Consider the following 45,693-nt stretch of genomic DNA (forward strand, 5'->3'; position numbering starts at 1 on the left):
GGCCAGACGGCCGGCAATGTCTGCACCAAGAGCGCGCCGCAAACCAATATTCTCGGCGTCGACTGCTCCGGCTTCGTCAGCGAAGCCTGGGGTCTGAAGATGCATGTCTCGACGCGGGCGATTCCGAGCATTACAAGGCGGCTTGCCGATCCCTGGTCGCTGCAACCGGGCGACGCGCTGAACCGCCCGGGTTCGCATGTGATGCTGTTCATGCGCTTCACCGACGACCGCAAAGTGGAGGTGATGGAAGCGACGCCCAATGCCTGCAAAGGCCGCGTCTGCCGCAACACCTATTCGCTCGGAATCCTGCTGCTGCGCGGCTACCAGCCGATGCGTTTCAAGGGGCTGGACGGCTGAAAGGCACTGGGCAGCTTTAGGGCGCGAGTCTCAAGGCGAGATGCCTCTTCGCCGTCGCGAGAAGCCCACGCGCTGCGACGCTTTCGGCATATTCCCGATAGGCAGAATCCTTGCTCAGCATGCGCTCTTCGGCGCGGGCGCGCATAAGGTAGATCAGACTGACGATGGCCAGCATGCCCGCCCGCGCAAGCCCTTCCGCAAAGCCGCTGGCGATGAAGCTCGGGGCCGCAAAGAGCCACCAGGCGATGTTTTTCGAGAGATAGGCCGGATGTTTGATGAAGCGATAAGGCCCAGTCGTGATAATGCCACGGTGGGTGAGATTGGAAAATCGCGGGCCGAAGGCGATGGTGGCCCAGACATAAATCGCGGTACAGAATAGTGTCGCGAAGCTCCATAGAAAGAAGACGACCGATCCTTCTCTGATGACGATCTCCCAGCCCGGCCCTTCGCCATAAGGGACGAAGGCTTGCGAAATCATCGGAAAGAACGGTTCGTAGCAGATGAGGCAGACAAGCCAACCGAGTGCTGTCGTCTCCGTTGCCCTGACATGCCATCTGAAGAGTTTGAAAGTTGCAATATAGCCGCCGGCCGCAAGCACGACGTCGAAAAGAAATGCAAGTCGCATCAGGCCTTCGAACCAGGCCGCCGATAGCAGCGGGTACCCCCATGCCGGCTTCTCAGTGAGCTCCGCAAGACCTGTCATGCCGCCTGAGAACATGAGCACAAGAAAGAAGCATTTGATCACAACCAGCCGTAATGCGAACAGCACGTCCTCCTCGCGAAAATCCTGCATCAGCACCGCGCGCCCGACTTGGTGCAGGTAGTCATCGGGTTCCTCGGCAACGAGATCGGTGACCGTGACATAGAGAATCGTGGCGATGACCAGGGCGATTGAAATGGGGATGGTCGTGTGGCTGGCGTTGACCACCCATTTGACTGCGGAAGATTGCGTGAAAAAAGGAAAGACCGAGCAAGCAATGACGACTGCGCCAAGAAGCGCGGCTGTGCCAACCAGCTTGGTTCCGATGCGCAGCCAGAAGGCCGCGGAAGTATCGTGGCGCTTCTTTCGCGATAGCCACGCCCGATGCGCAGCCGGTAACCCGTCCGCGACGATCCACGCCAGGAGAAGACAGAATAGAGCGAGTGCCATCGCCATGCCAGGTTCAAGGTGGAGAGAGCTCGATAGCCCAATGCCGACAACACCTCCAAGAAGCGTGACCCCCTGGACGATGAGAGGGTTTCCCGTAGCGCTATCGCTGTCTCGCGGGACTGGCACGCGCTCGCTTTCCTCTATCACATGGCCGGCTGGACGGCGAGCCGCGGGCGAGAAACCGAACAACGTGTCCGCGCCGCCTGCGCCGTGAGTGCCATGGCTGCTTCGGCCATTAAGGAAGAGGGTTCCTCCGGCATCGAAATCATCGCAATGTCGAGCTGGTCATAGTCGACCATGTAATAACCCGATGCCGTGCCGATGACCGCCTCAGGTCTGATTGCCAGCAGGTCCTGCGCCATCGTGCCGACTAAACTGGGGCCGCCCCAGATGTATCTGAAAGCATAGACCGGTATGCCCCCAGCTGATGTGCCGAGCCTGTGAATATCGGTCTTCAGGCGGCGGTCAGACCACGAACCGCCGGTGGAACTCGACGAACTGCTCGAACTGGAGGAGCTACTTGAGCTGGAAGAACTGCTCGAACCCGAAGAGCCGCCGCCCATGCCCCCAGAACTAGAGTTTGAACTCGAACTGGAGTCATTGCCGGAACGGCCGAATGTGGAGTCACTGCTCCTTGCGGCCACTTTTCTGACTGTCGGCGTGGTTTTCTTGGCAGGAGTGGCGGCCCGGGCGGGCTCTTCGCTGGCGAACAGCGTCCTGCCGCCGGGGTCGAAGATGCAGCTTTGCAGAATTGCGCCTGAGCCTGCGAGAAATGTCGAGCACAGGAGAACACGGATGATGAGCTTGTTGTTCATGTAGGGCGCCCCCAGACCGCCGTTTCAGAAAAGATCGTATCTTGGATTCCGCTTTTCCCAGGTCGATTTGGCAAGCTTGACGAGCCTATCATCGAGCGACTTCGACTTGGGAATTGCCTTTTGCTCCTCAGCGGTCAGCTCGGCGGCAAAGGCGGCTTCCGCTTGCTTCTTTGCAGTGGCAGGCAGCCTCTTGAGTTCTGCCAGCGCTTGGTTCTTCGGATCGCCGCTGCCAGGCATGTTGATCGCGGTTGCCAGCGCGAAATAGCGGGCCGCGGTTGCAAGGTCGTAGGCATCCGCACCTTCTTCCTTCGCCAGCATGGCGCGGTCGAGTGCGCCCCAGTAGTCACCGCGCTCGGCGCCCATCTCCAGCCACTTCGCCGCTTCGGCCTTGTCCACGGCAACGCCAACTCCATCGCGGTACATGCGTCCAAGGTTTGTCGGAGCATAGGGCTGACCACCTGCTGCCGCGCGCGTAAAAAGCTCGATCGCTTTAGGAAGATCTTGCGGCGCGCCGTTTCCAAGTCGGTACACCAAGGCGAGATTATTGAGGGAATAGATATCATTTCGCTCAACGCCGGCCTCGTAAAAACGGATGCCGCGGCCTGGGTCGGCGGGGACGTTAATCCCGTTCAGGAAAATGTAACCGAGCTCGTTCATTGCGTAGGTGTGGCCGAGATCGGCGGCGTTCAGTATCAGCCGCAGTCCTTCTTGCTGGTTGGTTTTGGCGCCCCGGCCGTAATAGAGGGACTTGCCATAGCTGAGCAGGGCGAAGGGGTCGCCTTTTGCCGCGCCATCCTTCGCGATCTTGCTGGCCTTGGCGGCATCCCGCGGAACGGATGCGCCGAATTCGTAGAAGCTCGACAGTTCGTAGATCGCCCTGACATGGCCGGCATCCATCGCCTTCTTGATCGTCGCGAAGGCCGTCTTCGCGTCCCGGTTGGCAAGCTGGGCGCGGCCGAGCTGGTAAACGAAGCGGGCAACTTTGGGATAGGCCTTGACCGCATCATCGCAGGCAGGCAGCGCGACGGCGGGATTGATTTCATTCGGCAGCTTGCCTGCGGTGACGCCCTGCAGGTCGAGCGGTGCGGCGGCTGCGGTATCGCAGGCGTCAAGCGTCGGTTTGAAGGTGACGGTGGCGGGCTGCAGGTCGTCGTTGGCGGCTTGGAGGGTCAGCGCGAAAGACTGGTTTTCGGTGCCGATCTGCGGTTCGTAGGAAAGTGCCGGAATATCGGCTGCTTCAAGCACGTGACCGGGGCCGATCACCCGATCGCCGGCACGCAGTGTGCCCTTGTCGGGCAGGGCCGCGACTTTGAAGGTCATTCCCGCAGCCGATGCTGGTACTTCAGGCAGGCGGGCTTCGACGGGGCCGACGCCGATCGTCGTGTCGACGTCGCGCGGCAGCGCCTTCAGATAGGCACCGGCATCTGCAAGCCGCGCCTGCTTCTCCTGTTCGAGCTGGGCGAGCTTGGCGCCGGCACCGGCCGAGACGGTGATGGCGACGACGCCCTGCGTCGCCTGGCCATAGGGATCGCTGACCGTATAGCCGATCAGGCCGACCGTTCCGGCGGCAACGCCCGATGAATCATAGCTCAGCGCCGTCAGCGCCGCGGCCGGCAGCTTGGCGCCCTGCTCGACCGGCTTGCCGTCCAGACTGAGCTTGCCGGTCTGGGGAAGCTGGTTCAGGGTGACCAGCAGCGCGGAGCCGGTTTCGTCATGCGGCGGGGCGATCGGCAGCTTGGTCGCGGCTGCCCCCTCCGGTACGCTCACCTGCTGCATCGGCTCGACGCTCGGCGGCGGCGGCGCCGGGATGAAATAGAAGCTGTCCATCAGCGAGGAATTTTCCCAGGGGACCTGCTTGCCATTGGTCATGGCGATCACGTCGCGGCGCACATCAGTGAGGACCTGGCGGATTTCCTTGTTCGGCTCGCTGGCGCGTTTGATGAAGGATTCGGAATAGGGGCTGAGTGCCCCCTCGCCGTCGAGAGCGACCTGGCCCGGCTCCGTCGAGAAGGCAATCAGGCTGCCCAGATCGCTGTCGATGCGCGCCAGCCCGCGTGTCGCGCCAACCGGTTCCAGCTTTTCCGCCATCCAGAATTTTTGCGCATTGAACGGGTTGTTGCGGCAGGCATCGAGAAAGATCAGCTGCACGCGGGAATTCTGCTTGAGATGATTCAGGATGAGGTCGAGCGGCATGGTCTGCGTTTCGACGTCATAAGGTGTTTCCAGCGTGGCATCGACCGGCACGAGAAAATTCTGTCCGCCGACCTGGATGCCATGGCCGGAATAATAGATAAGGCCGGCCTCCGCATTATTGGCCGAGCGAAGGAAGCTGCGCACCGTATTCTCAAGCCCGATGCGGTCGACATTGATGCCGATCGTCACGTCGAAACCGGCCTTGCGCAGCGTGTTCGCGACTTCCTGGACGTCGTTTGCAGGATTGGGCAATGAGGGCAGCGTCTTATAAACGGAGTTGCCGACGATCAATGCAACCCGCCGGCCATCCTGGTCACCGGAGGCGGCGGCAGCGGGCTGTTCAAGCCCGAGAAAGACCAATGCCGTCAGGAAGATCAGCAGTATAGCCGCAAGGCGGTTCTTTCCGTGAAACTCGGGCATAGCTCCACCGCAGCTAGTACTGGTTGGATGATGTATTGACCGACCGAATAAAAATATTCCTGCGACTGTAAAAAAGCAAGTTGGGTGACTTCCAAGGCAATTGGAAGGGTTCCAAAAAATGTATCGTCAAGGGTCGACTCATAGTAAATCCCAACCACCGACGCTTATGTGATCGATGCAAGCAAAAACCCGTTCCGGCTCAGTCAAGGACAGAAACGGTGCCATGGCACCGGATGTGGCCGTGGAAAGAACCGACGTCGATGGGATGGCTTCGCGGATCGCTGCTCAAAAATTCAGCAAATGCCGCGAAGTGTACACAGTAACAGGCAACCAAGGAGCGGGGGCTAGAAAAATCAAAGGCTTATAAGCTGGCACACCTCTTGCAAAGAATATGCTGAGTTGGTGGCTAGGGTTCCGGCGCTTTTCTGAAGCGCGACTGGTCCGAGAGCCACCACCGGCGGAGGAGAAATCCCGCCGGGTGCACGGCGGGACAAAAGCCCGGGAGACCTCGTAAGCCAAGGGATTGGCGGCACGATGGTCTTTGCCGATCCCTTTTGAAGAAAAGCAGAAGGGGAATTTCAATGCAGACTTTTTCGAAGATCGTTTCGACCACAGCGCTGGCGGTGTCGCTGATGCTTGGGCTTGCTTCCGTCGCGGAGGCGGAACAGAAGAGCGAATTCAAGGTGGCCTGGTCCATCTATGTCGGCTGGATGCCCTGGGGCTACGCGGCCGACCACGGCATCGTCAAAAAATGGGCCGACAAATACGGCATCAAGATCGAGGTCACGCAGTTCAACGATTACGTGGAGTCGATGAACCAGTACACGGCAGGCGCCTTCGATGCGGTGACGCTGACCAACATGGATGGCCTGTCGATCCCGGCCGCCGGCGGCGTCGACACGACGGCCGTGATCGTCGGCGACTTTTCGAACGGCAATGACGCCGTGATCCTGAAGGACAAGGCGAGCCTTGCCGATATCAAGGGCCAGAACGTCAATCTCGTCGAGTTCTCCGTCTCGCACTATCTGCTCGCCCGCGCGCTCGAAAGCATCAAGCTGACGGAGCGCGACGTGAAGGTGGTCAACACATCGGATGCCGACATGGTCGCCGCCTATAAGACGCCTGACGTCTCTGCCGTCGTTACCTGGAACCCGCTGGTTTCCACCATCCTCGAAGATCCCTCGGCCAAGAAGGTTTTCGACAGCTCTGAAGTGCCGGGCGAAATCATCGACCTGATGGTCGCCAATAGCGGCGTGCTGAAAGACAATCCGAACTTCGGCAAGGCGCTTGCCGGCATCTGGTATGAGACGGCTGCCCTGCTGCGGGCAGATACCGCCGAGGGCAAGGCCGCCCGCGAGGCCATGGGCTCGGCGTCGGGCACCGATCTCGCCGGCTTCGAAGCCCAGCTTGCCGCCACCAAGCTCTTCGACAAGCCGGCCGATGCCGTTGCCTTCACCGCTTCGCCGAATCTGCCGAAGACCATGGATCTGGTGCGCAACTTCCTCTTCGAGAAGGGACTGCTCGGCAATGGCGCGCCATCCGCCGACGTTATCGGCATCGAAATGCCTGATGGTAAGGTGCTGGGCGATACTGGGAACGTGAAGCTGCGCTTCACCGAGGCCTATATGAAGGCCGCCGCCGACGGTTCGCTCTGATCGCAACGGGGGCGCGGTCTGCCCGCGCTTCCTCACCTTCATCAGCGGAGCATTTCCCATGCGTTGGATCAACACGAGGCCGAGCCGGGGCGCCCAGTTCGCCTTGACGATGCTGCCCTTCGTGCTGCTTGCCCTTGCCTATGCCTTCGGCTCGGCGGCGCGACTGGCTGACAACGCCAACGACAAGCTTCTGCCGAGCCTTGCCGGCTTTGCCGACGCGATCAACCGTCTGGCCTTCGTCGCCGACCCGCGTACCGGCGAGTTTCTGCTCTGGTCGGACACGGGCGCGAGCCTCGTCCGCCTGCTCTCCGGCCTCGGCATCTCGACGGCGATCGCGCTTGTTGTCGGCATGCTGATCGGCATGCTGCCTTATCTCAGAGCGCTGCTTTCCCCCTTCGTCGCCGTCATCTCCATGGTGCCGCCGCTGGCGCTGCTGCCGATCCTCTTCATCGTCATGGGGCTCGGCGAGACGTCGAAGATCGCCCTCATCGTCATCGGCGTCGCGCCGACGATGATCCGTGACCTGGCGTTGAAGGCGCTGGAATTGCCGCGTGAGCAGATCGTCAAGGCCGAGACGCTCGGCGGCTCCTCCTGGCAGATCGGACTGCGCGTCGTGCTGCCGCAAATCCTGCCGCGGCTGATCACCTGCCTCAGACTGCAGCTCGGCCCGGCCTGGCTGTTCCTGATCGCAGCCGAAGCGATCTCGTCGGATTCGGGTCTCGGTTATCGCATCTTCCTCGTCCGCCGCTACCTGTCGATGGATGTCATCTTCCCCTATGTCGTCTGGATCACCCTGCTTGCCGTGGTCATGAATGCCCTGCTCGATCGCCTGCGCATCGCCGTCTTCCCCTGGTCGGAGCTGGAGAAGCAGGCATGAGCGAACTGAAGATCGAAAGGGTCTGGAAGGAATATGGCGACCAGATCGTGCTCGAAAACGTGTCCTTGACCGTCGCCTCGCGTGCCTTCGTCGCCCTTGTCGGCCCTTCCGGCTGCGGCAAGACCACCTTCCTGCGCATGCTGCTCGGCCAGGAGCAGCCGACGAAAGGCAAGATCCTGCTCGATGGCGAGCCTCTGCCGCCGGAGCCCGGTCCGGACCGTGGCGTTGTCTTCCAGCGCTATTCCGTCTTTCCGCACCTGACGGTGCTCGGCAATGTGCTGCTCGGCAAGGAATTTTCCGCTGCGCGCCACAAGGCCAAGCTTTTCGGCGCGGCACGCCGCAATGCCATTGAGGATGCACGCGAACTGATCGCCCAGGTCGGGCTCGCCGGTTCGGAGAGCAAATATCCGGCGCAGCTTTCTGGCGGCATGCAGCAGCGCCTGGCGCTCGCCCAGGCGCTCATCATGAAGCCGAAGGTGCTGCTGCTCGATGAACCCTTCGGCGCGCTCGATCCTGGTATTCGGGCCGAAATCCACGCGCTGATGAAGCGGCTCTGGCACGAAACGCAGATGACCGTCGTGATGGTTACCCATGACATGCGCGAGGCCTTCACGCTCGCAAGCCGCGTCGTCGCCTTCGAACGCCGCCGCGACCGGCCGGAGGAGAAGGAGCGTTACGGCGCCACCATCACCAAGGATATTGCCATCTGGCCGCCGCGCCTGGCCGGCCAGCCGTCGATTTTCAGCCCCGACCGGGACGGCCCGGTCGCTTCCCTGGGGCATAGCCGGGACGGCCTGGCATCATCAGGAGAGACGCTATGATGCATGTGAGACGGTCCGCCGAAGAAATCGCCGCCAATCGCGCGCGCTACGAGGAGCATCAGAAGAAGGGTCTGGAATTCGCGCCCAAGGCCCTGCCCGGCCCAAGCCCGTTGCCGGCACCGGCCATCGATGCCGCCGCGATCATTCATCAGGAGATCATACCGGGCGGCTGGTACTGGTCGACGAAAGTCTCGCGCGGCGAGGCGATCCGAATCGACCAGGGCGAAGGAAATTCTACCGTGGCGCTCGTCGCCTGGAATGCCGAGGATACGAGCGAGCGGATCAATCTCGTCGACACGGCCAAGGTCCAGTGGACGACGGCGCTCGGCAAGGGGCGGGTGATCTTCTCCGATATGGGCCGCATCATGTTCTCGATGATCGAGGATAGTTCCGGCGCCCATGACTTACTGATGGGCGGCTCGACGGCCGCCTCGAATGCCGCGAAATATCCCGGCGAAAAAACGCGCAACACCCGCGACAATCTCATCCTCGTCGCAGTAAAGCTCGGCCTCGACAGGCGCGATATACCCGGCATCCTCAATCTCTTTGCACCGGTCCGCCTTGCCGAGGCCGGAGGTTTCGGCTGGCAGGGCAAGCGCTCCAACAGCGGCGATTATGTCGAACTGCGTGCGGAGATGGACATGCTGGTCGGCTTTTCCACCTGCCCGCATCCGCTTGACCCGGATCCGACCTACCAGCCGAAGCCCGTCGTCATCACCCGCTACAAGGCGGCAGTCCCGGCTGCCGATGATCTTTGCCGCGCGGCAACGGCCGAAGCCGTGCGCGGTTTCGAGAACAACGCCCTGATGCAGGCCTGAGGAGAAGACGATGTCCGATTTCATCCAGACCTCTCCTGCCCGTACTGTTCAGAATGCTGTGCAGGATCATTTCATTCCGGCCGAAGCCCCATGGTCCGGCGTGGTGCGCAAGGGCCAGACGATCCGCATCGAAGACAGTCTTGGCCAGCAGGCGATCGACACGCTCTTCTATCGTGCCGACGATTTCGCCGAGCGCTATTCCAATCAGGATACGATGCGCATGCAGGGCGCTGCCTATATCGGCATCGGCACGAAGATCATATCGAATGAAGGCAATGTGATGCTGACCATGACGGCTGACAGCTGCGGCCGCCATGACACGTCTGCCGGCGCCTGTTCCTGCGAGAGCAATACGGTGCGCTTCGGCCATGGCACGAAATACCTGCATGCCTGCCGCGACAACTTCGTCCTCGAGGTCAGCAAACACGGCATGGGCAAGCGCGACATCGTGCCCAACATCAATTTCTTCATGAACGTGCCGATCAAGCCGAATGGCGAGATGACCATCGTCGATGGTATTTCGGCGCCTGGCGACTATGTCGAACTCGTCGCGGAAATGGACGTGCTCTGCGTCATCTCCAATTGCCCGCAGATCAACAACCCCTGTAACGGCTTCGATCCGACCCCGATCCGGGTGCTGATCTGGGACGGCGAGGACTGAGCATGTTCAAGAAAGTCCTGATCGCCAACCGGGGCGAAATCGCCGTGCGGGTTATCAAGACGCTGCGACGGATGGGCATTGCCTCCGTCGCGGTCTATTCCGATGCCGACCGCTTCGCCAAGCCCGCTATGATGGCGGATGAGGCGATCCGTCTCGGGCCGGCGCCGGCCAGCGAAAGCTATTTGAATGTCGACGCCGTCATTGCCGCCTGCAAGGCGACGGGGGCCGAGGCGGTGCATCCGGGCTACGGCTTCCTGTCGGAAAATATCGGCTTTGCCGAGCGCCTTGCCACCGAAGGCATCACCTTCATCGGCCCACGGCCCGAGCACCTCTCTGCCTTTGGGCTGAAGCATACGGCCCGCGAACTCGCCAAGGCGAGCGGCGTGCCGCTGTTGCCCGGCACGAGCCTGCTTTCGAGCGCCGATGCAGCGCTCGCTGCGGCCGAAGAAATCGGCTATCCCGTGATGCTGAAAAGCACGGCCGGCGGCGGCGGCATCGGCATGCAGCTCTGTGCCGATGCCGAAAGCCTGAAGGCGTCCTTCGAAAGCGTGCAGCGTACGGCGCGGGCCAGCTTCGGCGATGCACGCGTCTATATCGAGCGTTTCGTAGCCGCGGCCCGGCATGTCGAAGTGCAAATCTTCGGCAACGGCCAAGGCAAGGTCATCGCGCTCGGCGAGCGCGACTGCTCGCTGCAGCGGCGAAACCAGAAGGTGGTCGAGGAAACTCCCGCCCCCGGACTTTCGGCCGCGACCCGCGCCCGCCTGCATAAGTCTGCCGTCGATCTCGGTGCTGTGGTCTCCTACGAATCCGCCGGCACCGTGGAATTCATCTACGATCCCCTGCGCGAAGAATTCTACTTCCTCGAGGTCAACACCCGCCTGCAGGTCGAACACCCCGTCACCGAAGCTGTGTTCGGCATCGATCTTGTCGAATGGATGATCCGTCAGGCGGCCGGCGAGGACGTGCTCTCGGGCGCCGAGGCCCTGCAGCCGAAGGGAGCGGCGATCGAGGTGCGTGTCTATGCCGAGATGCCGCATGCCGATTTCCGCCCGAGCGCCGGCCTGCTGACGGAGGTGTCCTTCCCGCAAGACGGGCGCATCGACGGCTGGATCGAGACCGGCACGGAGGTCACGCCCTTCTACGATCCGATGCTCGCCAAGGTGATCGTGTCAGCCGAGGACCGAACGGCGGCGATCGAAAAGCTAAAGTCGGCACTTGGCGAAACATCGATATCGGGCATCGAAACCAACCTCGACTATCTCAGGGCCATCGCCAGCTCCGAGCTTCTGGCGAGCGGCAAGGTGGCGACGACGGCGCTACGTGATTTTTCCTTCGTGCCCGATGTCATCGAGGTGATCGCGCCGGGCGCGCAATCAAGCATCCAGGAACTGCCGGGCCGGCTTGGACTCTGGCATGTCGGCGTGCCGCCGAGCGGGCCGATGGATGAGCGCTCGTTCCGCCACGCCAATCGACTCGTCGGCAATGGCGATATGGTCGCAGCACTGGAGCTGACCGTGTCCGGCCCGATGCTGAAATTCCATACCGATACGACGGTTGCCCTTGCCGGCGCCAGGATGGCGATGAGCATCGACGGCGTGAATCTGCCGCATGGCAATGCGGTGAACGTCCGCGCCGGCCAGGTCCTCGCAATCGGCAGCATCGATGGACCGGGGCAGAGGGCCTACCTCGCCGTGGCGGGCGGTTTTGCCGCTCCCGTCGTGCTCGGCTCGCGCGCCGCCTTCGGTCTCGGCCAGTTCGGCGGCAACGCCACCGGCACGCTGAAGACCGGCCATGTGCTGCATCTTGCCCGTCAGGTGGCGGCCGAAGTGCCGAAGCCGGCGACGGAGCCGGCAGAGCTGACGCGCGAATGGCAGGTCGGCGTCGTCTACGGCCCGCATGGCGCGCCTGATTTCTTCCAGGACGGCGATATCGAGACGCTGTTTTCGACGAGTTACGAGGTGCATTTCAATAGCGCCCGGACCGGCGTTCGGCTGATCGGTCCCGCGCCGAAATGGGCGCGCAGCGATGGCGGCGAGGCTGGCCTTCATCCCTCCAACCTTCATGACAATGCCTATGCAATCGGTGCCATCGATTTCACCGGCGACATGCCGATCATTCTAGGGCCTGATGGCCCGAGCCTCGGCGGCTTCGTCTGCCCGGCGGTGATCGCGCGCGACGAACAATGGAAGATGGGGCAGTTCAAGCCGGGCGATCGCATTCGCTTTCATCCTGCCACGCGACCGGAAGATCCGATTGCCGGTCCGGTCGTGCATCGGGTGAAGGAAGAGACGGGCTCGCCTGTTATCGGCAGGCGCGACGACGGCCCTGTTTCGGTCGTCTACCGCCGGCAGGGCGATGACAACCTGTTGGTCGAATACGGGCCGATGACCCTCGATATCGCCCTGCGGCTGAGGGTGCATCTGCTCATGCAGGCCGTCTCGCAGGCCCGTCTGCCCGGCATCGTCGATCTCACGCCTGGGATCCGTTCGCTGCAGATCCACTATGACGGCACGACGCTGACCCGCAAGCGCCTGCTCGGCCTGCTGGCCGAAATCGAAGCGAGCCTGCCGGCGGCCCAGGACGTCACCGTGCCGAGCCGCATCGTGCATCTGCCGCTTTCCTGGAACGACCCGGACGCGGAACTTGCCATGCGCAAATATCAGGAACTCGTACGGCCGAATGCGCCCTGGTGCCCCGATAACATCGAGTTCATCCGCCGCATCAACGGGCTGGCAGACGAACAGGCCGTGCGCGACGTCGTCTTCGATGCGAGCTACCTCGTGCTCGGCCTCGGCGACGTCTATCTCGGCGCACCGGTGGCGACCCCGGTCGATCCACGCCATCGGCTGGTGACGACCAAGTACAATCCCGCCCGCACCTGGACGCCTGAAAATGCCGTCGGCATCGGCGGGGCCTATATGTGCATCTACGGCATGGAAGGCCCCGGCGGCTACCAGCTCTTCGGGCGCACCATCCAGGTCTGGAATACCTGGCGCCAGACGCCGGTCTTTGCCAAGGGCAAGCCGTGGCTGCTCGACTTTTTCGATCAGATCCGCTTCTTCCCGGTCAGCCATCAGGAATTGGCGGAAGCCCGCAGCGCCTTTCCGCATGGCGGTTATCACGTCAAGATCGAGGAGACGGAATTTTCCTACGCCGCCTATGAGCAGGAATTGCAGGCGAATGCCGCCTCGATCGCGACCTTCAAGGCACGCCAGCAGGCCGCCTTCGATGCCGAACGCCGGCGCTGGAAGGAGGCGGGTCTCGACAGCTTCGTTACCGACGAAGGCACCGGCGAAAGCCCGGCCGGAGACATCCCTGAAGGCTGCTTCGGTGTTGCCAGTGCCGTGCCCGGCAATATCTGGAAACTGCTGGTCGAGCCGGGCGCACCGGTCGCGGCCGGCGACACGCTTGCCATCATCGAATCCATGAAAATGGAAATCAACGTCACCGCACATGCGCCAGGCCGTGTCCGCGACCTGCGCGCCGGGCCCGGACGAAACGTCAAAGCGGGCGATATCATTGTTGTTCTGGAGGAGTGCTGACCCATGCTGCCGACCATTCTTGATCTGACCAGCCTTCGCGCAGCCTATGAGGCAGGCAAAAGCCCGCTCGATATTATCGAGATCGTCATTGCCCGTCGCAATGACGCGACGGATCCCGCTATCTTCATCACGCCGGCGCCTGATGAAGCCTTGCGGGCCGAGGCACGAGCTCTGATGGAACGGGCGCCTGATCCCAACAGCCTGCCGCTTTGGGGCATTCCCTTCGCGGTGAAAGACAATATCGACGTGGCGGGACTGCCGACGACGGCTGCCTGCCCTGCCTTTTCCTATCGGCCGGAGACGGACGCAACCGTCGTTGCGAGGCTGCGGGCTGCGGGCGCGATCGTCATCGGCAAGACCAATCTCGACCAGTTCGCCACCGGTCTTAACGGCACGCGCTCGCCCTACGGAGCCCCACGCTCGGTCTTCGACAAGAACTATGTGTCGGGCGGCTCAAGCTCCGGCTCGGCCGTTGCCGTCGCCTCGGGCTTGGCGAGCTTCGCGCTCGGCACGGACACGGCCGGCTCCGGTCGCGTGCCGGCGGCTTTCAACAATCTCGTCGGCATCAAACCGACTCCGGGGCTGGTGCCAAATGTCGGGGTCATGCCGGCCTGCCGCAGCGTCGATGTCGTCACCATCTTTGCCCCGACGGTCGGCGACGGCGTCGCGATCCGCAAGGTGATGGAAGGTTACGATGCCGCCGATCCCTTCTCGCGCAAGGCGGTTCCAGCCAGCCTGCCAGCCTCCGGTCTGCGGGTCGGTGTGCTCGACGGTGCCGAGCGGGAATTCTTCGGCAACAGGCAAGTCGAAGCTCTCCATGACGCCGCGATCGAAAGGGCGCGCGCGCTCGGCGCCACCATCGTTCCCTTCGACTATGCACCATTTCGGCAGGCAGCAGAGCTGCTCTACAACGGTCCTTGGGTCGCCGAGCGGCTGGCGGCGGTGAAGGATTTTCTGGCCACGAATGGCCCCGACTTCGATCCGACGGTTCGCACCATTATCGAGGGCGCTAAAGCCTATGACGCCGTCGCCGCTTTCGAAGGCAGATACAAGCTCGAGGCGCTGCGTCAGAAGACCCTGAAGGAATGGGAAAAGGCTGATATCCTGATGCTGCCGACCTCGCCGACGACCTACACGGTCGACGAGATGATGGCGGATCCGATTGTGAAAAACGGCCATTTCGGCCGGTACACCAACTTCGCCAATCTTCTCGGCTGCGCCGCGATCGCCGTTCCAGTCGGCTTCGACGCCGATAATCATCTCCCGGCCGGCGTGACTCTGATCGGCCCCGCCTTCACCGATGATGCCCTGGCCCCCTTCGCCGACGCAATGCACCGGGCGGCGAACGCGGGAATGGGCAAGGACCGCCTCTCGGCAATCCCCGAGGCGAGCCGCGTGCCGCCGGCCGATGACGGCTTGGTGCCGATCGTCGTCGTCGGGGCGCATCTGACCGGCATGCCTCTCAACCACGAACTGACGCGACCGGGCGGCAGGCGCATCAAATCCTGCCGTACGGCACCGGATTACCGCCTCTTCGTTCTGCCGGGCACCGTCCCGCCGAAGCCAGGCCTGATCCGTGAACCCGGTTTTGACGGCAAGGGTCTCGAAGTCGAAGTGTGGAAAGTCACTCCGGAGGCTTTCGGGCGCTTTGTCCAGAACATCCCGGCCCCGCTCGGCATCGGCAAGGTAACGCTCGATGACGGCTCCCAGATTCCCGGTTTTCTCTGCGAGGCTCATGCCATCGAAGGCGCGCGCGAAATTACGGAATTGGGGGGCTGGCGCGCCTACGTCTCAGATCAAATGAAAAAAGCATGAAGCATCGTCTCAAAAAAATCCTGCTGGCGATACTTGCGGGCCTTGAGGCACGAAGTGCTTCAAGGCGGTTCGGCCACTGCAGGATTTCATGACAAGGCGGGGTCGAGACGATATCGCATTTGCCATATTTTTGCTTCGACGCCTGAGGACGATCGCGAACAAGAAGTTCGCTGCGTTATGGACAAAGGCCAGCCGCTGCAGTTGCGGCGGCCATCGCTGTCCCCTTGTCGCAGATGACCTGCAAGATTTCAGGTGCCTCGCGCGCTCGGCTCTCCGGTTGTTGCAAACACCGCGCTCGCATCGCTGACCATCACAACGTGGGAATAAGCTGCCTGTGCGGCAGCGATGCCATCCGCTCGCATGACGGCCATCACGATCCGACCGTGTTCCTCGTAGGACCTTGCCAAGCGACCGGGCAGCCGAAACTGCGCCCGCCGAAATGGGGCGAGCCGTGCCCGTGTCTGCGTCACCATCTCAAAGATGTGATCATTATGCGCCCCGCGATAAAGGCGGGTGTGGAATTCCGTGTTATGCGCCGAATACTCCTCTTCCGCGCCGGCATGCACGAGCCTCATTGATGCCTTATGCTCCAACTCCAGCGTGCGCCGCTCGTCGACTGTCATACGCTCGGCCGAGAGCTTGGCGCAGATCGCTTCAAGTTCCGCCATCGCCTCGAACATCGAATGCAGATAGGTTTCGGTCACGGTGGTGACGACGGCGCTGCGGTTCGGCTCCCGGTCGACAAGCCCCATCGCCCCGAGTTCACGGAGCGCCTCGCGCACCGGTGTGCGCGACACTTCGAAACGAGCAGCCAGCGAGACCTCATCAAGCTTCTCGCCCGGCAGCATCTGTCCGGTCACGATCATGTCCGCGATCGCACGTACCATCTGCTCGACGGTCGTCCCTGCTCTGATGATTTCTCTGCGCCTGGCTTGCTTCAAGGAATGATTCTACACCGTTCTGATTGCATACACATGCCCGCTCAAGCGGGCAAAGTCAAACATCAGTTTATATGATTGATGTATCTAGCAAAATTGTATTCTGCACTATCGGATTCCCAGCACCTTTCAGTCAAACGAGGCAGATGTCGGACGATTTTATAGGCTGTGCATATTTTTTCATCTAATTTTAAGATGAAATTGCATGCACTTCTCGGACACCGGCCGGAACCCTCACAATTTCACACATAGAATCAATAGATTAAAATCTGGCATGACCATTGCATACACTTTTCTGTAACCAATCGAAAACGGCAAAACCGCCGTCAGGGGAGCATTCCGATGACCAGACTCCTTTCCATGAAACGACGTCATTTTCTTCAGGCTTCCGCCGCCGCCACTCTCGTCGGCGCGGCGCCCGGTCTCCTCTCCTCCCGCGCGCTCGCGCAGGCGGCCCTGACCGTCGGCTTCCTCTATGTCGGTCCCAAGGATGACTATGGCTACAACCAGGCGCATGCAGAGGGTGCTGCCGCCGTCAAGGCGGTGCCCGGCGTCACCGTCGTCGAGGAAGAGAACGTGCCCGAGACGGTGGACGTTCAGAAGACGATGGAATCGATGATCAATCTCGATGGCGCCACCCTGCTCTTCCCGACCTCCTTCGGCTATTTCGATCCGCATATGCTGGCCATGGCCGCCAAATATCCCGATATCCAGTTCCGCCATTGCGGCGGGCTCTGGCAGGAGGGCAAGCATCCGGCCAATACCGGCTCCTATTTCGGTTATATTTTCCAGGGGCAGTATCTGAACGGCATCGCGGCCGGCCATGCAACGAAGAGCAAGAAGATCGGTTTTGTCGCCGCCAAGCCGATCCCGCAGGTGCTGCAGAACATCAATGCCTTCCTGCTCGGCGCACGCGCAGTCGATCCGACCATTACCTGCCAGGTGATTTTCACCGGCGAATGGTCGCTTGCGGTCAAGGAGGCGGAAGCCACCAACGCGCTGGTCGATCAGGGCGCGGACGTCATCACCTGCCATGTCGACAGTCCAAAGGTGGTCGTCGAAACCGCCGCCGGCCGCGGCGCCTTCGTCTGCGGCTACCACGCCAATCAGAGCCCGCTTGCGCCGGAGAAATACCTCACGGGCGCCGAATGGGCCTGGGGGAATGTCTATAGCGACTTCGTCAAGAAGGCCCAGGCCGGCGAAAAGCTCGGCAATTTCGTGCGCGGCGGCCTGAAGGACGGTTTCGTCAAGATGAGCGCGCTCGGCCCCAGTGTTCCCGAGGCAGGCCGCAAGGCATTCGAGGCGACGCATGCCGAAATGATGAAGGGCGGCTTCTCGGTCTTCAAGGGGCCGCTGAAGGATAACAAGGGCAACACCGTCGTCACGGCCGACAAGAGCTACGCGGAAGACGCAATCGAGCTCGAAAGCATGAACTATCTGGTCGAGGGTGTCGTCGGGTCGACAGCGTAAACCGCGTGAGGGAGAAGCGCCATGACCGTTCAGGCCAATGATCCCGCAATGCCAGTCGCTTCCGACAACCCAGCCGCGCTGCGTCCCCTGCTCGAATGGATCGCACGCAAGGCGGAACCTGTGGTCATCGGCCTTGCGGCCATCCTGATCGGGCTCGGGCTCTTCTCCCTCTTCATCCTGGCGGTCGGCAAATCGCCGACCATGCTCTTCCAGCTCATGTATACCGGCGGCTTCGGCAGCTGGTTTTCGGTGCAGAACAGCTTAAGCCGTGCCGCACCCCTTCTCCTGACGGCACTCTGCGTCGCCCTGCCCGCCCGCCTCGGCCTCGTCATCATCGGCGGGGAAGGAGCGGTCGTGCTGGGCGGCGTTGCCGCCGCAGCCATGGCCATGCCGCTTGTCGGCGCGGCCCCCGTGTTTCCCGCTCTTGTTCTGATGGCGATTGCCGCCATGGTCGTCGGCGGCATCTGGATCGGCTTTGCCGGCTTCCTGCGCCATTACCGCGGCGTCAACGAAACCATTTCTTCGCTGCTGCTCTCCTATATCGCAATCGCTCTGATGAATCAGTTCGTCGAGGGGCCGCTACGCGATCCGGCCAGTCTCAACAAGCCCTCGACCAAGCCGCTGCCGCCCGAATACATGCTCGGCAACATTCCCGGCATGGATGTGCATTGGGGCCTCGTGATCGGCATCCTCGCCTGCATCCTCTCCTGGATATTGATCGAGGTGACGAGCTTCGGTTTTGCGGCACGCATCGCCGGCGGCAATGTGCGCGCCGCCCAGATCCAAGGTCTGCCGGTCGGCAGGCTGATCGCAGGCTTTTCCGCGATCGCCGGCAGCTTCGCAGGTCTTGCCGGCATGGTCGAGGTCGTGGCCGTCCAGGGGAGCGCCAATGCCTCGCTCGCCGCGGGTTATGGCTATACGGGCATCCTCGTCGCCTTCCTCGCCCGCCACAATCCGCTGGCGATCATCCCGGTCGCGATCCTGCTCGGGGGCATCGATGCTTCCGGCGGCCTCATCCAGCGCCGCATGGGCCTGCCCGATGCCACCGTGCTGGTGCTGCAGGGTACGCTCTTCATCATCATCCTCTTCTGCGAGACCTTCTACGGGCGCTTCAAGATCTTCAATCCCGACCTCTGGAAAAGGAGCCTCTGATGGAAGAGACTGGCATCGGCATCTGGGGCGTGCCGCTCGCGATCCTGGCGGGCGCCATCCGCGTATCCACCCCCTTCATCTTCGTCAGCCTCGGCGAGACGATCACCGAGCGCTCCGGCCGCATCAATCTCGGCCTGGAAGGGACGCTCGTCTTCGGTGCGATGACGGCCTACGCCGTAGCCGTCATGACCAACTCGCCCTGGCTCGGCGTGCTCGCCGCAATGGCGACCGGCGCCATCTTCGGTCTCGTTCACGGCTGGATCTGCAAATGGCCGAAGGTGAACGACATCGCGATCGGCATCGCCATGATGCAGTTCGGCCTGGGCCTCGCCTTCTTCCTCGGCAAGTCCTTCATTCAGCCTGCAGCGCCGCATCTGCCGTCGATTCCCTTCGGTTTCTGGTCGAGCCTGCCGCAGATCCAGGCAGCGCTGAACATCAATGTTCTCTTCATCCTGGGGGCCTTGCTGGCCTTCACCCTCTGGTGGGCCTTCCGGAATACCCGGCTGGGCCTCATCCTGCGCGTCGTCGGTGACAGCACCGATGCGGCGCGCGCCATGGGCATCAATCCGGATCAGGTGCGCCTGCTGGCCACTGCCGTCGGCGGGTCGCTGGCGGCGATCGGCGGCGCCTACCTATCGCTCTATTATCCCGGATCGTGGAACGAGGGCATTTCTTCAGGCCAAGGCTTGATGGCCGTCGCACTCGTCATCTTCGCCCGCTGGAACCCGGTCGGCTGCTTCCTCGCCGCGCTGCTATTCGGCGGCGCCGGTGCGCTCGGGCCGGCGTTGCAATCGATCGGCGTGACCCAGGGCTATTACCTCTTCTATGCTGCCCCCTACGTGCTCACCCTCGTCATCATGATCGCGACCTCATCACCCACCCGTTCGCTTGCCGGCGCGCCTGGCGCGCTTTCCCTCACGAAATGAGCCCGAACGGCATGGGCCTGAAAGGAGCCAAACCATGAACGGCCTCGGCGGTTTGAACAAATCGGAACACGGCGTCGGAATTGGCCTCGTCCAACTGCAGCTCCCCGTCACGGCCACGAGGCAAGACCTTGCCCGCCAGACACAGGCGATCGTCGATCTCGTCGGCAAGGCGCGGCGCAACCAGCCCGGCATGGATCTGGTCGTCTTTCCGGAATATGCGCTGCACGGCCTGTCGATGGATATCAATCCGGAGATCATGTGCACGCTCGATGGGCCGGAGGTCTCTGCCTTCAAGAAAACCTGCAGGGACAACACCATCTGGGGCTGCTTCTCGATCATGGAGTTGAACCCGGAGGGCGCGCCCTATAATTCCGGTTTAATCATCGACGATAAGGGCGACCTCAAGCTCTATTACCGCAAGATGCATCCCTGGGTGCCGGTCGAACCATGGGAGCCAGGCAATGTCGGTATTCCCGTCATCGACGGCCCGAAGGGAGCCAAGCTCGCGCTCATTATCTGCCATGACGGCATGTTCCCGGAGATGGCGCGGGAATGCGCCTATAAGGGTGCGGAAATCATGATCCGCACGGCCGGCTATACAGCGCCGATCCGCGAAGCGTGGCGCTTCACCAACCAGTCGAACGCCTTCTGCAATCTCATGGTTACAGCGAGCGTCTGCATGTGCGGCTCCGACGGCACGTTCGACTCGATGGGCGAAGGCATGATCTGCAATTTCGACGGCTCGATCATCGCTCACGGCACGTCCGGCCGCGTCAACGAGATCATCACGGCCGAAGTGCGACCGGATCTTGTGCGCGAGGCGCGGCTCGGCTGGAGTGTGGAAAACAACATCTACCAATTCGGTCATCGCGGCTATGTCGCCGTCGCCGGCGGGGCTGATGATGCACCCTATACCTACATGCACGATCTCATCGTCGGCAAATACCGCCTCCCCTGGGAGGATCAGGTGAAGGTCACGGACGGTACGTCCTGCGGCTTCGACAAGCCGACGCGCCGCTATGGCGAAACGTTCAAACTCGCGGGTGAATAGGAGAAAAGCGATGGACGCCATGGTCGAAACCAAAGGACATTATATCGACGCCGATCCCTATGCCTGGCCTTATAACGGCGCCCTGCGTGCGGACAATACCGCTCTCATCATCATCGACATGCAGACGGATTTCTGCGGCAAGGGCGGCTATGTCGACCACATGGGATACGACCTGTCCCTGGTCCAGGCGCCTATCGAGCCCATCAAGAAGGTGTTGGCCGCCATGCGCGCGAAGGGCTATCACATCATCCACACCCGCGAGGGTCATCGGCCTGATCTCGCCGACCTGCCGGCCAACAAGCGCTGGCGTTCACAGCGGATCGGCGCAGGCATAGGCGATCCAGGCCCGTGCGGGCGCATCCTCACACGCGGCGAGCCGGGCTGGGACATCATCCCGGAACTCTATCCGATCGAAGGCGAGGCAATCATCGACAAGCCCGGCAAGGGCTCCTTCTGCGCCACCGATCTGGAACTGATCCTCAACCGAAAGCGTATTGAAAACATCATCCTCACAGGCATCACGACGGATGTCTGCGTGTCCACCACCATGCGCGAGGCCAATGATCGCGGCTTCGAATGCCTGCTGCTGGAAGACTGCTGCGGCGCGACCGACTACGGCAACCATCTCGCCGCGATCAAGATGGTGAAAATGCAGGGCGGCGTCTTCGGCTCCGTCTCCAATTCCGCAACGCTCGTGAGCCAGCTGCCATGAGCACGATCCGCGACACGCCACTCCCGCAGGCCGGCAAGGCCGTCGGCATCGACACGATCGACATGACGATGCGCTTCGGCAGCTTCACCGCGCTTGACCATGTCTCGATCAAGGTGCCAGCCGGCAGTTTCCATGCGCTGCTCGGCGAGAACGGCGCCGGCAAGTCGACGCTCGTCAAATGCATCATGGGTTTCTATCACGCGACAGCGGGCTCGCTCTCCATCGATGGTCGCGAAGTGGCGATCGCATCGCCAAGGGACGCGGCGACCTATGGCCTCGGCATGGTCTATCAGCACTTCACGCTGGTCCCGTCGCTAACGGGTGCCGAAAACCTCGTCATCAGCCGCGCTGAAGTCCCTGCCATCATCAACTGGGCGAAGGAGCGGAAGGATCTCGCCGCCTTCATGGAGCGCATGCCCTTCCAGATTTCGCTGGACCGCCCGGTGAGCGAACTGGCCGCCGGCGAGAAACAGAAGCTCGAGATCGTCAAGCAGCTCTATCTCGGCCGCTCCTTTCTGGTCCTCGACGAGCCGACCTCGGTGCTGACGCCCGCAGAAGCCGACGAGATGCTCGGCCTCGTGCGCGGGATGACGGAGCGCGGCGAACTGACCGTGCTGATGATCTCCCACAAGTTCCATGAGGTGACGAAGTTTGCCAATGCCGTATCGATTCTGCGACGCGGCAAGCTTGTCGGCTCTGGAAAAGTCGGGGAAGTCTCCACGGCCGAGATGGCGACGATGATGATCGGCGACGTCAAGCTCGCCGAGCTCGACAGCCGCGTTCCCACCCCGCAGAGCGTCAAGCCGGTCCTCAAGGTCGAGCAGGTCAAGGCGCCTGACCGCTCAGGTCTCAAGACCATCGAAATCGACGAGCTCATGGTTCACGCCGGCGAGATCGTCGGCATCGCCGGGATATCAGGAAATGGCCAGAAGGAATTGACCGAAATCCTCGCCGGCCAGCGCCCCACGGAGACCGGCCGCGTTATCGTCAACGGCGACGCCTACCGCGCGACACGGCCCGAGACGCGCAAGAACAATGTCCGTTTTATTCCCGAGGAGCCGCTGCAGAATGCCTGTGCGCCGCGCATGACGGTCAGCGAAAATCTCGCCTTTCGAACGTTTGACCTCAAAGCAGATGGCAAGGACGCGATCTGGCTGAACAAGGGCAAGATGAGGAAGCGCGCCGCGGCGCTGATTTTCGATTTCAAGGTGAAGACAGCCTCGTCTGCCTCGCCGATCGCGGCACTTTCCGGCGGCAATGTGCAGCGCGCCGTGCTTGCCCGTGAACTCACCGGCAAGGTGGATCTGCTCATCGTCTCGAACCCGTGCTTCGGCCTCGATTTCTCGGCCGTCGCCGAAATCCGCGCCCGCATCATGAAAGCGCGCAATGCTGGCGCTGCCGTGTTGCTGCTCTCCGAGGACCTCGACGAGCTGCTGGAGATGTCCGATCGCATCATGGTGATTTCCGAAGGTAGGCTGGTCTACGAAACGCCGGCCCGCTCAGCCGACATCGGCGTGATCGGCGCCCATATGGCGGGGCATCACTGATGGCGGAGATCAAGGCAGAACCCTTCGCCTTTCCGGCGAAGCACGACCAGCTCGCCCTGATCGTCATCGACATGCAGCGTGACTTTGCCGAGCCCGGCGGCTTCGGCGCCAGCCTCGGCAATGATGTCAGCCGCATCACCAGGATCGTGCCCGATGTCAAACGACTCATCCAGGGCTTTCGTTATGCCGGGCTGCCGGTCATTCACACGATGGAATGCCATCGGCCCGATCTTTCGGATCTGCCGCCGGCGAAACGCGACCGCGGCAATCCGACACTCAGGATCGGCGACGAAGGTCCCATGGGCCGCATCCTGATCTCCGGCGAGCCCGGCACAGCAATTCTGCCGGAGCTTGCTCCGGTCAAAGGCGAGGTCGTCATCGAAAAACCGGGCAAGGGCGCCTTCTATGCGACCAAGCTCGGCGAAGTGCTGCAGCAGAAAGGTATCAAACAGCTGGTTTTCGCAGGCGTGACGACCGAAGTCTGCGTGCAGACCACCATGCGTGAGGCCAACGACCGCGGCTATGAATGCCTGCTCGCCGAGGAGGCCACGGAAAGCTATTTTCCGGAGTTCAAGGCCGCAGCCATCGCCATGATCCGCGCCCAGGGTGCAATCGTCGGCTGGACGGCTCATGTCGACGCGATATTGGAAAGCATCGCCCATGCCTGAAACAACCCGCGAATTGCTGACCTCAGGTGGCTGGAAGGATCTCGAGTTCGGCCCCTTCCGCGATCAGGTGACGATCCACTGGATCCGACCCTTTGAGGGTGATCAGCCAGGAGTAGCGCTGCTGAAATATGAAGCCGGCGCCGGCGTTCCCCGCCACCGGCATGAGGGGCTCGAAACAATTCTCGTGCTCGACGGCGTGCAATCGGATGAAGCGGGCGATTACGGCCGCGGCAGCTACATTGTCAACGGGCCCGGCACCGAGCACTCGGTCTGGAGCGAAACCGGCTGCGTCGTCCTCATCCAGTGGGACCGGCCCGTCAGAATACTGGAAGAGAAAACAGTATGAAGCAAACGATACCACCGCGCGGCCGGGATTGGCAGATCGATGGAGTTGATAAAACTTCCGCTTCCAGTTCCAGCCCCCTTGGAATGACTTGCAGTTGAGCAGATTCGAACTGTCGTTAAACGGACATCTCGCATCATCACCGGTTAGCGCATTCCAAACGACATAGTGCAGTTTATCGGCGCCGCCTATTTCTGCTCCGCCTTTCCCGACGGCTTCGTGGCTGCCTCTACAGCGCCGTCCTGCAAATCCGCCTCGTCCCCGACAATGGCGGCGGCCTCGTCGAGCAGGACGTCCTTCGCCTTCTTGCGGGCATTTTCCATGGCGATATCGGCGCTCAGGCTGCGCTCATCCGCCTGCAGGCCGTCGTCGCCGGCAAGATCGTCGCCATCGCCGGCTTCGGCGCGCGCCTTGAACCGTGCTTCCCGGGCGGCCGCTTCCTTGCGGCGTTCGGCTTCGTTCAGGGAAACGACGCCCTTCTCGCGCTGCGCCTTCAGATCGGCGATGTCCTGCAGCAGACGCTGGAAATCCTGATCGCCCTTGACCCGCGCATCATGGCGGCTCTGCAAAGCCGGCAGCAATGCCGTAACATCACCTTCCGGCGCATATTTCGCCGGCTTGATCTCCGCCCATGGCAGGGCATTGTCATAACTGGTCTCGCCGAAGTTCGCCAGATCCGACAGTCCCGGCAGGCTGATATCGGGGGTAACGCCGCGCAGCTGCGTCGTGCCGCCGTTGATCCGGAAAAACTGGGCGATCGTCACCTTCAGCTCGCCGAATTCGGGTTTGCTGTTGTGCACCACCTGGTCAAGATCGACGACCGTCTGAACCGTGCCCTTGCCGAAACTGGGCTCGCCGATGATCACGCCGCGGCCGTAATCCTGGATTGCCGCGGCAAAAATCTCCGAAGCCGAAGCCGAGCCGCGGTTGATCAGAACGCCCAATGGGCCCGTCCAGGCAGGCGTTTTTAGGTCGGCGCTCTTGACCTCGATCTTGCCGTTGCCGGCGCGCTGCTGAACGACCGGGCCCTTGCCGATGAAGAGGCCGGTGAGATCGATCGCCTCATCAAGCGAACCGCCGCCATTGTTGCGAAGATCGATGAGAACGCCGTCGACCTTTTCCTCGCTCAGTTCGCCGAGAAGCTTGGCGACATCGCGGCTGGCGCTCTTGTAATCCTTGTCGCCCTTGTTCTTGGCTTCAAAATCCTCATAAAAGACCGGCAGGGTGATGATGCCGATCTTGCGGGTGGTCTCGCCCGCCTTCACCGACAGCACGGTCTTCCTGGCGGCCTGCTTGTCGAGGCTGATCTTGTCGCGCACCAGGCTGACGACCCGATGCACGCCGTCGGCGCCGGCATCGGCCGGCAGGATGTCGAGCCGCACCACCGAGCCTTTCTTGCCGCGGATCATCTGCACGACCTCATCGAGACGGGTGCCCACCACTTCCTTGATCGGCCCGTCCTTGCCCTGGCCGACGCCGGTGATGCGGTCGCCGACGCCGAGCTTGCCGGAGAGCTGCGCCGGCCCCCCGGGCACGAGTTCGCGGATCGTCGTATAATCGTCCCGCTCCTGCAGAACCGCGCCGATGCCGAACAGCGACAGCTTCATCGAGACGTTGAAATCGGCCGAAGCAGTCGCACCGAAATAATCCGTGTGCGGGTCGATCGAATTCGAATAGGCGTCCATGAAGGACTGGAAGACGTCGTCGCTCTTGAACTTGTAAGCGCGCTCGAGCGTGTTCTCATAGCGTTTGTCGAGCGTCTCGCGAATGGCCGCATCGTCCTTGCCGCCGAGCTTCAGCCGCAGCCAGTCGTTCTTGACGCGCTTGCGCCAGAGGTCATTGCTTTCGGCTTCCGACTGCGGCCAGGGCGCCTTGTCGCGCAGCACCGCATAATCTTCCTTGCCGCTGAAGTCGAAGCCCTGCTTGAGCAGGCTACGCGCATAGGTCATGCGGTCGACGACGCGCCGTTCATAGGCGTTGAAGATGGCAAAGGGGATCTTCAGGTCCTGCCGCTCGATGGCGTCGTCTATCTCGTTGCGGTCAGCCATGAACTTGTCGATGTCGGCCTGCAGGAAGAGCATGCGGTCGGGATCAAGCGACTTGATGAACTGATCCATCACCCTCGCCGAGAGAGCATCGTCGAGCGGAACCGGCTTGTAGCTGTATCGCGACAGAAATTGCGCGCTCAATTCAGCCGCCTGGGCCTGCCGCGTCAGCGGCTTCAAGACGGGTGGCGCTGCGACCTCGGCATAGGCGGACGGGGCGAGTGCAAGAAATGCACCGAGAAAAACATAGGCTATGCGCATTCAGTCTTGATCCAATTCTTAAGGCCGAGGGTGGATGTATGAACTAAGTGAGGCAATTGTGGTTTTTTGGCAAGCAGGTGAGAATTGTTGGCCGGCGAAGCCAGAAAAAAGCGATCCGGGAATGAATATTGCGACGGCTGGCAAGCCCGCACCCCCCTGCGCTCGCAAAGTTTGGGTTGACCGCTTTCGGCGGCGAGGCGACAGTTGAGCAGCAGCAAGGCAGGAGGAACACGATGGACGAGCAAGACCGCTGGCGCCAGATGGCAAGCGCACCGAGAGACGGCAGCCGCATCCTGGTGACGATCCGAGCATCCGAACAGGGGCCGGCGGAAGTCGACCTCGCCTACTGGTCGCATGGCGATCAGTTCGGCGGAGAAGGCTGGCGCGCCTCGGATTCTTCGCCCGGGCACATCATCGAATATGCCGAGCCGGAGTTGAAATGCTGGATGCCGATGCCCTCTGCCAATCGCGCCTCGATGCCCTCGCCCTGGGAAGGCGAAGACGACGAGCAGCTCGACGGGTCGGGGATTTAGGGAGCCAGACAGTTATCCGAACGAACACAGCAGCTACAACACCACGGCAGTCCCGAGGCGGTCTGCTCCGCAGTCCATGACACGGCCAAGGGAGCGAAGGAAGGCTCCAGGCCATGCGCCTCTTTTGAGCCGCGGCCATCGTCAGGCCCCTCCGCTGGAGATCAGGGTTTCGCGCGCGGTGCGGAATGCGTCCTGCAGTGCCTTGTGGTTTCCGAGGCCTTCGAGGGCATAGCTGTTGAGAAACTGACGCGCGGCGAACAGTTTGCGGTCGACGGGGCTTAGTTCGGCCTCGTCGCAGACCTCTTGCCAGTGTTCGGCGATGGTCGTGATCTGGTGTTCGATAAGCGCGCCAGCTTCCGCCTCTTTCAGGTGATAGTCGGGCGCGGCAGCGAGCAAGGTGGAGAGCGTGCTGGCGCGGCTCTCGCCCTTGATCAGCATCGCCTGCGTGGCTTCGTTGCCTGTGCGGCCTTGCGGGCAGATGTCATAAGCGGGGGTCAGGGTCAGCCATTTGCCGTCCCAGAACGCCGCATGGTTGCGGGCATGGTCGTCGGTGTTCCCGCACAATACGTTGAAGCAAATCCGCCCGTAGAGCTCCTTGAGCGTTTCCTTCGGATCTGTAAAGCGGTGGCGGATCAATTCGGCGAGGTCTTCGTAGGAGGCGTAGCGGGCCATCATCTCATCAAGGCCCAGCATGGTCAGGGCCGAGACCATGGCGTGGCGCGTCCAGCCGTTTTTGGTGTGGCTGCGGTCGAAGCGCTCGATCAGCAGCACGTCCTTTTGCGCGGCACGGGTCATGGATATTGAAGCGGCGTTGAGACCGCACGCACTCGCCAGCCTCATCGCGATGAACTCGGCTTTCACGACGCTGTAGGTGTCGTTGGTCGCCGAGAATTTCGCGATGAACTTCTTCGTGTCGTCGTCGATTAGCGCCTTTGGACGCGCGCCACCGATCGAGGTGCCGTGATTAAGGGCCTGGTCGAGTGCCGAAGTAAGAGGGACGCCTTTTTCGATGAGTTCGGCCGCTTCGAGGAGTTCGTCGAGCGAAGCTTGCGCGGTAAGGCGGGGGACGTACTCCGTGGCCGATGCCTGAAAGTCGAGGGCGCCAATCCGGTCGGAGCCTGACTGGAGCAGGAAGGTCAACTCGCTGATCTCCGGCACGCCGGCAGCGTCGGGTTTCTTACCCGTCAGCCTGTTGATGATGACACGGCGGCCCCAGGCGTCCGGTGAGCCGTCGCGAATGCAGCTTGCCATTTGCAGGCCGTTGATAGGCGCAATGACGCCTTCCTGAAGCGGCAGTTCCGGCTCATAGATGGAAATAGCGTTGTTCCGGCGGCGGTAGCTGGCGCCGTAGGTATAGAGCAGGCGCTCGCCATCCTGGTCGAGGCGGCCGGCCACGACTGGTTCCGTCGCCCCCGGCAGCCACATCCAGACAAAGGCTTTGGTAGCGTCCGCCTTAGAAGTCATCATCGACCTCCTTCACACTGCGGCGGACGCTCTTCGGCATCAGGGTCAGTTTTTCGTCAAGGCGGGCGTTGTGCAGGTGGAGAGTGCGTTCGTCATAGTCGAACAGGCGCACACCGACGATTGAGGCGACTTCGAATACGATGCCGATCTCCGGGCCCGGCGCGCCTTTTTCGATGCTGGACAGGGTCGTGCGGCTGATGCCGGCGCGGTTGGCTAGTTCCTGTGCGGTCAGGCCGCGCTCGGCGCGGCCGACGCGGATCAGCTTGCCGAGCATGGTGAGCGCCTGGTGCGTGACTCTGGAGTAGCTTCTCTGACGGGGCACGATATACTGCTTTGTTCATTTGAGTGGACGCGAGGCCATCTCATGTCCAGAATTTTGTACATTTTGCCATGCGTGTGGCGTCTTGTCAAGGTTTGTTCATTTGATTGGTCATAAAGGTGGCTCGCGGCCATAATTTTGAACATCAGGTGCCGGGCCGCGGCGGTGCGATAGAGTGGAGGGGCGGTTTGGGCCGGTGGTGCCCGGCCAATGGGGCGAAATCTGCGGGGCGGCCGCGTGGACGGCGTCACCTCGATCTCAGCGCTGCGATACGCCTCGGCCTGACCCTTCCAGCGTTCGATCTGCTGGATGCAGCGCTTCGGATATTCATCGAGCGGAATGCCGAATTTCTCGATCAGGTCCTCGCGGCCGGCGTGTGTTCGGCGAAGTGCTCCGAGCTCTCGGTGACGAAATAGCCGAGCCGCGTCAGCATCTCGTAGCGCACCTTGTTCGGGCAGCAGGATTCCAGCCGGGCTTCGGCGCCCTGCCCTCACGATAGGCGCGCAAGAGATCGGGATAGAGGTTGCGGTAGGAGCCGTCGGCCTGGCGATACTCGAACTTGAGATAGAAGGCCATGTGGTTGATGCCGGCGGCGCCCGACAGCATAGACACGGCAGGTGGATGGTGGTTCAGTCGAAAAAGCCCGCGTCCTCTTCCCTGAGGTATTTCTTTGCCGCCTCAGCATCGATATCGAGACCCAGCCCAGGCGCTTCCAGCAGATCCACCATGCTGTCTTTCACGATCTCAGGCGGCAAGCCGATGACAAGGTCCTCCCACCAAGGGTCCGATGCGGTCGGATATTCGAAGGCGACGTAATTTGCCGGCAACGTGGCGCAAACATTGATCAACGCGCCGAGGCCGAGCAGGCCGTTAGCGGTGCCGTGCGGTGCCATCAGGATCGAGTGCATGTAGGCGTGCTCGGCGACCCATTTGAGCTCGGCAATGCCGCCAATATCGGCTGGATCGGGGCCGATGACGCGGACTGCCTGCGTCTCGATCAGTTCCTTGAAATTGTGCCTGAGGTAGATCTGCTCACCAGTGTGGATTGGCGTCGAGGTGGAGGTCGTCAGCTCGCGATAGGCCTGCGGATTGACCCACGGCACGTAGTCGCCGGTCAGCATGTCCTCGAGCCACATCAGATTGTACTTCTCGACCGCGCGAGCGAACCTGATCGCGTCGGGCAGCATCCAGCCCGGGCCGCAGTCGAGCGCCAGGCTGACCCTGTCGCCCAGCACTTCCTTCATCGCGATCACGCAGTCGAGCATGTGGTTGAAACCCCGCTCGCTGATCACGCCCTGATCCATAGCACCGTGATAGCCGGCCTTCTTCTGCGTCACGCCGTAGTGGAAGCCCTCAACGGCGTTCTTCATGTTGGAGTGGAACGAGATGTCCTGCTTGATCATGAAGAAGTTCTGCGGCTGCTCCATCATCCATTTGACGTCAGCGGCGTAATCCTCCGGCCGCTCGTCCGTGCGTTTTTGGCGGACCGAGCCGTTGTAGACGCGCACCTTATCCCGCACCTTGCCGCCGAGCAGTTTATAGGCGGGCACGCCCACGGCCTTGCCGGCAATATCCCAGAGCGCGTGCTCGATCGCGCTCACCGCCGCGCCATACGGCTTGAAGGAGCCGCGCTGGCGGATCTTCAGCATCACTCTCTCGACATCGGTCGGGTCTTCGCCGATCAGCGCCTCACGGAAATGCAGCACAAAGGGCTTGAGATAGGTCTTGGTAAATTCGACTTCGCCCAGGCCATATAGGCCCTCGTCGGTTACGATGCGAACGATCGGGTGTCTGCCGATAACGGCACAGCGCAGGTCGGTGATCTTCATCTCAGTTCCATCAGCCTCAACTCCAGGTGCGATCCCAGGAATACTCATCATCCCAGTGATCCGTCGGCTGCCAGATGCCGGCGACCCCCGGCTGCAGATGCTGCGAGATCACCTCGTCGACGACGTCGTCGATCCCCAGGCCCGGCTTATCCGAAACAGTGATGAAGCCATTTGTCACCAGCGGCTTGGGAATGCCGGTGACGATATCGTCCCACCAGTCGACATCGGCGGAATGGTATTCGAGCGCCATGAAATTTTCGGTTGCGGTCGCGACATGTGCGGCGGCCATCGCGGCGATCGGACTTTCTGCCATGTGGATGGCCATGGCGACACCCCGGTCCTGCGCCATGTCGCCGATCTTCTTGGTCTCTAGGATGCCTCCAATGGTGAGCAGGTCAGGATGGATAACGGAGACACCGCCGCTGTTGAGCAGCGGCTCGAAGCCCTCCTTGAGATATATATCCTCGCCGGTGCAGATCGGCACCGTGGTGGCGTCCTGGAGTTGTCGGTATTGCTCGGTGTACTGCCATGGGATCACATCCTCGAGCCAGGCCGGCACATATTTTTCGATCCGCCTGGCAAGGCGGATGCCATTCTGCATCGAAATATGGCCGATATGGTCGATCGCCAGCGGTACATCCATGCCGATGACCTCACGGACCTCGGCGATGTATTGCTCGAGCAGATCGAGGCCCTTGTCCGAAAAGTGCAGACCGGTAAACGGGTGCGGGACGTTATGCAGATCGTACGAAGCATTGCGGATCCGCCGCTCTTCTATGGTCTTCAGCGGCCCCCGAACGGGGCTGGTTCGGTACCCTTCCAGTGAACCGGCAGGAAAGACGACCGCACCGGGCACATCAGCGATCTGCATCAGACCCAGATCCATCTTGAGGAAGGTGAAGCCGAGTTCCATGCGCTGCTTGAGGCGCTTGCCGGTTGCGGTGCCGCTCGCCACAGCGGCGTCGGTATCGCAATAGAGGCGCACTTTCTCCCGGAAACGCCCGCCAAGCATCTGGTAGATCGGGACGCCATAGGCTTTTCCGGCAAGATCCCACAAGGCGATTTCAACCGCCGATACGCCGCCACCTTGCCGGCCGTGGCCACCGAACTGCTTGATCCGGCGAAACAGGCGGTCGATGTCGCAAGGATTTTCGCCAAGCAACCGGCTCTTCAGCATCAGTGCGTAGGTGGCGCTTGCACCGTCGCGCACTTCGCCCAGCCCGACGATGCCCTGGTTCGTATGAATCTTGAGCAGCACCGAGGCGAAAGGCGCGCCGGTAATTTCGGCTACCCGCATGTCGGTGATGCGAAGGTCTGACGGCCTGGAATGCGTGTTCACCCGATTGAGCGCCTCGTCGGCCGAATATGCCTCTGGCATGACTTTTCCTCGTTCTGGTGGGGAGCCCATCGCCGCGCACGTTGGGGCGGCCGAGAGCCTTGCTGGCTAGTCGAACTCTATTTCATGGTCTTGAAGGTATTCGCGGTTCATCTCAATGCCGAGACCCGGCTTGGGCGTAAGCGTGAGGCTTCCGTTAGAAACATCGAGCGGTGTGTCGATGAGGTGATCGTATTTGCCGAGGTTCCATTCCGACGTTTCGAGTTTGTAGAAGTTGGGAACCGTCATCATCACCTGCGCTCCGGCAACCACATTGATCGGCCCTGCGGCGTCATGCGGCGAGACCGGGATGTAGTAGGCTTCACACAGGGCGGAAATCTTCTTGAGTTCGGTAATGCCGCCGGTCCAGGTCACATCGGGCATGATGTAGTCGGCGAGCCTGTTTTCGAGCACCGGCACGAAATCCCATTTCGTGTGGCCGCGCTCGCCCCAGGATATAGCGGCGCTGACCTTCTCGCGGACCTGTCTGAGGGCGTTGAGGCTCTCGGGCGGACAGGGTTCCTCGAACCAGTCGATCTGACCGGCTTCCTCGAGACTGCGGCAAAGGCGAATGGCGGTAGGAACGTCGAACCGGCCATGCGCATCGATGAGGATGTCGACGTCAGCGCCCGCCGTTTCGCGGATCAGGGCGGTGAGTTCGGCGGCCTCACGCTCATCCTTGCGCGTCATGCTGCCATCGAGGTAGCCGTTTCGTTGTTCGCGAGCCAGTCCACCAGAGGCGATGCCCTGGTATGGGAAAGGATCGAACTTGAGCGCGGTGTGACCGGACTCGAGGATGTCTCGAATTTCCCTGACCACCGCCTCCTTGCTTGTAAACTTGGCCTGGTTGGGATGGGTGTAGAGCGCAATTTGATCGCGTACCGGTCCGCCCAGGAGCTCGTATATCGGCTTGCCAAGGGCTTTGCCTCGGATGTCCCAAAGGGCTATGTCGATCGCACTTACGCATTCGACGGCGGCGCCGCGACTCCCCATGTAGGTGAAACTGCGGAATATCTTGTGCCACAGATACTCGATCCGCGCAGGGTCCTCGCCGGTCAAAGCGGCGCCGATCTGCCGCAAGATCGTGCACAGGGCCCGATTGGCGAGCCTTGTCGTGGTGGTGATCTCTCCCCAGCCGCTCACCCCCTCGTCGGTCGTCACTTCGACGAACAGGAACTCTCCCCAATAGGAAGCATCGGACTTGATCAGCCACGGCCGAACGCTGGTGATTTTCATCTCAACTGCCTTTACCTGAACTGTTTCGGGTAACGATATTCATGCCAAGCATTTCATCCTGCGCGAGCGGCGTTACGCGCACGCATGTGTTCGAGGATGTGCCGCCCCGAGCCTTCGACATGGCGTGCGATAAGTTCGGCTGCCTCGTTCGCCCTTCCGGCTTTGACATGCGTGATAAGCTCGCGATGCTCGCTCAGGATCGCCGCACGCCGGGCAAGCGTAAAATCGAAGCGGCGGCTCACCGCTCGAAGCACTTCGCGATGCTTCCACCAAAGCTCAGCGGCATGGCGGTTGTAGTGCTTCCGGTACATGACGGTATGAAAGGCGGTATCCAGTTCGCTATGCCTTAGCGTGTCGGTAAAGTTGTTCTCTTCAATGAGGCTTTGGATGCGTTCGAGTTCGGCAATGTCCTCCACCGTCGCCATATTCACGAACCAGCGCGTCAGTGACGGCTCGATCAAAACGCCAATTTCGTAGATATCCCGAACAAAGTCCTGATCGATGGGCCGAACGCGCGCTCCGCGGTTGGGAACGAAGGTGACAAAGCCCTCCCCGCGCAGCAGTTGCAAAGCCTCCCGCACTGGGTTGGTCGAGGTGCCGTGACGCCGCGCGAGATCGGTGATGACGAGCCGCTCGTTAGCCGCGAGCCGCCCCTCGATAATGTCGTCCCTGATCAGTTGGTAAACAGACGCGCCCTCGCTTGAGGCCCCAGTAGCGTCGATCCCCTCGGGCGGCTGCGCTTTGAATTCGCTTGTTTCGGTCAAGACCGTCCCCAATCCATACACACATTCACGGGATATCATGCAAAACTACCCAAAACAATGTACGATTTTCTTCAGTTGACAGACAATCTGCGACATGAAAACGTACGATAAGGTCGAAGGGATACATTAAGTGGGAGAATCCCACGGCCTGGGAGCAAGACCGCTCGCGTCGACGTAGAGCGGCTTGGGAGAAAACCTGGGAGAATACCTATGACGAGTCTTTCGCTCGGCGGTGCCCTTGTACGCGGCACCGTATCCACTGCTCTGATGGTATCGCTGATGTCCGTGCCTGCGCTCGGTGCGCCGGTCGACTTAAGCCAGTGGTCACCGCAATATGTGCGCTCCATCGCCGGCACGCAGGAGTTCGACACGGCGGCCGATTGCGCCAAGGTCACCCCCCTCGACTATAAGGGTCGGCTGACATTCTGGTATCAGGGCGTGTTCGAGGGCGACCCCGACCTCCTGCGCCAGTATTACAAGGACTTCTTCGAGACGTTCCGCAAAACCTATCCAAACATCCAGCTCGAGGAACAAGCCCTCACCTATAACGACCTGCTGGACAAGTTCCGGACCGCGCTCCTTGGCAATGCAGCGCCGATGGCGGTCCGCCTGCAAATCCTGGGCGGCACCGAGTTCGCCTCAAAGGGTTATTTGCAGCCGCTCAAACCCGAGGATGTCGGCTACTCGACCGAGGATTTCTGGCCGGGCGCCATGAAGGCGGTCACCTGGGAGGGAGTGACCTACGGCATCCCAACCAACAATGAGACGATGGCGTTCATCTGGAACGCCGACATCTTTAAGCGTGCAGGTCTCGATCCGGACAAGGCTCCGGCAACCTGGGACGATGTCGTCAAATATTCCAAGCAGATCCACGACAAGCTCGGCGTTGCCGGTTACGGCCTCGTGGCTCGCAAGAATGCCGGCAATACGCCATACCGCTTCATGCCGCAGCTATGGGCCTATGGCGGCGGCGTCTTCGACGAAGCGACCGCGAACCCGACCTATAAGGAGGTCCAGCTCAATAGTCCGCAAAGCAAGGCGGCATTGCAGGCCTCCTACGATATGTATGTTCGCGACAAGTCGGTTCCGGTCTCGGCGCTGACCAACCAGCAGGCCGACAACCAGCCCCTCTTCCTCGCTGGCCAGCTCGGCATGATGATCTCGCACCCGTCCGACTACAACGTCATGCTCGACCTGCAAAAGAAGACGACGGGCAGCGACAAGGAAAAGGCGCAGACCGTCATCGACAACATGCGCTACGGCCTCATTCCGACTGGTCCGGACGGCAAGCGTGCCGTCGTGTTTGGCGGCTCCAACATCCACATCCTGAAGCCCGAATATGTCGAAGGCGGCAAGGTAGACGAGCCGGCTGCAAAGGCCATCATCTGCATGTGGACGAGCCCCGAATGGTCGCTGAAGATGGCCTATGCCGGCTCGAATCCCGGCAACCTTAACGGCTTCAAGACCAAATGGATGAAGGAACGTCTTGATAACATCAAGTTTCTTGATGTCACGACTTCGATGCTGCCCTACGGCATCCCGTTCCCGGCGCTGCCACAGTCGCCCGAGATCATGAACATCATCATCCCGGACATGCTGCAGAATGCCCTGACCGGGGCCATGACCGTCGACCAGGCAGCGGACGACGCAGCCAAGAAGGTAAAAGACCTGATGGCCGGCGGACTCTAGTCATCCTGACGATCTGACCGGCTGCACTTTGATTGCAGCCGGTTTGTTCCGAAGAATAAGGGCACCGCACAGTGACGATCTTGACTGGCAAGGCCGAGGCTCACGCAAGACTGCAGTCCGACCGGTCGGGCGTGCTGCGAAACATCTTGGAGCATCGCGCCGACTATGCGTACGTGCTTCCCGCGATCGCCGTGATGCTGATCGTCATCGCCTACCCGATCTACTACACGATCGAACTGTCGTTCTTCAATACACCGCCTGGCCTGCAGCTCCGCGACAAGAGTTTTGTCGGCCTCGACAACTACACCGCCATCCTCACGAGTTCGGTGTTCTGGAAAGTCACCTCGAATACTCTTATCTGGACACTCGGATCCACTCTCATTTCATTCGTTCTGGGATTTGCCTGCGCTCTGGCGCTCCATCGCGAGTTTGTCGGCCGCGGAATCCTGCGGGCCATCCTGATCATTCCCTGGGTCATCAGCGCGGTCGCCGCGTCCTATATCTGGAAGGGGATCTACCATTCGGACTTTGGGATAATCGGCGCGGTGCTGGTCGGCCTCGGATGGGCCGATCGGCCGCCGAATTTCATCGACAGCGTCAGCACAGTGCTGCCCTCGCTGATCGTCGTCAACATCTGGCGAGAGTTTCCGTTTGCCATGATCATGATGATGGCTGGCCTGCAGACCGTGCCCGACCAGTTGCTGCGCGCCGCCAAAGTCGACGGTGCCAATGCATGGCAACGGTTCTGGCACGTCACCTTTCCGCACCTGAGAAACGTCTCGACGGTGACAGTCCTTCTGCTGGCGGTGGCAAACTTCAATTCGTTCATCATCCCCTGGATCATGACCGGCGGCGGGCCCTCGAATGCGTCGCATATCTGGATCACCCACATTTATGAACTCGCCTTCGGCCGCCAGCGCTGGGGGGTGGCATCGGCTTATTCAGTGCTGCTGTTCTTGATCCTGATGTCGCTCGGCTACTTCTACGTCCGCGCGCTGAGCGGGAATGAGCAGAAGGATGGGAGCGCATGAGCACAATTGCCGAGACGGCTCATCGCAGCCAGGTGCGCCGGCGCATGCGCATCGACGGGTGGCGGTGGGGCGGACGCATCTTCCTTGTATTCATGCTGCTTTACACCGCATTACCGATGGTCTGGATGCTAATCACCTCGATCAAGTCCGGCTTCGCTGCCATGCAATTCCCGCCTCAATGGTGGCCGGACCAACCCACCCTCGCCAGCTACCAGAAACTGCTCGATCCGCAAAACAGCGTCGGCCAGGACTTCCTGCGCTTCTTCTGGAACAGCCTTTTCGTCTCCACCGCTACGACAATCCTTTCGGTGATTGTGGCGGTTCCTGCGGCCTACGCGTTTTCGCGCTTCACCTTCCCGGGCCGGAACTTTCTGTTCTTCGCCGTCCTGCTTCGCAATATGTTCCCGGCAGTAATCTTTCTCGTGCCACTCTTCATCCTGATGCGCGCCATCGGACTGGTGAACACGCATGGGTCGCTGGTCCTCACCTACCTTACATTCGGCCTGCCGCTGGCAATCTGGCTCCTCAAGGGTTTCTACGACAATATCCCGGTGCAGCTCGAGCAGGCCGCGCGCATCGACGGGGCGACGCGGTTCCAGGCCTTTCTCCTGATCGTCATGCCGCTCTCGGCGCCGGGCATCATCGCCACGGCGATCTACTCCTTCATCGGCGCGTGGAACGAGTACATCTACGCCTACACCTTCCTCTCCAAGAACGAGCAATTGACGCTGCCGGTCGGCATCCAGCGCTTCTTCTCGGAAAACACGACGGACTTTCCGGGCCTGATGGCGGCAAGCTTCATGATGAGCGTGCCCGTCGTCGTCCTGTTCCTTGTCCTTCAACGATACTTCGTACGCGCCCTCACCGAAGGCGCAGTCAAGCACTAGGGAGTTGCCGGTGGCCCACGTGGTCCTCAAAGATCTGGTCAAGACCTATGGCGCCTTCAAAGCTGTCAACGATGTTTCGTTGACGGTCAATGACGGCGAATTCGTTGCGCTCGTCGGCCCTTCAGGCTGCGGCAAGACAACCACGCTCAATCTTGTGGCGGGGCTTATACCCATCACTTCCGGCGACATCGTCATCGGCGACCGGGTGGTCAACGACCTCGACCCCAAGGACCGGGACATCGCAATGGTGTTCCAGAACTACGCGCTCTATCCGCAGAAATCCGTCTACAAGAATCTGGCGTTTCCGCTGCAGATGCGCAAACTGCCAAAGGACGAGATCGACAAAAAGGTCAGGGAAGCAGCGCGCGTGCTCGACATGACGCAGCTGCTCGAGCGCAAGCCACGCGAACTTTCGGGCGGCCAACAGCAACGCGTGGCGCTCGGCCGTGCGCTCGTTCGCGATCCGGCAGTATTCCTGATGGATGAACCGCTTTCCAACCTCGACGCAAAGCTGCGCGTACAGATGCGGTCGGAGATCAAGCGTTTCCACCAGGATCTCAAGGCGACGATCATCTACGTGACGCACGATCAGCTCGAAGCGGTCACCATGGCCGACAGAATGGCGGTGATGAACGGCGGCTATCTGCAGCAATACGATACTCCGGCGCAGGTCTTTGCCCATCCGGTGAACATGTTCGTCGCCAGCTTCGTCGGCAGCCCGGCGATGAGCCTTGTTCCGCTAGAGGCATCAACGGCAGGCGGCAACACCGTGTTGACCGGCGCGGAGGGATGGCAGCTTGAGCTCTCGCCAGAAAATGCCCGGAAGGTCGAAGGGGCAACAACCAGGAAAGTCGTGCTCGGCGCACGTCACTCGACGATCAAGCTGCACAAGAGTGCGATGCCTGGAAGCATCCCTGCCAAGGCTTACACGGTGGAGCCGACCGGAGACGTTACCTTCGTACAGGCGTTCCTGTCAGGCGCGATCGTCAATGTCAGCGTGCCGCCGACAATCGCCGTCGCGCCCGACGAAGAGATCTGGCTCGAGTTCGATCAGGAGCGGATGCATCTGTTCGACGGTGAAACGGAAATGGCACTGAAGGCCAGCTGAGACCACGCGGATGCGTGTGAAACGAGGGCGTGGATGACGAAGCTTAAAATCACGGCGATCAAGCCCTATCCTGTATGGGTTGGAACGCGCAACCAGATGCTGGTCAAGATCGAGACCGACAGCGGGATCTTCGGCTGGGGCGAGAGCGGCTTGAGCGGTCGCGAGAAGGCCGTGGCCGGCGCGATCGAGCACTATCGCGAGTTTCTCATCGGTCGCGACCCGATGCAGATCGGTCGGATCTGGCAGGAGCTTTATCGCAGCCAATATTTCGAAGGCGGGCGCGTCCTGCAGGCGGCGATTTCCGCGATCGACATTGCCCTTCACGACATCAAGGGCAAGGCGCTGGGGGTTCCAGCCTACGAACTGCTGGGCGGCAAGCAGCGCGACCGCATTCCGACCTTCGCCTCGACCGGCGACGAGGCCGAAGGCGAGGTTGCCATCGAACGAGCCCGCGAACTGCGCGCACAGGGTTGGCAGGCGATCCGTTTCTTCCCCTTCGGGCAAAGCAGCAAGGACATCTTCGAGCCGCGGGTGTCGATCGGGCCTACCGCACGGATGCTGAACAGGGCGCGCGAGGCGCTCGGCGATGACGTCGTTCTCGGCATCGACTACCATCATCGGCTGTCGGTGGCAGAGGCGGCGAGCTTCTGCAACAAGCTCGGCCGTGGCGTGCTTGATTTCCTCGAGGAGCCGATCCGAGACGAAACACCTCGGGCATACGAATCCCTGCGCAGAATGACCGACATCCCGTTTGCCATTGGGGAGGAATTTGCCAGCAAGTGGCAGTTCCTGCCCTACATCGAGCGTGGCATCCATCAGTTCAACCGGCTCGATGTGTGCAATGTGGGCGGGCTCACCGAAGCGATGAAGGTCGCAGGCTGGAGCGAGGCGCACTATGTGGACCTGATGCCGCACAATCCCCTTGGTCCAGTCTGCACGGCCGCGACCATCCATCTTGCCGCGGCGGTGTCAAATTTCGCCTGGCTCGAGACAAGGGCGCCCGAAGCAAAACTGGGCTTCGACAATTCCGACTTCTTCCCCGTGCAACCACGGCTCGACGGCCCGAACTATCCGGTCAGCGATCTGCCGGGTCTCGGCGTCGAGGTCAACGAAGAGGCGATTAAGGCGCAGAGCTTTCGTTTCTGGGAGGCGCCCCACCTGAAGCGCCGCGACGGTTCTGTCACTAATTGGTAGCTTCATTCACCGGAGCCTAAAATGACGCATACGCCCGATATTACGCGACCACCCAGAGACATGATCGACGCACTGAAGGAGATCGGCGCCGCGACCATTGCCGGTACGCTCGGCCACATGGGCTTCCGCAATCCGCATATGGTCGGCCCGGTATCGCAAAGCCGCGGGAAGTCGATCGTCGGCCCGGCCCTGACGCTTCAGTTCCTGCCGCAGCGGCCGGACCTTTTCACCGAGGGAGAATATGCAGATCCGGAGACGCAGCTGCACCGGCACGTGCTCTATCACGTGCAGGAGGGCGATGTGGTCGTGGTCGACGCGCGCGGCGACATGAGCTCGGGTGTCTTCGGCGACATGATGTCGACCTATTTCAAAGGCAGAGGCGGCGCCGGCATCGTGATTGATGGGTGCATGCGCGATCGGCCCAATGTCGAGAAGCTCGATCTCTCTTTGTGGCTGCGCGGCTGGACGCCCAACTACCATGTGCAGACCAGCATCTATCCGAACGCCGTCAACGTTCCGGTTGCCTGCGGAGGTGTCACGGTGATCCCCGGAGATATCATCGTCGCCGACGATGATGGGGTGGTGGTGCTTCCGGTCGCAATGGCCGCGAAGGTAATCGAAGAATCGCAAAAGCATCACGACTGGGAGGAGTTCTCGCGAGCGAAGCTTATGGAGGGCGGGTCGTTGCAGCGCTACTATCCGCTGCATGACGATGCCCGCACAGAGTACGAAGAGTGGCGCAAAAGAAACCGCCCGGGAACAATCTAGACAACGGATTGCTCCAGAAGGCGACGAACTTTGTGAGGCGTCGCCGGCGTCTGCGGAATAGGCACGGCGTCGCATTCGCCCTCGGCGCCGGGCTGATGCGGTTTAGGTGTTCGCAACCGCACCAATTTGAATGCGTACATTGCGACCCGACTTCGCTGTGAAAGTCAGCTGTCGGTATCGCCGCTCAGCCGTTGGGCTCTTGGCTAGTGAATCTTGATTAATTGCCCCCCATCATAAAACGCTTTAGTTTTACACGGAGGGTGCCTCGACGAGACGGAACGTCCTCGGCTTCGCAGCGCCGTCGGCGGTTACCGCACCAATTCCAGGTGCCGTTCGACGACACGGCTTACGAGGAGACGAGCGATGGGCGCGACGACGCCGGACAACATCATGCAGCTTGGCATGGGGTTCTGGGCCTCAAAAGCCATGCTCAGCGCCGTCGAGCTCGGCGTCTTCACCGAGCTCGCAGCCGGCCCGGCCGACCTGAGCGACCTGCAGGCCAGGCTGAAACTGCATCCCCGTTCGGCCCGCGACTTCCTCGATTCCCTGGTGGCCCTGAAGCTGCTCGAACGCGAGGACGGCCGCTATCGCAATGCCACCGATGCGGACCTCTTCCTCGACAAGGCGAAGCCATCCTATATCGGCGGCATCCTCGAAATGGCCAATGCCCGGCTATACGGTTTCTGGGGCTCGCTTACCGAAGCCCTGCAGACCGGAGAGCCGCAGAACGAAGCCAAGTACAGCGAGGACCTCTTTGCTGCGATATATGCGGAACCGGCACGGCTGCGCGGGTTCCTCGAGGCGATGAGCGGGATCAGCGCCGGTCCGGCGCAGGCGATCGCCGCCAAGTTCGACTGGTCGAAATACACGACCTTCGCCGATGTAGGCGCGGCGCAAGGAATGGTGCCGGTGGTGATCGCCCGAGCCCATCCGCATCTCCGGGGACTCGGCTTCGACCTGCCCTCCGTGCAGCCGATATTTGACGAGTTCGTCGCCCGGCACGGCCTTAGCGACCGTATCGGCTTCCAACAGGGCAATTTCTTCGACAGCCCGATGCCGAATGCGGATGTGATCGTGATGGGGCATATCCTCCACGACTGGGATCTTGCCGAGAAGAGGATGCTACTGGAAAAAGCCTTCGCCGCGCTGCCGAACGGCGGGGCCCTGATCGTCTACGACGCCGTCATCGACGATGAACGCCGCAGCAACGCCTTCGGCCTGCTGATGAGCTTGAACATGCTGATCGAGACCCGCGGAGGGTTCGACTACACCGGCGCCGACTGCCAGGCCTGGATGCGCGACGCCGGGTTCGTTTCCACGCGCGTCGAGCCATTGGTGGGGCCGGACTCAATGGTGATCGGATTCAAGCCCGAATAAGCGGAAAACGGCGACCTCGGCCGTTGTTGAGCAAGATCGATCAATGGTTACGATGTCCCGGACCAGTGAAGGCGGCATTGCCCTCCCCCAAAGTTGATGCGCCGTGGGTTGAAATGATCCTCTTCAGATCCATCATTCTCTGCATGAAACGAATAGTCGTCATTGCGTGCACGTGCATGTCCGTTCTCGCCGCGTGCTCACGCACCGAACCACTCGAAGTGTCTGCCGCGCCCTCCGTTTCGCCCGGCGCCGCCCCAGTCAGCGATCAAGCTGTAATTGCAGATGTGGTCGGCCGCGGAACTGTCGGAACAAAAGCTCTCGCCTGGGCGAATCCGTCGACCGGGAGCGTCGGAGTGATCGAACACATTGACACCCACGGTAGGCATGATGGATGCCGTGGTTTCGTGACAAGTCGCCAGTCACTTGAGGGTACGACGCGCTTTGATGGTATTGTTTGTCCTTCTGGGAATTCTTGGAAGTTAGCGGGGACGATCCACTAGCGTAACAAGGGGCGGCGACGTTTTGCCAACGACGGTCACTTTCCGGGTGCACGTTCACGCCAACCTGACGGGTTGCGTCGCGAAACAGCGCCCAGTTAGAAAACTCCATCGCTTTCGACCCAAGTCTTGCGAGCATCTCAGAGGATCTGAAACAACCCACTTTGTAGTGGGCGGTCCCGACGGAGCGATTTTTCGACATCGATCAGCACCCAAAAGTTCTACCGTTCGGGCTTGACCGTGGTGATGGCGATGATGGTGAGAGGAGCGCTGGACAAGGGATGGCCTCCTCAAGCGATAGTGTTGACGAGGCCGCCTTCGGCACGCAGAGCGGCACCGTTCGTGGCGGATGAGCGCGGGCTGGCGAGGTAGGCAACGAGGCTTGCAACCTCTTCCGCTTCCACCATGCGCTGCAGGATCGATGCCGAGCGTGCGGTGGCAAAAAACTCAGCCTCGATCTGCTTGATTGGTGCGGATGGGTCGCTTGCCTGACTGCGCAGGAAAGTTTCAATGCCTTGCGAGCGGGTCGGTCCCGGCAGGACTGAATTGACCGTGACATTCGTACCGCGGGTGAGCTGCGCCAATCCGCGCGCGATCGAAAGCTGCGCCGTCTTGGTAGTGGCGTAGTGGATCATGTCTTGGGGGATGGCGAGGGCGGACTCGCTCGAGATAAAGATGATACGTCCCCAGTTACGCTCGAGCATCCCGGGGAGATAGGTCCGTGACAGGCGGACACCGCTCATCACATTGACGTCGAACAGATGGCTCCAATCCGCGTCGGTGATGTCGCCGAACGCCTTGCTCTCATAGATGCCGAGATTGTTGACGAGGATATCGACCGAAGGCTCGGCCCTGGAAATGATCGCGGCACCTTCGGCGCTCGCCGCATCCGCGAGCACCCCGATGATATCAGATGCAGCGGATGCCTTGAGGTCGGCAATCGCGCTGTCGAGCTTCTTGCTGTCACGTCCTGTAATGACGACACGAGCGCCCTCGCCGGCGAGCGTGCGGGCGATTTCGAGACCAATGCCAGCCGTGGCGCCGGTGATGAGAGCGGTTTTGGCAGTGAGTTGCAGATCCATATTATCTCTCCAGATTGATTGCTGGAGGCAATTTATGATCTTGGAACTGGTGGCACTATTGCCTACCAAGGACATGCACCTGTGAATGAGGATCATCAATGCCGCGGATCCTGATGGAACGCTCCGGTGAGATGGAAGTGTTTGCACGCGTCGTGCAGGACGGAGGATTCTCCGCTGCCGCCCGTAATCTCGACATCACTCCGTCAGCTGTGAGCAAACTGATCGCACGGCTCGAAGCGAGGCTTGGCACACGCCTTCTGGTGCGGACAACTCGCGCTCTGACGCTCACAGAAGAAGGCGAGGCCTATCTTCATGCCGCACTGAGAATCCTGCAGGAGCTGAACGACGCAGAACAGCAGGCAGCAGGAGGTGCCGTGCGAGGGCGGCTCAGGATCAATACGACAATTCCGTTCGGCACGATGTTCGTGGCGCCGGCCGTGCCGGAGTTCATCGCGCGCAACCCAAATGTGATCGTCGATCTCAGCTTCACCGACGATGTCGTCGACTTGATCGCAGAAAAGACGGATGTAGCCATACGCGTGGGCAATCTGCCAGACAGCAGCCTGATCGCACGTAAGCTGGGGCAAAGCCGCCGTGTCGTTTGCGCCGCGCCGAGCTATCTGGCGCAACGACCACATCCCGCGGTTCCGGCAGATCTTGAACGTCACGATTGCCTGACTTTCAACTTCCGGCGTGAGAGGCCGACTTGGCCGTTTATGTTAGAAGGGCGGGAGATTGCCCAGCCGGTCATGGGCAGCATCATCGTGAACAACGGCGAGACGATGAAACAAAAGGCGCTCGCGGGAGCCGGCATCGCCCGCGTCGGTCTGTTCCATGTGGCAGACGAGATCGCTACCGGGCGGCTTGTTCCATTGCTCGAAGAGCATAACCCAGGAGACCTGGAACTGATCCATGCAGTCTACGTTGGCGGCGGACCATTGCCGCACCGCGTTCGCGCCTTCATCGAGCACATGGTTTCGGAATTGAACGGATCGCCTTTGCTAGGGTGAAGCCTTAAGCCGTGCGGGAGACTGCCGCCGGTAGAATCTCATGAGCCTCTTAAAGGGGCGATGATGTGCGACCGGCTGATCGTTTCCTCAGGTGACCGGTAGAGGATGAGTTGCCTTCGCTTGGGATTGCGCGACTTCTGCGGTAGCTGAATAGGCGGCCGCCCCCAATCCCGGACAACGCTCGGCATCTGCGGGCGCTCAAGGACGCGGTGCTTTCTTTGGATTTCAGGCCGGAGATTTGATCATGCGGGGTAGATGCGCCCGTCCGCGAGCCTTTTGCGAACAAGAGCGCGGGAGGCACGATCGTTGTCGTTATACGACATGAATGGCTGAGAAAGGACGGCTTACGCCGCCTCCTCCTTGTTGAGGTCCGGCTGCAGGTCATGCAGGTAATCGACGGCCCGCTGCGCATGAGCTGCCGCTGAAAAGATGGCCCGCTTATCGTTGCCGAGAACCTTGAGCCAACCATCGAGATAGCTTGCGTGGTCGGGGCGTGGTTCGAGCTCCGGAACGATGCCGAGATCGGCGCAAAGAAAGCAGCTGCCGAGTTCGGCAATGAGTTCTTCGCGGGCTCGTTCGCTCCGGTCCTTGGCGTACCGGCTGAGATCACGGTCAAGCCTTCGGGGTGCCGCGGTCCAGTGCGTCATCTCGTGGCTCAAGATGGCGACATAGGAGGCATCGTCGCGGAAGGCATCCAGGTGTGGCATCTGGATGTAGTCCCGGGCAGCAGCATAATAGGCCGCCGATCCTCCGTGCCGTATCAGTGCGCCCGTGTTGGCAAAGAAGCGGCCGGCATTGCCGATGCGGCTCATCGGATCCTGGACGGGCTCAATGCACGCGGCCCGCCCATCGAGACCGGTGATCTGATCGGTATTGAATACCGTGTAGGTTTTGAGGAACGGGATATCCCGCTCGATCTCCGCGCCTGTCTCTGTCGTCTCGGCGCGGACAAAAGAACTGGCGAAGACAACGGTTGTGCCGGTTTCGCCCTTGCGGACGGCAGCGCCGAGCTCCTTTGCCTGGCGAAACGTCATCCACGTCGATGACGCAAAGCCGCGGGCGATGGCTTCCGACCAGAGGAGCAGAACATTGATGCCGGTGTATGGTTGGCCGTTATGGCGCAGTGGCCGGCTGACCTCGGCTGTCGCATCTTTCGTCGTCCAGGGCCTGGTCCATGGCCGTACGCCCTGTTCGAGATCGGCAATGATCTTGGCGGTGATGCGGCTGTAAATATCGGATCGTTGATTGGATTGCTGCGTGCTCATATCTGAACCTCCGTTTGGAGGTCGCGGC

Annotated in this window: 38 protein-coding genes, 1 pseudogene and 1 riboswitch (1 of these 40 only partly in view); of the genes and pseudogenes, 25 read left to right on the plus strand and 14 right to left on the minus strand. The window is 61.2% G+C overall.

What is annotated here, in order from left to right:
- A protein-coding gene (locus AC13QO_RS07335) for a hypothetical protein (RefSeq protein ID WP_488540303.1) crosses the window boundary here: on the plus strand, nucleotides 1–357 show its 3' end. The gene continues 1,248 nt to the left of window position 1, outside the view; only the last 357 of its 1,605 coding nucleotides appear in the window; its start codon lies off the left edge, out of view; it ends in the stop codon at nucleotides 355–357.
- Between the two features lie 16 nt (nucleotides 358–373).
- On the opposite strand, the gene AC13QO_RS07340 is transcribed toward AC13QO_RS07335, so the two are convergent.
- The 3 genes from AC13QO_RS07340 to AC13QO_RS07350 are packed head-to-tail and all read right to left on the minus strand — an operon-like array spanning nucleotide 374 to nucleotide 4,935.
- The gene (locus AC13QO_RS07340; protein ID WP_488540304.1) at nucleotides 374–1,633 is read right to left on the minus strand and encodes a methyltransferase family protein; all 1,260 of its coding nucleotides are present in this window, start codon (nucleotides 1,631–1,633) and stop codon (nucleotides 374–376) included.
- Nucleotides 1,634–1,650: 17 nt separating this feature from the next.
- Complete coding sequence (locus AC13QO_RS07345; RefSeq protein WP_488540305.1) at nucleotides 1,651–2,322, minus strand: tail fiber domain-containing protein; 672 nt, start codon at nucleotides 2,320–2,322, stop codon at nucleotides 1,651–1,653.
- A gap of 24 nt (nucleotides 2,323–2,346) precedes the next feature.
- Nucleotides 2,347–4,935 (minus strand): caspase family protein, encoded by a 2,589-nt coding sequence (locus tag AC13QO_RS07350; RefSeq protein WP_488540306.1) that lies wholly within the window; start codon nucleotides 4,933–4,935, stop codon nucleotides 2,347–2,349.
- 395 nt (nucleotides 4,936–5,330) lie between these two features.
- Nucleotides 5,331–5,442, plus strand: a riboswitch (guanidine-I (ykkC/yxkD leader).
- Between the two features lie 74 nt (nucleotides 5,443–5,516).
- Between AC13QO_RS07350 and AC13QO_RS07355 the strand changes: the two genes are divergently transcribed.
- The 7 genes from AC13QO_RS07355 to atzF are packed head-to-tail and all read left to right on the plus strand — an operon-like array spanning nucleotide 5,517 to nucleotide 15,124.
- The gene (locus tag AC13QO_RS07355; protein WP_488540307.1) at nucleotides 5,517–6,590 is read left to right on the plus strand and encodes a putative urea ABC transporter substrate-binding protein; all 1,074 of its coding nucleotides are present in this window, start codon (nucleotides 5,517–5,519) and stop codon (nucleotides 6,588–6,590) included.
- 58 nt (nucleotides 6,591–6,648) lie between these two features.
- Nucleotides 6,649–7,467, plus strand: a complete 819-nt coding sequence (locus AC13QO_RS07360; protein WP_488540308.1) for an ABC transporter permease — start codon at nucleotides 6,649–6,651, stop codon at nucleotides 7,465–7,467.
- On the plus strand, nucleotides 7,464–8,288 hold the full coding sequence (locus AC13QO_RS07365) for an ABC transporter ATP-binding protein (protein WP_488540309.1): 825 nt from the start codon (nucleotides 7,464–7,466) through the stop codon (nucleotides 8,286–8,288). The genes AC13QO_RS07360 and AC13QO_RS07365 overlap by 4 nt, the downstream gene beginning before the upstream one ends.
- Nucleotides 8,285–9,106 (plus strand): urea amidolyase associated protein UAAP1, encoded by an 822-nt coding sequence (locus AC13QO_RS07370; protein WP_488540310.1) that lies wholly within the window; start codon nucleotides 8,285–8,287, stop codon nucleotides 9,104–9,106. The genes AC13QO_RS07365 and AC13QO_RS07370 overlap by 4 nt, the downstream gene beginning before the upstream one ends.
- A gap of 10 nt (nucleotides 9,107–9,116) precedes the next feature.
- The gene (locus AC13QO_RS07375) at nucleotides 9,117–9,767 is read left to right on the plus strand and encodes an urea amidolyase associated protein UAAP2 (RefSeq protein ID WP_085780962.1); all 651 of its coding nucleotides are present in this window, start codon (nucleotides 9,117–9,119) and stop codon (nucleotides 9,765–9,767) included.
- A 2-nt stretch (nucleotides 9,768–9,769) separates the two neighbouring features.
- On the plus strand, nucleotides 9,770–13,309 hold the full coding sequence (uca, locus tag AC13QO_RS07380; protein WP_488540311.1) for an urea carboxylase: 3,540 nt from the start codon (nucleotides 9,770–9,772) through the stop codon (nucleotides 13,307–13,309).
- A 3-nt stretch (nucleotides 13,310–13,312) separates the two neighbouring features.
- On the plus strand, nucleotides 13,313–15,124 hold the full coding sequence (gene atzF, locus AC13QO_RS07385) for an allophanate hydrolase (protein WP_488540312.1): 1,812 nt from the start codon (nucleotides 13,313–13,315) through the stop codon (nucleotides 15,122–15,124).
- 248 nt (nucleotides 15,125–15,372) lie between these two features.
- Here the strand turns inward: atzF and AC13QO_RS07390 are convergent, their stop codons facing one another.
- The gene (locus AC13QO_RS07390) at nucleotides 15,373–16,065 is read right to left on the minus strand and encodes a GntR family transcriptional regulator (protein ID WP_488540313.1); all 693 of its coding nucleotides are present in this window, start codon (nucleotides 16,063–16,065) and stop codon (nucleotides 15,373–15,375) included.
- Nucleotides 16,066–16,404: 339 nt separating this feature from the next.
- On the opposite strand from AC13QO_RS07390, the gene AC13QO_RS07395 reads away from it, so the two are divergent.
- Genes AC13QO_RS07395 through AC13QO_RS07430 form a run of 8 tightly spaced genes read left to right on the plus strand, consistent with a single transcriptional unit; the run spans nucleotide 16,405 to nucleotide 23,934 of the window.
- Nucleotides 16,405–17,532 (plus strand): BMP family ABC transporter substrate-binding protein, encoded by a 1,128-nt coding sequence (locus AC13QO_RS07395; RefSeq protein ID WP_488540314.1) that lies wholly within the window; start codon nucleotides 16,405–16,407, stop codon nucleotides 17,530–17,532.
- 21 nt (nucleotides 17,533–17,553) lie between these two features.
- Nucleotides 17,554–18,684 (plus strand): ABC transporter permease, encoded by a 1,131-nt coding sequence (locus AC13QO_RS07400; protein WP_488540315.1) that lies wholly within the window; start codon nucleotides 17,554–17,556, stop codon nucleotides 18,682–18,684.
- The gene (locus AC13QO_RS07405; RefSeq protein ID WP_488540316.1) at nucleotides 18,684–19,610 is read left to right on the plus strand and encodes an ABC transporter permease; all 927 of its coding nucleotides are present in this window, start codon (nucleotides 18,684–18,686) and stop codon (nucleotides 19,608–19,610) included. The genes AC13QO_RS07400 and AC13QO_RS07405 overlap by 1 nt, the downstream gene beginning before the upstream one ends.
- Nucleotides 19,611–19,644: 34 nt before the next feature.
- Nucleotides 19,645–20,661 (plus strand): formamidase, encoded by a 1,017-nt coding sequence (locus AC13QO_RS07410; protein ID WP_488540317.1) that lies wholly within the window; start codon nucleotides 19,645–19,647, stop codon nucleotides 20,659–20,661.
- Nucleotides 20,662–20,671: 10 nt separating this feature from the next.
- Nucleotides 20,672–21,373, plus strand: a complete 702-nt coding sequence (gene biuH, locus AC13QO_RS07415; protein WP_085780954.1) for a biuret amidohydrolase — start codon at nucleotides 20,672–20,674, stop codon at nucleotides 21,371–21,373.
- A complete protein-coding gene (locus tag AC13QO_RS07420; protein ID WP_488540318.1) occupies nucleotides 21,370–22,920 on the plus strand; it encodes an ABC transporter ATP-binding protein in 1,551 nt (516 codons plus the stop codon). Before biuH ends, AC13QO_RS07420 begins: the two co-directional genes overlap by 4 nt.
- Complete coding sequence (locus AC13QO_RS07425) at nucleotides 22,920–23,588, plus strand: cysteine hydrolase family protein (RefSeq protein WP_488540319.1); 669 nt, start codon at nucleotides 22,920–22,922, stop codon at nucleotides 23,586–23,588. Before AC13QO_RS07420 ends, AC13QO_RS07425 begins: the two co-directional genes overlap by 1 nt.
- Complete coding sequence (locus AC13QO_RS07430) at nucleotides 23,581–23,934, plus strand: cupin domain-containing protein (RefSeq protein WP_085780951.1); 354 nt, start codon at nucleotides 23,581–23,583, stop codon at nucleotides 23,932–23,934. The genes AC13QO_RS07425 and AC13QO_RS07430 overlap by 8 nt, the downstream gene beginning before the upstream one ends.
- Before the next feature lie 185 nt (nucleotides 23,935–24,119).
- On the opposite strand, the gene AC13QO_RS07435 is transcribed toward AC13QO_RS07430, so the two are convergent.
- Complete coding sequence (locus tag AC13QO_RS07435) at nucleotides 24,120–26,237, minus strand: carboxy terminal-processing peptidase (RefSeq protein ID WP_488540320.1); 2,118 nt, start codon at nucleotides 26,235–26,237, stop codon at nucleotides 24,120–24,122.
- A 233-nt stretch (nucleotides 26,238–26,470) separates the two neighbouring features.
- Between AC13QO_RS07435 and AC13QO_RS07440 the strand changes: the two genes are divergently transcribed.
- A complete protein-coding gene (locus AC13QO_RS07440; RefSeq protein WP_488540321.1) occupies nucleotides 26,471–26,770 on the plus strand; it encodes a hypothetical protein in 300 nt (99 codons plus the stop codon).
- A gap of 141 nt (nucleotides 26,771–26,911) precedes the next feature.
- Here AC13QO_RS07440 and AC13QO_RS07445 read toward each other — a convergent pair whose 3' ends face one another.
- The 7 genes and pseudogenes from AC13QO_RS07445 to AC13QO_RS07475 all read right to left on the minus strand — a co-directional run bounded on the left by AC13QO_RS07445 (nucleotide 26,912) and on the right by AC13QO_RS07475 (nucleotide 33,757).
- Complete coding sequence (locus AC13QO_RS07445) at nucleotides 26,912–28,234, minus strand: type II toxin-antitoxin system HipA family toxin (protein ID WP_488540322.1); 1,323 nt, start codon at nucleotides 28,232–28,234, stop codon at nucleotides 26,912–26,914.
- On the minus strand, nucleotides 28,224–28,508 hold the full coding sequence (locus AC13QO_RS07450; RefSeq protein WP_488540323.1) for a helix-turn-helix transcriptional regulator: 285 nt from the start codon (nucleotides 28,506–28,508) through the stop codon (nucleotides 28,224–28,226). The genes AC13QO_RS07445 and AC13QO_RS07450 overlap by 11 nt, the downstream gene beginning before the upstream one ends.
- Before the next feature lie 284 nt (nucleotides 28,509–28,792).
- A pseudogene (locus AC13QO_RS07455) lies at nucleotides 28,793–29,147 on the minus strand (family 4 glycosyl hydrolase); the annotation flags it as partial.
- A gap of 35 nt (nucleotides 29,148–29,182) precedes the next feature.
- Nucleotides 29,183–30,382 carry a mandelate racemase/muconate lactonizing enzyme family protein gene (locus AC13QO_RS07460; RefSeq protein WP_488540324.1) on the minus strand — a complete coding sequence of 400 codons (1,200 nt, stop codon included), beginning with the start codon at nucleotides 30,380–30,382 and terminating at the stop codon, nucleotides 29,183–29,185.
- A 16-nt stretch (nucleotides 30,383–30,398) separates the two neighbouring features.
- Nucleotides 30,399–31,760 (minus strand): mandelate racemase/muconate lactonizing enzyme family protein, encoded by a 1,362-nt coding sequence (locus AC13QO_RS07465; protein ID WP_488540325.1) that lies wholly within the window; start codon nucleotides 31,758–31,760, stop codon nucleotides 30,399–30,401.
- A gap of 66 nt (nucleotides 31,761–31,826) precedes the next feature.
- Entirely contained in the window at nucleotides 31,827–32,993 is a 1,167-nt protein-coding gene (locus AC13QO_RS07470) for a mandelate racemase/muconate lactonizing enzyme family protein (RefSeq protein WP_488540326.1), read from the minus strand.
- A 53-nt stretch (nucleotides 32,994–33,046) separates the two neighbouring features.
- Nucleotides 33,047–33,757: a GntR family transcriptional regulator gene (locus tag AC13QO_RS07475; RefSeq protein WP_488540327.1), complete on the minus strand. Its 711-nt coding sequence runs from the start codon at nucleotides 33,755–33,757 to the stop codon at nucleotides 33,047–33,049.
- A 210-nt stretch (nucleotides 33,758–33,967) separates the two neighbouring features.
- Here AC13QO_RS07475 and AC13QO_RS07480 point away from each other — a divergent pair, with 210 nt between their 5' ends.
- The 7 genes from AC13QO_RS07480 to AC13QO_RS07510 all read left to right on the plus strand — a co-directional run bounded on the left by AC13QO_RS07480 (nucleotide 33,968) and on the right by AC13QO_RS07510 (nucleotide 41,811).
- Nucleotides 33,968–35,446, plus strand: a complete 1,479-nt coding sequence (locus tag AC13QO_RS07480; protein ID WP_488540328.1) for an ABC transporter substrate-binding protein — start codon at nucleotides 33,968–33,970, stop codon at nucleotides 35,444–35,446.
- Nucleotides 35,447–35,517: 71 nt separating this feature from the next.
- Nucleotides 35,518–36,477, plus strand: a complete 960-nt coding sequence (locus AC13QO_RS07485) for a carbohydrate ABC transporter permease (protein ID WP_488540329.1) — start codon at nucleotides 35,518–35,520, stop codon at nucleotides 36,475–36,477.
- Nucleotides 36,474–37,364: a carbohydrate ABC transporter permease gene (locus tag AC13QO_RS07490; protein WP_488540330.1), complete on the plus strand. Its 891-nt coding sequence runs from the start codon at nucleotides 36,474–36,476 to the stop codon at nucleotides 37,362–37,364. The genes AC13QO_RS07485 and AC13QO_RS07490 overlap by 4 nt, the downstream gene beginning before the upstream one ends.
- A gap of 10 nt (nucleotides 37,365–37,374) precedes the next feature.
- Complete coding sequence (locus tag AC13QO_RS07495) at nucleotides 37,375–38,472, plus strand: ABC transporter ATP-binding protein (protein WP_488540331.1); 1,098 nt, start codon at nucleotides 37,375–37,377, stop codon at nucleotides 38,470–38,472.
- A gap of 33 nt (nucleotides 38,473–38,505) precedes the next feature.
- Entirely contained in the window at nucleotides 38,506–39,666 is a 1,161-nt protein-coding gene (locus AC13QO_RS07500) for a mandelate racemase/muconate lactonizing enzyme family protein (protein WP_488540332.1), read from the plus strand.
- A 21-nt stretch (nucleotides 39,667–39,687) separates the two neighbouring features.
- Complete coding sequence (locus tag AC13QO_RS07505; protein ID WP_488540333.1) at nucleotides 39,688–40,434, plus strand: ribonuclease activity regulator RraA; 747 nt, start codon at nucleotides 39,688–39,690, stop codon at nucleotides 40,432–40,434.
- A gap of 363 nt (nucleotides 40,435–40,797) precedes the next feature.
- Nucleotides 40,798–41,811 carry a methyltransferase gene (locus AC13QO_RS07510; RefSeq protein ID WP_488540334.1) on the plus strand — a complete coding sequence of 338 codons (1,014 nt, stop codon included), beginning with the start codon at nucleotides 40,798–40,800 and terminating at the stop codon, nucleotides 41,809–41,811.
- Between the two features lie 787 nt (nucleotides 41,812–42,598).
- On the opposite strand, the gene AC13QO_RS07515 is transcribed toward AC13QO_RS07510, so the two are convergent.
- Nucleotides 42,599–43,390, minus strand: a complete 792-nt coding sequence (locus AC13QO_RS07515; RefSeq protein WP_488540335.1) for an SDR family NAD(P)-dependent oxidoreductase — start codon at nucleotides 43,388–43,390, stop codon at nucleotides 42,599–42,601.
- Between the two features lie 98 nt (nucleotides 43,391–43,488).
- Here AC13QO_RS07515 and AC13QO_RS07520 point away from each other — a divergent pair, with 98 nt between their 5' ends.
- Nucleotides 43,489–44,400 (plus strand): LysR family transcriptional regulator, encoded by a 912-nt coding sequence (locus AC13QO_RS07520; RefSeq protein WP_488540336.1) that lies wholly within the window; start codon nucleotides 43,489–43,491, stop codon nucleotides 44,398–44,400.
- A 344-nt stretch (nucleotides 44,401–44,744) separates the two neighbouring features.
- On the opposite strand, the gene AC13QO_RS07525 is transcribed toward AC13QO_RS07520, so the two are convergent.
- Complete coding sequence (locus AC13QO_RS07525; RefSeq protein WP_488540337.1) at nucleotides 44,745–45,665, minus strand: ArdC family protein; 921 nt, start codon at nucleotides 45,663–45,665, stop codon at nucleotides 44,745–44,747.
- Nucleotides 45,666–45,693: the final 28 nt, after the last annotated feature.

This window comes from Rhizobium sp. CNPSo 3670 (genome assembly GCF_057784555.1).

Bases quoted from the DNA above. Each gene is read 5' to 3' on its own strand.
- AC13QO_RS07410 (WP_488540317.1), top strand. From the start codon at position 19,645: ATGAACGGCCTCGGCGGTTTGAACAAATCGGAACACGGCGTCGGAATT.
- AC13QO_RS07470 (WP_488540326.1), bottom strand. From the start codon at position 32,993: ATGAAAATCACCAGCGTTCGGCCGTGGCTGATCAAGTCCGATGCTTCC.
- AC13QO_RS07525 (WP_488540337.1), bottom strand. From the start codon at position 45,665: ATGAGCACGCAGCAATCCAATCAACGATCCGATATTTACAGCCGCATC.
- uca (WP_488540311.1), top strand. From the start codon at position 9,770: ATGTTCAAGAAAGTCCTGATCGCCAACCGGGGCGAAATCGCCGTGCGG.
- AC13QO_RS07405 (WP_488540316.1), top strand. From the start codon at position 18,684: ATGGAAGAGACTGGCATCGGCATCTGGGGCGTGCCGCTCGCGATCCTG.
- AC13QO_RS07450 (WP_488540323.1), bottom strand. From the start codon at position 28,508: ATGCTCGGCAAGCTGATCCGCGTCGGCCGCGCCGAGCGCGGCCTGACC.
- AC13QO_RS07515 (WP_488540335.1), bottom strand. From the start codon at position 43,390: ATGGATCTGCAACTCACTGCCAAAACCGCTCTCATCACCGGCGCCACG.
- AC13QO_RS07360 (WP_488540308.1), top strand. From the start codon at position 6,649: ATGCGTTGGATCAACACGAGGCCGAGCCGGGGCGCCCAGTTCGCCTTG.
- AC13QO_RS07480 (WP_488540328.1), top strand. From the start codon at position 33,968: ATGACGAGTCTTTCGCTCGGCGGTGCCCTTGTACGCGGCACCGTATCC.
- AC13QO_RS07440 (WP_488540321.1), top strand. From the start codon at position 26,471: ATGGACGAGCAAGACCGCTGGCGCCAGATGGCAAGCGCACCGAGAGAC.
- AC13QO_RS07505 (WP_488540333.1), top strand. From the start codon at position 39,688: ATGACGCATACGCCCGATATTACGCGACCACCCAGAGACATGATCGAC.
- AC13QO_RS07500 (WP_488540332.1), top strand. From the start codon at position 38,506: ATGACGAAGCTTAAAATCACGGCGATCAAGCCCTATCCTGTATGGGTT.
- AC13QO_RS07365 (WP_488540309.1), top strand. From the start codon at position 7,464: ATGAGCGAACTGAAGATCGAAAGGGTCTGGAAGGAATATGGCGACCAG.
- AC13QO_RS07395 (WP_488540314.1), top strand. From the start codon at position 16,405: ATGACCAGACTCCTTTCCATGAAACGACGTCATTTTCTTCAGGCTTCC.
- AC13QO_RS07490 (WP_488540330.1), top strand. From the start codon at position 36,474: ATGAGCACAATTGCCGAGACGGCTCATCGCAGCCAGGTGCGCCGGCGC.
- AC13QO_RS07355 (WP_488540307.1), top strand. From the start codon at position 5,517: ATGCAGACTTTTTCGAAGATCGTTTCGACCACAGCGCTGGCGGTGTCG.
- AC13QO_RS07445 (WP_488540322.1), bottom strand. From the start codon at position 28,234: ATGACTTCTAAGGCGGACGCTACCAAAGCCTTTGTCTGGATGTGGCTG.
- AC13QO_RS07400 (WP_488540315.1), top strand. From the start codon at position 17,554: ATGACCGTTCAGGCCAATGATCCCGCAATGCCAGTCGCTTCCGACAAC.
- AC13QO_RS07520 (WP_488540336.1), top strand. From the start codon at position 43,489: ATGCCGCGGATCCTGATGGAACGCTCCGGTGAGATGGAAGTGTTTGCA.
- AC13QO_RS07460 (WP_488540324.1), bottom strand. From the start codon at position 30,382: ATGAAGATCACCGACCTGCGCTGTGCCGTTATCGGCAGACACCCGATC.
- AC13QO_RS07510 (WP_488540334.1), top strand. From the start codon at position 40,798: ATGGGCGCGACGACGCCGGACAACATCATGCAGCTTGGCATGGGGTTC.
- AC13QO_RS07370 (WP_488540310.1), top strand. From the start codon at position 8,285: ATGATGCATGTGAGACGGTCCGCCGAAGAAATCGCCGCCAATCGCGCG.
- AC13QO_RS07350 (WP_488540306.1), bottom strand. From the start codon at position 4,935: ATGCCCGAGTTTCACGGAAAGAACCGCCTTGCGGCTATACTGCTGATC.
- AC13QO_RS07465 (WP_488540325.1), bottom strand. From the start codon at position 31,760: ATGCCAGAGGCATATTCGGCCGACGAGGCGCTCAATCGGGTGAACACG.
- biuH (WP_085780954.1), top strand. From the start codon at position 20,672: ATGGACGCCATGGTCGAAACCAAAGGACATTATATCGACGCCGATCCC.
- AC13QO_RS07430 (WP_085780951.1), top strand. From the start codon at position 23,581: ATGCCTGAAACAACCCGCGAATTGCTGACCTCAGGTGGCTGGAAGGAT.
- AC13QO_RS07425 (WP_488540319.1), top strand. From the start codon at position 22,920: ATGGCGGAGATCAAGGCAGAACCCTTCGCCTTTCCGGCGAAGCACGAC.
- AC13QO_RS07420 (WP_488540318.1), top strand. From the start codon at position 21,370: ATGAGCACGATCCGCGACACGCCACTCCCGCAGGCCGGCAAGGCCGTC.
- atzF (WP_488540312.1), top strand. From the start codon at position 13,313: ATGCTGCCGACCATTCTTGATCTGACCAGCCTTCGCGCAGCCTATGAG.
- AC13QO_RS07435 (WP_488540320.1), bottom strand. From the start codon at position 26,237: ATGCGCATAGCCTATGTTTTTCTCGGTGCATTTCTTGCACTCGCCCCG.
- AC13QO_RS07375 (WP_085780962.1), top strand. From the start codon at position 9,117: ATGTCCGATTTCATCCAGACCTCTCCTGCCCGTACTGTTCAGAATGCT.
- AC13QO_RS07345 (WP_488540305.1), bottom strand. From the start codon at position 2,322: ATGAACAACAAGCTCATCATCCGTGTTCTCCTGTGCTCGACATTTCTC.